Here is a 57,671-nt window from a genome sequence, read left to right as displayed (position 1 = left end):
AGTTGGATCGCCCTCCGTAGGTCCTGGTTACCCTCCCAGCCGTGAACCGTACGCAATCTCGTCTCGGCGATGATGGGAGGAATCCGCATTCGGCTGCCCTGTGTCTTTCGTGTCGCTGGGTTGCTTCGTTCAAGGTACTTGACGATCGGAGCTGCGCAAGGGTCGTATGTCTTGCTAATCAACTGCGGCGCAACACAACTCGATCCATGTCTCGAATGCAGCGACACCGACGACGCGACGAACGAAATGATCCGCCGATGACGGCGGCATGCGGCCAGGCCGAAAAATTTCGGGGGCGAACGCCTGCGTTCAACGGCAATTTGTCGCCTGATGCGAAATTCCGCTTCGAAGGTGTGATCGGAGGAGCTGGAGGACTTGGAGGCCCTAGTACTCCAACCGGAATTTGGGAGCGATGAAGGTGCCGGACCAGAGCGGAGACCGCCTGATCATGTCGTATTCGCGCCCGACGCAGTCACACCAGCGCTGATCCCGACTCGGGCCATGACACGACTTTCGGCTGGAGTACTAGATCACCGGCGTGAGTTCCAGCCCGCCCTCGATCGTGGTGGGAAGCCTGCGCCGATCGGGGGAGCCGAGCGCGGCGGTGAGATCCGTTCCGTCGTGTTCGGCGAGCAGGTCGCCGCTGTCCCACACCAGCAGTGTCGCGCTGACGGTGTTCTCGGCCGCCGAGTGCGCCAAGTCGTAGTGTGCGCACGCCGGGACGTGCGGATAGGTGATCCACAGGTCGTAGCCGGTCATGAACAGATCGAGGTCGAATTGCACACTCAGTCCGAGCAATTCGCTGCGGCCGTTGTCGTCGACGCCCGCGAACGCCTCGTCCAGGGCCAGTAGGCGCGGGGCCTGCGGGTCGGCGGAATCGAGCATGACGTGCGCCGCGGCGAACAGCGGCAGGTGCAGCGACACCGACTGCTCGCCGCCGGACAGCGCGCTGTGCCTGGCCACGGTGAGCTTGTCCTCGCTGCCGTCGGCGGAGATCAAAGTGAACGAGAACACCCGCCAGGTGCGATAATCCAGGGTCGCGGCCAGGATCTCGGGGTAGGAGCGTTCCGGGTGCGCCGCCCGCGCCGCCCTGATCTCGGAGGCGAAGTGCGCCCGGATCGCCGCGAGATCCTCCGCCGTCAGCGCCGACGCGTCCCGGTCGAGCAGCTTGCACATCGCCCGCGCCGCGTCGGACAGGCTGTCGGCCAGCACCCAGTGCACGCCGATGGTGTTGCCCGAGGACATCCGCCGCTGCTTCATCTCCGCGCCCATCCTGGCGATGAGATCGCGCGCGTCGCTGGTGCGTTCGTGGATCTGCTGGGCCAGGCCGGTCAACAGGGCATCCTCCAGGATGCGGCGCTCGGCGTCGGTGAGCAGCAGTTCCTGATCCCGCCGGGCGGCGTCGACGCGGGCGGCGAAGTCGGCCAGCGCGGAAGCCCCGTGTTCGTCGTGCACCTGGACGACGGTGAGGCCGTCGGCGGCGTCCCATTGCAACCGGTAATCGCGGCCCGAGCCGGCCAACGCCGCGTCGAACTCCTGCAACGCCCCGGTCACCGCCGTGCGGGTGGACTTGCGCGTCGCCTCGCTCACACGCACCGCTGCCGTGGCCGCCGAGAGGCTGTCGAACAGCGCGGCGACTTCGTCCGGCAGCACCCGCGGTGATGCCTCCGGCCCCGCCGTCGCGATCCGGTACAGCAGTTGCTCGGGCGTCGACCACGCGGCGTCGCTGCTGGGCCAGCGTCCGTCGGCGGGGGCGCCGAGCAGCGTGAGCAGATCCGGCTGAGCGTATGGCGCGAGGGCTTTCACCTCCGCCAGCACCTCGGTCAGCGCGGTGGCCAGCGACTCGTGCGCGGTACGGTAGGCGGCTTCGGCGTCGCCGACCGCCTCGATGGCCTGGTTGGCTGCCTTGCGCGCGGCCTTCTGCTCGACCTTGGTCGCCTCGATCCGCTGCCGGGCCTGCTCCAATTCGCGGTCGATGTCGGCCGCGCCTGCGCCGAGGGCATCGCGCAGGGTCTCGAGTTTGCGCAATTGCTCCTGGTATCCGGTGCGCGCGGCCTCGGCCTCTTCCGCGAACGCCTCGGCCAGGTCGGTGGCTTCGGTCAAGCGGTCGTCGGCTTCGCGTTCGCGCTCTCGTTCCCGCTCGTGGTCGCCGCGCAACCGCAACAATCCCGTGCCGGTGTTCTCGAAGTGCCGGATGGCGGCGGCGAGGGCGTCGATCTCGCGCGCCGTGCGCGGTGTGCGGTGTGCGGTGGCGGCGGCGCGCAGTTTCTTCTCCGCGGCGGACACGTCCGCGACCGCCTGGTCGAGTTCGCGCTCGGCGTGGGCGGCGGCCTCCGCACGCGACCGCAGCACGCCCGCGGCCTCGGACACCGCGCGCAGCGCCGTGGTCACCGCGGCCGGACGCGGAAGCGCTTTGGCGGCGGCGGAGATTCGCGCGAGTTCGGCGGTGGCGGCGGCCTCCCGCTGTCCGGCGGCGCTCCGGTCCGCCTCGGCGGCCGCCACGGCCGCGGTCAACTCGGCCGAGCGGAGCTCGCGGCGTCTGGCTCGCGCGGTGGCGCCGATGAATTCCGCGTCGGTCTTGCGGTGGCGGCCGATCTGCACGCCTTGCCGGAACGCGCCGTTCGCTCCGATCGTCACCGCGCCGCTCGGCTCGCCCGCGTCCTCGTGCAGGGCGATGGAAGCGAGCACATCGGCCACGACCTGCCGCGGCACCGTCAGCGTGTCCGAATCGTCTTCCACGATAAGCACGTCGGCGAGCGTGCGACCGGCCGGGCGGTCCGATGCGGGCAGCGGCAGCAGGAACTGATCGGATTCGTAGTTCGGCGGCAGCTCGCCTTCCGGGCACACCCAGGCGTCCAGCAGATTCGCGGCGTGCAGCGCGGCCTCGATGCCCGCGGCGGTCTCGGGCGGCACGTCGTCGGCGAAGCGCACCAGCCGCCACAGTGCGGCGCCGGACCGGTCACCGGTCCGGCCGGAGCGGCCCGCGAATACCGGTGGCGCGTCGTCGCGCCGGGCCGCGACCCGCTCGAGTTCGGCGGTCAGCTCCTCGACGTGTGCCGTGGCCGAGGCCACCTGGGCGCGTGCCTCTTGGCGGCGGGTGCGGATCTCCTCGAGCAGGGGTTCCGTGCGATCGGCCAGCACCTCGGCCACGGTGGGCGCATCCGAACCGGCCTCGGCCAGCGCCGAGTTCAGCGCTTCCAACAGGCCGGAGCGCACCGGGGCGTAGACCGCGCGGTGCTCGTCCCACCAGGTCCGCAACGCGGCCGCGGCCTCGGAACGGGTCAAGGCGACCGTCGCTTCGGCGTGCGCGACCTCCGCCGCGGCGGCATCACGCAGTTCCCGCGCGCGCTCGGCCAGTCGCTCGGCCCTGGTGCGTTCGGCGGCAGCGGTGTCCACCGCGCCCACCGCCTTGCGCACCGCGCGCACATCGACGTCGCGCTCCTCGGCGTGCCCGCGCACCGCCGCGGTGAGCTGCTCGGCCCGCGTCGACTCCGGCAGCGGCGTCCATGCGATCCCCGCCTCCTCGGCGGCGGCACGCAGATCGTCCTCGCCGCGGGCGAGCGCGGCGGCGGCGGTGCGCACCGCGGTGCGTGCGCGCTCGGCCTCCTGGGTCCGCTGGTCCAGGGTCTGGCGGGACTTGAGCGCCTTGTCGGCGTGCACGCCCGCCGAGGTCTCCAGGCGACGCACCGCGTCGGCCAGGTCGTCGAGCTGCTGTTTACCCTCGTAGGCGCTGGAACGCTGGAGATTCTCCCGGTCGGCGATGGCTTGCTCGTAGGCGCGGTCGGCGTCCTCGGCCCGAGCCTCGGCCGTGGCACGCTCGGTCTCCCTGCGCTCGCGCAGCGCGGTGGCGGCGAACAGCGCGGTGCTCGCGTGGGTCACCGCGTCGAGCCGCGCCCGCACCTGGTCGATATCCGTCTTCGCTTGAACCGCAAGGTATTTGCGATACACCTCGACGAAAGCTCTGGTCGCCGTGTCGGCGTGCACCAAACCCTCCAGGGTTCTGCCGACCTCCTCCATATCGCTGAACGAGCGAGCGGCGTCCAGGATCAGTTGCTCGTCGAGCGGGCGCAGGCCGTCGGTGAGCGCCTGCGACAAACCGCGCGGGTCGAGGTTCTTGGCCAGCTGCGGGCGGCGCAGCGTGAGGATCAGATTGATCAGCTGGTCGTAGCGCTGCGTCCCGAGGCCGAACATGCGCGCGTCGATCGCGTTGCGATAGTCCACCGGCCGGTCGACGATCGAGTCGGTGCCGATCTGCTCGGCCAGCTGCTTACGGGTGAACGGCCGATCGTCGGGGCCGATCAGGGAGAAGTCGATCCCGACCCGGCCGTCGGCGACGAAATACCAGCGGGTCACCTTGTCCGAGGAGCGGGTGGCGCGCATGCCGATGCCGACGGTGACCGCCTCGGGGTCTTCCCAGCGACCGCGCGCGAACTCCATCCAGACATAGGAGTAGGCCGAGTCCTGCTTGCGGTAGAGGAGGTTCGACTTCATCGTGCGTTCCTCGCCCGCGAACGGGTTCAGCCTGCGCGGCTCGATCCGTCCGTCCAGAACGAAGGGGAACAGCACCTCCAGCGCTTTGGTCTTGCCCGACCCGTTCGGCCCGCGCAGGACCAATCTGCCGTCCGCGAAACAGAACTCCTGGTCGCGGTAGTCCCACAGGTTGACGATCCCGGCGCGGGTGGGGGTGAACCGCACTCCGCCGTGAATGAGCGACATTCGTCAGTTCCCTTCCGTCCCGGTGCCGCCGGGCCCGTAGGTGTCGGCCGCGGTGACGAACAGCTCCGCGGCCCGCTTGGTGCGGACCGTGACGACCGCGCCACGGTAGCGGGCCAGTGCGGGCAGCACGAGCAGTCCGTCCTCGACCATCCGGATCAGCCGCAGCCGTTCCAGCAGCGCCACCACCTCGGTGGTGAGGCGAGGAACGTCGGCCTGCCATTGCGCGGCGAACGTCGTGCCGTAGCGATCGGCCAGCGCCTGCACCGTCTCATACAGCCAGGCCCGGTCGATCAGCGGATAGCCTGTGGCGACGGACCGGTCTGTCTGCTCCGCTGCATCCGTCGCCGAATCCGGTTCGGGGGCGGACGGATCCGGCGAACGCGGCTCCGCGAGCGGCACGAACAGCGTGGATTCGGGAATGGCTTCATCGAGCTGGTCGGCCAGTGCCGCATCCGTGTCCGGGCCGGCGTGGCGCCGCGGCAGCGGGTGATCGATGTCCAGCACGCGGTCGGCGATCTCACCGGCCAGGAGCAAGGCGACCTGCGCGAGCGTCCCGGTCCCCGGAAAGCGGACGTCCGACAGCCGCCCCGAGGTGTCGATCAGCGCCACGCCCTCCGCGCGGCGTTCGGCGCGCAGCCCGGTGAACAGTTCGACCTCCGCGACGATCCGCTCCTGGGCGAGAACAGGACGCTCTTCGGGTGCGAGATCCTCTGCGTACACCACCGGCTGCTCCACCAGCGCCCTGCGTACCCGGCGGGCGATTTCGGCGGTGGTCGTCGCGTGCGCGGAAACACCGCCGACCATGGGCTCTTCGGTGAGCAACCCGCGCACGCCGTGCAGATGTTGCAGGGCCCGCGGCGGCCGGAACAGCGCGAAGACGACCGGCCGGTCGATGTCGTAGAGCGCCTCACCGGCCTCCGGATCGCTGGCCCAGCCGCCCGCGTCACCGTCGGCCAGGCCCAGCGCGCCGCGCACGGTCAGCCAGCCCACCGCGTCGACGAACGCGTCGCGGTCGGCGGCCCGGTCGGTGGCCAGTTCCAGTCCCTCCACCCGGTTCGCGTAGGCGGCGACCTGATCGGCCAGCTCCGACAGCGTGATCTGGTCCCCGGCGCGCCCCAGCGCGGCCAGCGCGAGAGCCAGGTAGGCGTAGCGGCGGCGGTCGAAGACGCGCTCGGCGGCGGTACGCGCGGGCCTGCCCGCGTCCAGGCGGTCGACGACCGGGAAGACCCGCGCGGTGGTCTCGGTGACTTCCAGGCGGTACCCGAACAATTCGGCGAGGTCCTCGCGCAGCTCGGTGGCCCAGCGCCGGATCAGCGGCAGTGCGATCCGGTCCGGATAGGCGCGGGTCACCAGGTGGTTGGCCAGGACGACTCGGGCGGCGCGTTGGTAGTTGTCCAGCGCGAGCGCATCGATGGTGCGTGCGTGCATCAGCCGTGCTCCCCGCGCGGGCGGGACCGTGTTCCGGCGGTCTGCTCGATCTTCAGTGACCGGTTGTTCAACCGCAGCAGTCCCCGGGTGGTGCGCACGACGGTCGGACCGTCGTGCTCGGACACCGTCAGGGTGACGCCGCTGTCGGAGCCGGTGGTGCCGGCCACCCGGCCGCGCACCGGAACCCACGCGGTGGACGCGGCGTCCAGCAGCCGCAGCAGCACCTCGGTCTCCCGGTCGTCCAGCACTCGTTCGTGCACGTCGCCGGACGCCAGCGACCTGGCGGCCTCCGCGCGGGCCCGCTGCGCGTCCAACTGCGCCTCGCGCAGACGCCGGATACCCGCGTCGTTGCGGTGGATACGGGCGGGCGCACCCGCGGAGGGCGGGCGTCCGGTCTCGGCGAGCGTGCGCGAGATCTCCAACGGCGGTGCGTCCCACCAAGATCGAATCGCCGGAATCACGTCGGCGTCCGGGTGCTCCATCGCCAGGTGCCGCGGCTTGCCCAGCCCGAACACCGCGTCGAACAGCGCGTGGGCGCTGTCCACGGTCGGCGCCGCGGTGAACCAGCCGGCCAGATGCCGCAGCGCCGACTCCCGGCTGACCCCGCCGCGCCGCGTCTCGGTGACCCGCCGCAGCAGCGACAGCACCGCGGCGATCGCGCTCATGGTGGCCTCACGCAACCGCTCGGCCTCCGTCGTCCCCGCCTGTTCACCGCCGGACGCGACGAACCAGGTCCGCAGTCCGTCCCACCTGGCCTGCCAATCCGACCGGCGTTCCTCGACACTCAGCAGCACCCGCTCGTCGCAGCGCGCCGCCCGGCCGATCAGGTCGTCGACGCCGGTCTCCTCGATCTCGGCGATCGCGGCCGCCAGCCGCGGGGTGAACCGGGCCAGGTCGAGGCTGAACTCCCGCATGTGCGCCAGCAGGGCGTCCTTGTGCGCGAGAAACGATTCCGGGGTGATCTCGGTGGTGCGAACCAGGTCGCCGAGCCCCAGATAGAAGTGCGCGGCGCGGGCGGCCAGGTCGGATAACGCGATGTCGAGACGGCGCAGCGTGCGGTAGACGCGTTCGGCGTCACCCGCCCGGTTGGCCTCGGCCAGGGTGTGCAGATCGGCCAGCAGTTCCGGCAGCACCAGGCGCGACAACGAAGCTTCGTCGAGGCGGGCGCTGAGCACACCGGCGACTGCCTGGTAGGCCTGGAAACCAGCCTGGGAGAACTGGTACACGTAGTGCCGATTACGATATTCGGCCAGCGTCGCGGCGCGGGTTCCGTCGTAACTGCGCTCCAGCATGCCCCACTGGTGCAACTGGTCTAGCAACGGGCCGATCTCGGCCGCGGTCAGCGGGGGGGCCGCGGGTCGGCCGGGTGTCTCCGGGGACCGGTCCGGCGCACCGGTTTCCGGCTCGCCCCCGGGTGGATCCGACGGACGCGTGCGCGCTTGCGCCGGATCCACGCCGGCATTCGTGACCGGTTGGTTCGCAGTGACCGGATCGGGCGTGTGCGGCGTGTTCCCGTTGCGGTCGATCCACTCCGCGACGTCGTCCGCGTGCAGCAGCACCACGTATGCTGCCCGCGCGCCGTCGAACGCGCGCAGCACCCGGAGGTAATCGGCGCGCCGCTCGGCGGTGGCGAAAGAGAACAGCCGCAGCCGGTCGTCCCAGTGGGCGTCGGCCCAGCCGTCATCGGAGTCGGTCACCGGGAACAGGGTAGTAGCGGGCCGATCGCCACCCGCACGACGTTCCGGTGTTCGGCGTGGCCGCGTCCGGTTCGTCACCGTTCGCCGCTGCCGCGGCGCAGGTCGGCTCACTCGACGGACAGCGAACGCAACTGGTCCAGATAAGCGCGGGTGCGCGGATCGCCGGGGAACCGCTCGATGATCTCGCGCGCGACTTCCCCCGCGATCCACATCAGCGAGGGCAACGACCGCCTGCTGCCCGCGAACGCGCGCATGCCCTCGGCGACCGCGAGTTCCAGGTCACGGTCGCGCACCGCGACCACGGCCAAAGTCAGGTGCGCCTCGGAGACCCGCATCGGATTGCGCACGCTGCCGTCCGGGCGGGTGGCGTTGCGGATCACTTCCCGCGCGTAGGTTTCGGCGAGCCGATCCTCGCCCGCGACCCGGCAGCAGTCCATCGCGTAGAAGTCGAACTTGTTCGCATCGATGACGAAATGGTTGTCCAGATTGGCCGGATGATCGAGTCGCTCCAAGATAGCTCGGCCTTCGTCGAGCGCCGCCTCCACCTCGCGCGGGTTGCCCAGCCTGGCCCAGGCTTTGGCGCGCTGGGCGGCGAGCTGGACACCGACGCGCAGGTGCTGGCTTACTTCCAGCGTCGGCTGCACGGTCTCGATGACGCCGCGGTAGTTACCCTGGGTCAGCGCGAACCACGCGGTCATTTCCGCTGCCCATGCCGCGATCTCGATGTTCTCCGCCTCCTGCGCCAGCGACTGGGCGGCGCGGCGGGTCGCCTCCGCGGCGGTGCGCCTGCCGAGGTCGTAGTCGACGCAGCCGACCAGCAACGCCACCCATCCGGCGAGAACGAGGATTTCGCGGTGCTGCGCCAGGGTCAGGCGACCGTCCAGCAACGAGGTGATCCTGCGCAGCCACGCGGTGCCGTCGGCGTGCAGGTCGTGCGGGTCGGCGTAGGAGTATTCGCAGCACAGGCGTTCTGCGGTGATGCGGACGGCCTCCAGTGTCACGGAGGACACATCGGACATACGGAGTCGTCCGATGAACTCGAGCGTGTCCATGCCGGTGGCCGAGAGCAATTCGTCGTCCCGGTTCGGTCTGGCCTTGGGAAAGAACGCCGCGGTCACCGTGTCGAAGGTGGCGGCGATGATCGGCGCGTAGAAGTCGTCGGGGCGTGATTCGCCCGATTCCCAACGGCGCCAGTTGCGTAGGAGAGTACTGTCGGTCGGCAGGTTGTGCGAAGACTTTCCACGCATCACGCGAACAGCGTCGGCTTGCGACCACCCCCTCGCGTCACGCTCGGAACGCATTCGGACTGCCCAGACGGGTCGATCGTCGGTAGCGGCCACGTCTGTAGTATCGCACCAGTTAACGTTTGGTGGCCTTAAGAGGGCAGGCAGATGTCCGTGTGTTGACAGCTACTTTCGCGCCGCCGCATTGTGCATGCTGAACATGGCGCTAGAAGTTAGCCAGCCCCTCCTGTAAGAGCAATTGCAAGTACATCTGCTCTTGCACGAAGCGCAAATACCCCGTAAAACGGGTGGATCCACATAAGAGAACAGCGATCCCAATCCAACGGAGGTTCGGGTGGAAGCGTTGATCTATGGATACTTGCGTGACGATCTGGCCGATGGCCATAGCAAGGAGCTCGAGGCCGCGATGAGCAGCCTCGCCCGCGAGGAAGGGCTGTGCTTCGCCGCAACGTTCCATGAATCGACCGGCGGTGACGGTGCGGCTTTCGCCGAGCTCACGGCGGAACTCAAGCGCGCGGACGCGCACCATGTTGTGGTTCCCTCACTCGATCACTTTGCCGGCCAGACGATTCCGCGCGACATCTTGATCGCCAAGCTGGCTCAGGAGGCGGCGGCGCGGGTGTGGACCGTGGAGAGTTGATCGCCGCGACCGTACTGTCCGGTACCGCCCCGAACCCCAGCGTCGCAGCCCGGTCACCGCGCCGGTGACGAGTACACCCGCTGCCAGGGAAGCGAGCAGCCCCGCGAGCCGGTGCTGTTCGAACAGCGGGTATACCTGCCAATGCAGCAGATAGACGAACAACGAGCCGTCGGCCAGCACCGCGGCGCAGACGGCGACGACGGCGGGAACCCGGACCGCGGACAACCACACCAGTGCGAGCAAGCCCGCCATGATCAAACGTTCCCGTTCGGGAACGCCGAAATAGCCAGGCACCGTGATCAGTACGACGGCACTCACCGTCATCCGCTGCCACATCGACGTCGCCTTCGCCGCCGCCCAGCCGAGCGCGAAGAGCCACACCGCCAGCGGAGAGAACGGGATGTCCTTCGCCGAATACAGACCGAACGCTTGGTATCGAAAGACGAGGCTCAGCGCGACCAGCGCCATCGCGAACCAGAACGGCTCGGCCCGTTGCCACCGGTCCACCACGGGGATCCGGATCAACAGCGCGGCGGCCAGCATGAAATACACGAGCACCTCGAGGAACCACAGGTGCCCGGCGGTGGCGCTGTCGTGCGGGCCGAGAATCTTGTTCAGTAACATGACATTCTGCCAGCCGTAGTAGTCGGTGCGAGTCATGGTCAGCGCGACCCAGAGTGCCGTCGGCACCGCGATGTATGCCACGGTGCGCAACGTGTGGCGCAGTCGCTCGGCGGCTGGGGCCGTGGTCACCCCGAACCGCGCGAAGTTGAAGCCGGCCACGCCGAGCAGCACGTGCGCCGCGCCCCAGAGCACGTACACTCCGGCGTGCGAGCTGACGATGAGCACGATGCCGACCGCGCGCAGCAGCGTTCCGGTGTCGAGTGCCCGTCCGAAACGCCTGCGGCCTCGTGGTATCCGTTCCAGTTCCGCCACGGACGTGTTCGGCCAGTCGGTGGGCAGGCGGCCGATCGCCCGCTCCAGCCGTGCCGCGGTGGTCACGTAGGCGAGCGAGTTGCCGCCGAGGTCGACGAACGTGCTGTCCGGGTGGACCCGCGCGGGATCGATGCCCAGCGTCGTGGCGTAGAGGGAGCGGATATCACGTGTCCGCGGCGCGGATCCGGCCAGCCGCCGGATAGCGGGGTAGTCGGGTTTGCCGTTCGGTAACCGCGGGATCCGTTCGACCACGTGGACCCGCACGGCGGCGGCGGGCAGGCCGGACAGTCGCGCGGCGAGCTCGGTGAGATCGGACCGCGGGGTCTCTACGGCCACGACGAGGTGCGCGTCGTCGTCCGCGCACCGTGCCGTGAATCCGGCCTCCGCCAGCCCGGATTCGAGACGCTCCAGATCGATGCGCAGTCCGAAGATCTTGGCGAACCGGCTACGCCTGCCGACCACCTGGTACAAGCCCTCGGGTGTGCGTCGTGCCAGGTCGCCCGTGCGCAGGGCATCGACCGCACGGCCGAGGGCGAGGTCTGCGGCGGACTTCGCGTATCCCATCATCACATTGGCCCCGCGATAGACCAGTTCGCGCGGTTCGTCCCCATCGTCGTCGGCTTCCTCGACCGGCTCGAGGGTGAATTCGCCGCCCGGAATCGGGATCCCGATGCAGTCCGGGTGCGCGCTCGCCAGATGCGCGGGCAGATAGGCCATTCGCGCGGTGGCCTCGGTCTGGCCGTACATGACCACGAACTCCCAGCCGTGTTCCCGGCCGAGCGCGGCGTATTCGCGTACCCGCTCCGGCCCCAGTCTGCCGCCCGCCTGGGTGACATAGCGCAGGTGCGGCAGGTCCATACGGGCGAAACCGATGCGGTCCAGCAGTTCGATGGTGTAGGGAACCGCGGCGAACGACGTTGCGCGGCAGTCCCGGAACGCGTGCCAGAACTGCGTGTCCAATACCGATTGGTCGGTGATCATGAGGCTCGCCCCGCGCCACAGGTGGCTGTGCACCACCGACAGCCCGTAGCAGTAGAACATCGGCAGGGTGGTGGCCGCGCAATCGCCAGGGCCGATGGCCAGGTACTCGGCGATGGCCGCCGCGTTGGAACGCAGGTTCGTCGCCGAGAGCCGGACCAGTTTGGGCGACCCGGTGGAGCCCGAGGTGCTCAGCAGCAGCGCGAGCTCCGGATGCAGGCGATGCGCCGAGCGTTCCCGGACCACCTCGGCGCGCCCGTCTTCGACGAGCACGTCCGGGTCGTAGGCGTCCCGCAACTCCGCAGTGATCTGCTCGGTCAGCAAGACCACGCAGCCGGCGCTGAGCGCTCCGAGGTACGCGACGAGCGAGGAAAGATCGTTGCGCGCGGCGAGCGCGACGAGGCGACGGGCCGGGCCGAGTTCGGCCGCGAAGGACTCGACGAGCGCAGCAAGCCGAGCGTAGGTCACCTGCCGAGTGGGTGGCGACCCGCCGCCGTCCGCGCCCGCACGGTCGGGGCAATGGACGGCGATCCGCTCGTCGAAGGTGCGCAGACGCTCGACGATCGGATGGACGGTCACCGGCGAAAGTGTAGGAGGGGGTCGTTTCCCGACCTGAAGGTGGCCCCCCGGCGAACTTCCGGTGAACCCCGCGGACGCCGGCCGCCCGCACCGAACGCGCCGACGCGCAACCGATCAGAGACCGAAGCTGCCCGGACCCCGTCTGCGCAGGTACTTCTCGAATTCGGCCGCGATGGCGTCGCCGTCGATCTTGGCCATCGCCTCGTTCACGTCGACCGCGGCGTCGCCGCGTTCCTCCAGCGAGCGCACGTACTCGCTGATCTCCTCGTCGCCCACGGTCATCTCGTTCACCGCGGTCTCCCAGTCCTCGGCCTGCTTGGGCAACTCACCCAGCGGCACCTCGATGTCGAGCACGTCCTCGACCCGGTGCAGCAGCGCGATGGTCGCCTTCGGATTCGGCGGCTGGGAGACATAGTGCGGAACGGCGGCCCAGAACGACACCGCCGGGACCCCCGCCTTCACGCACTGGTCCTGCAGCACGCCGGTGATCCCGGTCGGTCCCTCGTAGCGGGTCTGCTCCAGGCTGAACCGCTCGGCCGCTTCCTTGCTGTATGCCGAGCCGGTCACCGGTACCGGGCGAGTGTGCGGAGTGTCCGCGAGCAGTGCGCCGAGAATGACCACGGTCTGCACCCCGAGTTGCTCGATGAACTCCAGCAGGTCGCCGCAGAAGCTGCGCCAGCGCATATTCGGTTCGATACCGCGCAGCAGCACCACGTCGCGGTCGCTGCCGGGCGGCGAGCACACCGACAACATCGTCGACGGCCACTGGATTTCCCTGGTCACACCGTCCACCTGACGCACCGTCGGCCGGTTGACCTGATAGTCGTAGTAGTCCTCGGAGTCGAGCTCGGCCAACGGCTCGGCGTCCCAGATCAGTTCCAGATGCTCGACGGCGCCGCTGGCCGCGTCACCGGCGTCGTTCCACCCCTCGAAGGCGGCGACCAGTACCGGATCCCGCAACGTCGGCAGTTCCGGATCGGGAGTTTCACTGGCGTTCACTCGGTCAGCCTACGGTGTGCGGCGATATGGCGTGTCGTAGAACGGCCGGACGGGGTGGCGTGTTCCGGCGCGCGGACGCGGCGGCTCCGGGCCGCGCGTGTGGTCCAGGACACCGAGCCTCCACGCCGTGGCCTGGATCGTCAGCCCCGCCCACTACGCTGGAACGCATGTCTGCGTCCGTCCCCGCCGAGTTCGACACCACGCTACTCGACACGCTGCGCCGTCGTGTCGTCATCGGCGACGGTGCGATGGGCACCATGCTGCAAGCTGCCGATCTGACCCTCGACGATTTCCGCGGGTTGGAGGGCTGTAACGAGATCCTCAACGACACCCGCCCCGAGGTCCTGCGCGGCATCCACCGCGCCTATTTCGAAGCGGGCGCCGACGCGGTGGAGACCAACACCTTCGGCTGCAACCTGCCCAACCTCGCCGACTACGACATCGCCGACCGGATCCGCGACCTCTCCGAGCGGGGAACCCGGCTGGCCCGTGAGGTCGCCGACGAGATGGGACCGTCTCCCGACGGTACGCCACGCTACGTGCTCGGCTCGATGGGGCCGGGCACCAAGCTGCCCACGCTCGGTCACGCCCCGTTCGCCGCGCTGCGCGACGCCTACACCGAGGCCGCCCTCGGCATGCTGGACGGCGGCGCCGACGCCATCCTCATCGAGACCTGCCAGGACCTGCTGCAGGTCAAGGCGGCGGTAACCGGCAGCAAGCGCGCGATGGCGAAGCTGGGCCGCCGGATCCCGATCATCACGCACGTCACGGTGGAGACCACGGGCACGATGCTGGTCGGCAGCGAGATCGGCGCGGCGCTCACCGCGCTGGAGCCCCTCGGCATCGACATGATCGGCCTGAACTGCGCGACCGGCCCGGACGAGATGAGCGAGCACCTGCGCCACCTGTCCCGGCACGCGCAGGTGCCGGTCTCGGTGATGCCGAACGCCGGGCTGCCGGTGCTCGGCGCGGACGGGGCGGTCTACCCGCTCACCCCCGAGGAACTGGCGGTCGCGCTGCGCGGGTTCGTCACCGAGTTCGGCCTGGCTCTGGTCGGCGGCTGCTGCGGTACCACGCCCGAGCACATCCGCCAGGTCACCGCCGCGGTGCGCGAAGTCGAGCCGGCCCTGCCGCCGATCGCGCAGCGGCGCGCGCCGGTGCACGAGCCGAGCGTGTCCAGCATGTACACCGCGGTGCCGTTCGAGCAGGACGCCTCGGTCCTGATGATCGGCGAACGCACGAACGCCAACGGCTCCAAGGCATTCCGTGAGGCCATGCTCGCCGGGGACTGGCAGAAGTGCTTGGACATCGCCAAGGACCAGACCCGTGACGGGGCACACATGCTCGACCTGTGCGTCGACTACGTCGGCCGGGACGGCACCCGCGACATGTCGGAGTTGGCGAGCAGGCTGGCCACCGCTTCGACGTTGCCGATCATGCTCGACTCCACCGAGGCCCCCGTACTGCGGGCCGGGCTGGAGCACCTCGGCGGGCGTTGCGCGGTCAACTCGGTGAACTACGAGGACGGCGCCGGTCCCGATTCGCGGTTCCAGCAGACCATGCGCCTGGTCGCCGAGCACGGCGCCGCCGTGGTCGCGCTGACCATCGACGAGGAGGGCCAGGCCCGCACCGCGGCGAAGAAGGTGGAGATCGCCGAGCGGCTGATCGCCGACATCACCGGCAACTGGGGGCTGTCGGAGAGCGACATCATCATCGACACGCTCACCTTCACCCTGGGCACCGGCCAGGAGGAGTCGCGCCGCGACGGGCTGGAGACCATCGAGGCCATCCGCGAGCTCAAGCGCCGGCATCCACGGGTGCAGACCACCTTGGGTCTGTCCAACATCTCCTTCGGCCTCAATCCGGCCGCCCGGCAGGTGCTCAACTCGGTCTTCATGCACGAATGCGTCCAAGCCGGTCTGGATTCGGCGATCGTGCACGCCTCCAAGATCCTGCCGATCAGCCGTATCCCGGAGGAGCAGCGCGAGGTCGCGCTGGATCTGGTGTACGACCGCCGTGCGGAGGGCTACGACCCGCTGCAGAAGCTGATGGCGCTGTTCGAAGGCGTGTCCACCTCCTCGTCGAAGGCGTCGCGGGCGGAGGAACTGGCCGCGCTTCCGTTGTTCGAGCGGCTGGAGCGGCGGATCGTCGACGGGGAACGCGCCGGGATGGAAGCCGACCTGGACGCGGCCATGACCGAGGTGCCGCCGCTGCAGATCATCAACGAGACCCTGCTGGCCGGGATGAAGACGGTCGGCGAGCTGTTCGGGTCCGGTCAGATGCAGCTGCCGTTCGTGCTGCAGTCCGCCGAGGTGATGAAGGCCGCCGTCGCGTACCTCGAGCCGCACATGGAGGCCACCGACGACAGTGGCAAGGGCCGCATCGTGCTGGCCACCGTGAAGGGCGACGTGCACGACATCGGCAAGAACCTGGTCGACATCATCCTGTCGAACAACGGCTACGAGGTGGTCAACCTCGGCATCAAGCAGCCGATCGCCACCATCCTGGACGCGGCGGTGGACAAGAAGGCAGACGTCATCGGCATGTCGGGCCTGCTGGTCAAGTCGACCGTGGTGATGAAGGAGAACCTCGAGGAGCTCAACGCCAAGGGCGTGGCCGAGCAGTTCCCGGTGCTGCTGGGCGGTGCGGCGCTCACCCGCTCCTACGTGGAGAACGACCTGACCGAGGTGTACGAGGGCGACGTGCACTATGCGCGCGACGCGTTCGAGGGCCTGCGGCTGATGGACGACATCATGACCCGCAAACGCGGTGGCGACCTCGACCCGGACAGCCCGGAAGCCATCGCCGAGCGGGAGAAGGCCGCCGAGCGCAAAGCGCGCCACGAGCGCTCCAAGCGAATCGCGGCGGAGCGCAGGGCGAACGAGGCGCCCGTCGTGGTGCCGGAGCGCTCCGACGTCGCGGCCGATCTGCCGGTGCCGGTGCCGCCCTTCTGGGGCACACGGGTGGTGAAAGGCCTCGCGCTGCACGAATATTCGGGCCTGCTCGACGAGCGGGCGTTGTTCCTGGGGCAGTGGGGCCTGCGTGGGCAGCGCGGTGGCGACGGTCCCGGCTACGAGGAACTGGTGGAGACCGAGGGCAGGCCGCGTCTGCGCGCCTGGCTGGACCGATTGAGCACCGAGGGCGTGTTGCAGCACGCCGCGGTGGTGTACGGCTACTTCCCCGCGGTGTCCGAAGGCGACGACGTCATCGTGCTCACCGAACCGGAACCCGATGCGCCGGAGCGGTACCGGTTCACCTTCCCGCGGCAGCAGCGCGACCGGTTCCTGTGCATCGCCGACTTCATCCGTTCGCGGGAGTACGCCCGCTCGACCGGTCAGGTGGACGTGCTTCCGTTCCAGCTGGTCACGATGGGTCAGCCGATCGCCGACTTCGCCAACGAGCTGTTCGCGGGTGACAGCTACCGCGATTACCTCGAGGTGCACGGCATCGGCGTCCAGCTCACCGAGGCGCTCGCCGAGTACTGGCACCGCCGCATCCGCGAGGAGCTCGTCCTCGACGGTCACGCGGTCGCCGACTCCGACCCGGCCGACGTGCTGGAGTACTTCAAGCTCGGCTATCGCGGCGCCCGCTACTCGTTCGGCTACGGCGCCTGCCCGGAGCTGGAGGACCGCGCCAAACTGGTCGACCTGCTCGAAGCCGATCGCATCGGCGTCGTGCTCTCCGAGGAGTTGCAGCTGCATCCGGAGCAGTCCACCGACGCCTTTGTCCTGCTGCATCCGGAGGCGAAGTACTTCAACGCGTAGCCGTTCGCCGATGCGGCGCGGCGCCGACGCCCGAGGGTCTCGGCGCCGCGCTGTCAGCGCGAACGCGGCTGCCCGATCGTCAGGCGCGAGGCTTTGGAAGCCGTATCGGTACGTCGCCTTTGCCGCAGGTCGGCATCGCTGCTTCCGGACGCTCTCGACCGGCCGATCGGTCTGCCGAGTGCCCGGGGCGCGCCATCTTCGTCTCGCGGATCGGGCGTAGGCGCGCGGAGTCCAGCGGACGTGAGCGCCTTTCTCGGCCTGTCCGTCCGTTCGTGGTCCGCAGCGGGCGTCGCGGCCGGACGGCGAGCGATCAGTGGTGGACTGCTAGCAATAGCGAGATGCTCTCGCGTGAAGGGCCTTTGCTACCTGCCCGGATGTCATGTCTCGCGTGCATCGGGGCGCTCGTCGGCGCGTCACAGTGGCGGGCGCGCGGTTTACCTGGGCGATCGTCCGTGCCCGCACCGGGAGGTGGCTGTGTGTCGGGTGGATGTGCCATTGTCGAAGGCGTTGTAACTGCATCCGGGGCAGTCGGCGGATGCGTTCGCGTCCCTGCTCAGTGGTGCAAAGCACGTCGGCGCGTACGCTTTCGGAATTCTTCCGGGCTTGCGTGTGGAGTGCGAGACGGCTAGGCGCGCAAGTAGGAAGAGGCACACCACGATGACGGCGGATCGATTGATCGCGGGACGTTACCGGCTCACGGATCCGATCGGCACCGGCGCCATGGGTGTGGTGTGGCGGGCCACCGACGTCCGGCTGCAGCGCACCGTCGCGGTCAAACAGGTGCTCCTCGGTCCCGGACTCACCGGATCGGCTGCGCTGGAGGCGAAACGGCGTGCCATGCGGGAGGGGCGGATCGCGGCGCGGCTGCACCACCCGAACGCCATCACCGTGTTCGACGTGGCCGAGGAAGACGGCCAGCCCTGGCTGGTCATGGAGTACCTGGACGCGCCGAGCCTGGCGACCAAGCTGTCGGGCAACCGGACGCTGCCGCCGCTGGAGGTCGCCCGGATCGGCGCGCAGGCGGCGAGCGCCTTGGCCGCGGCGCACGACGCGGGGATCATGCACCGGGACGTGAAGCCGGCGAATCTGCTGGTCGCCGACGACGGCACGGTCAAGATCACCGACTTCGGCATTTCCCGCGCGGTCGGCGACGTGACGGTCACGGCCACCGGGTTTCTCGCCGGGACGCCGGCCTACCTGTCGCCCGAGGTGGCGCGCGGCGAGGACCCGGAACCGGCTTCCGACGTCTTCGCTCTCGGTTCGACGTTGTACGCGGCGGTGCAGGGCGCTCCACCGTTCGGTGAGAGCGACAACCCGCTGGCCCTGCTGCACGCGGTGGCGCGGGGCGAAATCCCGCCGCCGGAGGCGGCCGGCTCGCTGGGGCCGGTGCTGATGTACCTGCTCGCCCCGGCCGTCGCCGACCGCCCGACCATGCGGGAGGCGAAAGCGGTCCTCGAAGCCGTCGCGGCGGGACGGGATCTGGAGCTGCCCGCATCGGTGACCAAGGTGATTGCCGCCCCCGCCGCCACGACGACCGTGCTGCCCGACCCCGCCGCTGCCGTATCGCCGGAGCAGTCGGACGACACCGGTGTCACCGCGGTCGTACCCGCCGCTGTGCCGGGTCCGGCCGTGCCGCAAGGAGTTACGTCACGGCCGGTGCCGAGGCGGGCCGGGGTGGCGACGACGTTGCGGAGTGTTCTGAGCGGCCGGCAGCGCCGCCGACTGATCGCCGTGGAAGTCGCCGCGGTGGTCGGGGTGTTGATCCTGGTCGGCATCATCGCAATGCTGGCCGGCGTGGACGGCGAGGGTGGCGACGCGCCGACGTCGTCGGTCGCGCCTCCGGCCGCCGTGGCACCCGAGAACACGCAGGCGCCGGCCGACGCGGCCGGAGCCGAGCCGCGACAGGCGCCGGTACAAGCTCCCGCTCCAGCCCAGGCGCAAACATCCGCCTCCTCGGCGCCCGCGCCCACTTCTGGGCCCCTGCCGGGGCCCGCACCCACTTCAGCGGGTGCCCCGCTGCCCCCGCCTGCCCCGGGAACCACCCCTCCGGCGCAAACGACGAACCCCGCGCCGAGCACCACTCCGCCGCCCAGCACCACGCCGCAGTCCACGTCGAGCCCTGCCCCGACCACCACGGGCCCGGCCACCACCGCGACGACGACCCCGTCCGGTCCGCCGACACCCGACCGGATCGCCTCGTTCATCCAGGGCTACTACGGCATGCTGCCCACCAACGTGTCCGGCGCCTGGACGCAGCTGGCCCCCGGATACCAGGCAAAGACCGGCTACGACTCATACGTGAACTTCTGGGGCACGATTCGCTCGGTGAGCGTGGGCTCGGTTACGCAGAACGGCGCGAATCGGGCGGTCGTCGCGTTGACCTACACCTTGAAGAACGGCACGACGACTTCCGAGAGCCGCTGGATCGAGGTCGTCGGCGACAGTGCCAAGTTGCAGATCGCCGCATCGGGTACCTAGGGGACACGGCCGAGCGTTGGCCTGCGCCATCGAGTAGCCCAGCCATCCGAGGGTGAGCAGGCTCGGCTGCGGAGCGGCTCCGTCCCGGCGGTACGGTTCGTGCGGCGGCCGGGTGATCTCGGAAGGTTCGCAACGGTGCCCGCGACATGGACGAGAGCTGGGAGAAGGACCGAAACGTGACAGCGCGACTGGCCGGAGTGCTCTGGGACATGGACGGCACGCTCCTCGACTCGGAGAAGCTCTGGGATGTCGCGGTGCGGGAACTGGCACGTGAGCACGGTCACGAGATGACCGATGCGATCCGGCACGCGCTGATCGGGGCGTCCGGCCCGAACGCGCTGCGGATCATGTTCACCGGCTTGGGCATCGAGCCGACGCCGGACTCGTTGCGTGCGGCGGGGGAGTTCCTGGAGCGGCGGGTGACCGAATTGATGACCGGCCCCATCCCGTGGCGGCCTGGTGCGAAGGATGCGCTGGCCATGGTGCGCGCGGCGGGGCTGGCCAGCGCGCTCGTCACCAATACCAAGCGGTCGCTCACGGAGTTCGGTCTCGACACGCTGGGCCGGGACTTCTTCGATGTCTCGGTCTGCGGCGACGAGGTGGCGCACGGCAAGCCGGAGCCGGATGTCTACCTGCGCGCTGCCGAGCTGCTCGGGCTCGATCCGGAACAGTGTGTGGCGGTGGAGGATTCGCCGACGGGTACGCGTGCGGCGCAGGCCGCGGGCTGTGCGGTGGTGGTCGTCCCGTGCGAGATTCCGGTGCCGCACGCGCCGGGGCGGGTGTTCCGGGATTCATTGATCGGGCTGACCGTCGCGGAACTCGAAAACGCTCTGCGCGTGCGGGATTGAGCCATCGGGGTGGCTGTGGTGCGCGACGTTCGCGCACGGGCCATGCCGAGAGTTACTGTGCCGCAACGGGTGTGCGTGCAGATGATAGGTGTGACCGTGATCACCGGCAATCTCGCCGAATCCCGGGCGTGTCGGCGACCGCTCCACCAAAATGACGCCATGGCAGCGTTGGGCGTCCTCGACGAGATCGTAGATACCGGACGGTATCCCCTGGCGGAGGCGGAAGGACCCGCGCTGCGGGAAGCGGTTCGGCGCGCCCGTGCGGAACTGGCCGACACCGGCTGCACCGTGCTGCGTGGCTTCATCCGTCCGGAACTGACCGAGACGTTGCGGGCGCAGGGCGAGCTGATGGCCCCGCACGCGCACTACGAGGTCGAGCGGGTCAACGCCTACAACATTCCGCTGGACGCCGACCTGCCGGAGGACCATCCGGGCCGGATCGTGCTCGAGCGGGGCAACGCTTTCGTGCCCCGCGACCGCATCCCCGCCGACGCGCTGATCCACCGGCTCTACACCGACGAGCTGTTCCAGCGATTCGTCGCCGACTGCTTCGACCTGTCGGAATTGCACGAATTCGCCGATCCCCTGGCGGGACTGTGCCTGAACGTCGTCGCGCCGGGCATGTCGCACCCCTGGCATTTCGACACCAACGAATTCACCGTCTCGATGCTGACCCAGCCCGCCGAGGAGGGCGGCGTCTTCGAGTACTGCCCCAACATCCGCACACCCGAGGCGGAACACCTCGACGACGTCCGCGCCGTGCTCACCGGCACCGGCGAGCGCTTCGTCCAGCGGCTCGAACTGCGTCCGGGCGACCTGCAGCTGTTCCAGGGTCGCTTCTCGTTGCACCGCGTCTCACCCGTCGACGGTGCGCGTCAGCGCCATTCGGCCATTTTCGCCTACACCGATCGTCCCGGGATGGTCGGCACGGTGGAGCGCACCCGGCAGTTGTTCGGCCGCGTGCTACCCGACCACCTAGCCGCCGCGGCCGACGCCGTCCGGGGCGATCGACTGCTCGACTGAGCCGAACGGCTCGACTGACCGAGCTCGACCCGAGAGGACCGACAGTGCCAGTGCCGTTAGACACCACCGGGAAAGCGTCTTTCGACGATATCTACGTCCGCCCCGATCCGCGCGCCTACTACGCGCGCATGTCCGAATTGGACTACCGCATTCCGGAACTGGCGAAACCGTTCTTCCAGCAACAGATTCGGGAATACCGCGCGTCCGCCCGGGTCGCCGTGCCGACCGTGCTCGACCTCGGCTGCTCCTACGGCGTGAACGCCGCGCTGCTGCGCCTCGACACCACGATCGGCGAGCTGGCCGAGCATTACGCCGCCGCCGACACCGATCGGGCCGGTCTGATCCGGTGCGACCGAGACCGCGTGGCGGGGCGGGCCGCGGTGGAGGACGTCCGCTTCCTCGGCATGGACGCCGCCCGCCCAGCCCTGGAGTACGCGCGGGAGGCCGGGCTCCTGCACGACGTCGTGCACGCCGACCTCGAGTCCGGCGAGCCGACCGACGAGCAGCGCGCCCTGCTCGCGACCGCCGATCTGGTCGTCTCCACCGGCTGCGTCGGGTACATCACCGAGAAAACCTTGACCCGAGTGGCCACCGCGCACCCGCGCAGGCGGCCGTGGATGGCACACTTCGTACTGCGCATGTTCGACTTCGCACCGATCGAGGCGGAACTCGCCGCGCTCGGCTACCGGACCGAGCACGCGCCGGGGTTGTACGAGCAACGCAGGTTCGCCTCCGCGGCCGAACAGGCGCAAGTGCTGAACACCCTGTCCGCCAACGGGATCGACACGACCGGCCGGGAAGACCAGGGCTGGCTGTATGCCAACCTGTACGTGTCGAGGCCGCTGCCGAAACATCACGCCGACACCGAGGACTCGCATTGACCGAACGCACCTTCGCCGCCGACGACCACCTTCCCCGGGTGCCCCTGCCGACGCTGGAGGACAGCTGTGGCCGGTTCCTGCAGTGGTGCGATCCGCTGCTGACCGCCGACGAGATCGCCGCCACCCGGGCCGCGGTCGACGACCTGTTGCGACCCGACGGTCCGGGGCGCACGTTGCACGCGGCGCTCGCGGAGTACGACGCGACGCCCGGCGTCGGCAGCTGGCTCGACCTGTTCTGGCCGTCGCGATACCTGGGCAGGCGGGACCGGATCGCCCTGAACGCGAACTTCTTCTTCCTGTTCCGGGACGACACCCCACTGGCCGCCTCCACCGCCGCGACTCAGGTGGACCGGGCGGCGGGCATCATCTCCGCCGCCGTCGACTACAAGCTGGCCCTCGACCGGGAGGCCATCCCGCCGGTGACCCAGCGCGGGCAGCAGCTGTCCATGTGGCAGAACAAGTACCTGTTCTCCGAGACCAGGATTCCCGGCGTGGAGCAGGACACGGTCCGGGTCCCCTACAGCGCGGAATGGCCGGGTCACTCGCAGGCCCGGCACATCGTGGTGTTCTTCCACGGCAGCACGTTCCGGATGGACGTGGTCGGCCCGGACGGAGCGCCGTACTCGCCGGAGGATCTCGCCGACGGGCTGCGCGCGGTGCTGAAGGCGGGCGCCCGCCCGGCCCGCACCGACACCGCCGTCGGGCACCTCACCACCAAGGCCCGCGCGGAATGGGCCCAGAGCAGGCAGCGGCTGCTGGCCGAGCCTGCGAACGCCGCGGCGCTGGACACCATCGAGACCGCGCTGTTCGCCGTCTGCCTCGAGGACTTCGCCCCGCGCGACGAACTGCACGCCTGCGACGAGTTGCTGCACGGTGACAGCGCGAACCGGTGGTTCGACAAATCGGTGTCCTTCGTCGTCTTCGCCGACGGACAGGCGGGCATCAATGTCGAGCACTGCGGACTCGACGGCACCACCATCCTGTCGTTCGTGGACACCCTGCTGGAAACCTCGGTGCCGGAACACGCCGCCCACTCCGGCGCACAGGCGCAGGGACTGCCCGCGGTGGAGCCGGTCGAGTTCGTGCTCGACGAGGCGCAGCGGGGCGATATCGCCGCGGCGGCCGCCGCCTTCGCCCAGTACGCCGCGGCGAACGCCACCCAGACGGTGTCGTTCCCGGACTTCGGCACCGCCAGGGCCAAGCAGCTCGGCATCTCGCCGGACGCGTTCGCGCAGTTGAGCTACCAGCTGGCCCATCGGCGCAGCAAGGGGCTCACCGGCGCGACCTACGAGTCCATCGCGACCAGGCAGTACCGCAACGGCCGCACCGAGGCCATGCGGGTGATCACCCCGGAGATGATCGCCTTCGTGGACGCGATGCAGGACCAGGACGCGAGCGCCGAGGCGAAGCTCGCCGCGGCGCGGACGGCCGCGTCCGCGCACGTGGAGCGGGCCAAGCAGTGCCAGGCCGGTGACGCGCCCGAGCAGCACCTGTGGGAGCTGCAGTGGATCCAGCGCCGCCGCGGCGCGGAACTGGGCGTCACCGATCCGATCCCGCTCTACGACAGCCCCGGCTGGACGATCATGCGCGACGACTACCTGAGCACCAGCTCGGCGCCGTCGGTCAACATCCGCTACTTCGGTTTCGGCTCCACCAGTCCCCGCTGCATCGGCATCGCCTACGTCCTGCTGCCGGACCGCTGGAATCTCTACCTGGCCACTCCGAAACCGGTCGCCGACCAGATGCACGCGTTCGCCGACCACCTCCGCACGGCGGTCGCCGACCTGCAGGCGCTGCTCGCCGGGAACTAGCCGCTTTCCGCCCGGTTCCTCCGCCCCCGCTCAGGGGTGGAGGACCGGGCGGTCGCCGTTACCGGCCATCGTGGGCCGGAGCAACAGACCCGCATCCGGGTCTGAAACAATGGCTCATCGTGAAGAACTTCGAATCCCTGTTCGCCGAACTGCAGGATCGTGCGGTCAACCGCCCCGAGGGGTCCGGAACCGTTGCCGCGCTGGACGCAGGCGTGCATACCCAGGGTAAGAAGGTGCTCGAGGAGGCCGGTGAAGTGTGGCTGGCCGCCGAACACGAGAGCGACGAGTCGCTCGCCGAGGAGATCTCCCAGCTGCTGTATTGGGTGCAGGTGCTGATGGTGGGTCGCGGGCTGAAGCTCGAAGACGTGTACCGACATCTGTGATGACGGCCGTCCGACACCCCGTTTCTCCTCCCGAAAGGACTCCCTCCATGCTGCGCGTCGCAGTCCCCAACAAAGGCGCCCTCTCCGAATCCGCCGTCTCGATCCTCGCCGAGGCGGGCTACCGCAAGCGCACGGATTCCCGCGATCTGACCGTGCTCGACCCGGCCAACCAGGTCGAGTTCTTCTTTCTGCGGCCCAAGGACATCGCGATCTACGTCGGTTCCGGGGAGCTGGATCTCGGCATCACCGGTCGTGATCTCGCCCTCGATTCCGGCGCACCGGTGCAGGAACGGCTCGCCCTCGGCTTCGGCCGCTCCACCTTCCGTTACGCCGCCCCGGCCGGACGGGAGTGGAAGGTCGAGGACCTCGCCGACAAGCGCATCGCCACTTCCTACCCGAACCTGGTGCTCGACGATCTGCGCGGCCGCGGCATCGAGGCCGAGGTGATCCGCCTCGACGGCGCGGTGGAGATCTCCATCCAGCTCGGCGTCGCCGACGCCATCGCCGACGTCGTCGGCTCCGGGCGCACGCTGCGCCAGCACAACCTCGTCGCGTTCGGTGAATCGCTGTGCGACTCCGAGGGTGTGCTGGTCGAGCGCAAGGACGCCGATCGCGGCGACCGGGCACGGAATCAGCTCGTCGCCCGGATCCAGGGCGTGGTCTTCGCCCAGCAGTACGTCATGCTGGACTACGACTGCCCGAAGAATTTGCTCGACGAGGCGTTCGTCATCACCCCAGGGTTGGAATCGCCGACCGTGGCGCCGCTGGCCGACACCGGCTGGGTCGCGGTGCGCGCACTGGTGCCGCGCAAGCAGAGCAACGAGTTGATGGACCAGCTGGCCGATCTGGGCGCGAAAGCCATCCTGGCCACGGACATCCGCTCCTGCCGCGCATTCTGAACGCCGGATTCGTCCGATACGCCTGATTCGTTCAGGCTGAGCGCAATCGGTGTGCCCTGTGACCGGGGGTTGCTACCGTGCGGCCTCTCGATGAGGAAACGCAAGGAGCCCCCGTGTCACAGTCACCACCCGAGGAGCAGTCGGGCAGCACATTCACCTGGAACGAGGACTGGCTGGCGGCGATCGCCGGGCTGATCCTGATCGCGCTGGTCCTGCTCGGCGCGATTCCGGATTGGCTGGTGCCGTGATGGCCGAGACCGGCGCCGAATCGGCGAAGGAATCGAAGGCTCTGGCGGACAAGGATTCCGGCGTGGCCGCGCCCGGCGGAATCCCGTCATCCGAGACGGAAGCGGTGCAGGCGACGTCCCGGCCGACCGCCGGGACCATCGCGGCCGGTATCGCGGTCGTGATCGTGCTCGGCGCCCTCACCCGCTACTTCGAGACACACGTCCCGCAGTGGGCGGTGGGCACTCCGTTCCAGCGCGTCGCCAAGTCCGTCGAATACCCGGTGTACGCCATCGCCCTTGGTCTGCTCGGCAATGTCGTGCTGAGCAAACTCGCACTGCGCGACCGGCTTTCGGCGGGATTCCGCACCGAATTCTTCATCAAGACCGGCGTGGTGCTGCTCGGCGCTTCGATCAACCTGAAGGTCCTGGTCACCGCGGCGGGTCCGTCGATCCTGCAAGCGCTGCTGCTGATCACGGCCGTGTTCGGCTTCACCTGGTGGCTGGGCGGACGCCTCGGGCTGGACGACAAGCTGCGCGCGCTGCTGTCCTCGGCGGTGTCGATCTGCGGTGTCAGCGCGGCTATCGCCGCGGCGGGCGCGGTGCAAGCGCGGCGCGAGCAGATCGCCTACGCGGCCTCGCTGGTGATCGTCTTCGCGTTGCCCTCGATCTTCCTGCTGCCCTGGCTGGCGGAGGTGCTCGGCTTGTCGGACGCGGTCGCGGGCGCCTGGATCGGCGGCAATATCGACACCACGGCGGCGGTCGCGGCCTCCGGCGCGATCGCGGGGGAGAAGGCGCTGCAGATCGCCACCATCGTCAAGACCACGCAGAACGCGCTGATCGGTGTGGTCGCCATCGCCCTGACCGCGTACTTCACGCTGCGCGTCGAGCGGGCGCCCGGAGCGGTGCGGCCCTCGCCGCGCCAGTTCTGGGAGCGGTTCCCGAAGTTCGTGCTCGGCTTCATCGCCGCCTCGGTCATCGGCACGCTGTACCTGCAGGCGGTGGACAAGAAGTCCGGTGCGGCGCACATCGCGATCATCAACGATCTGCGCACCTGGTTCCTGATCTTCGCGTTCGTCTCCATCGGCTTGGAGTTCTCGCTGCGCGGACTGCGGGAAGCGGGCTGGCGGCCGGTCGTGGTGTTCGGGTCCGCGGCGGTCGTGAATCTCGCGGTGGGTCTCGGACTCTCGGTGCTGCTGTTCCACAATTTCACCGCCTGAGCGTCGGCCCCATGGATACGCAGCCGAAACTCGGGCACGCGGTGTCGCCCGGTCCTGGACATCGGGGCCGGGCGGCCCGCCGTTCGGGAAATGTTCACCGGCCGAATACGCGGGTCGGCTCGAAACCACCGGCCTCATCGGGAAGACTGTCGGGCGTGTCGGACAGGATCAACGACGAGAAGGCCGCGGCGGAGCCGGGCCGACGAGCGACCACCCCGGCGGCCGACGGTGTCCCCGCGCGCGGCACGGCGTGGACGCGGATACGAAACCTGTTCATCATCGCGGGCGACGCGGTACTGGTCGTGGTCCTGATCGGAGCGGTTTTCCTGCTCGGCGAGCGCGGGACGTCATTGGACTTCCTGGTGGCCGCGCTGGGCCACTAGCTCGTCAGTCCGAGACGGCTTCGGCCAGGGTCTCGTCCGGGGATTCGGTGACGCCGCCGCTCGGCCAGCCAGGGTAGGGCGGCGGCGTGCCGCCGAATGCCGGGCACAAAGGCTTGTAGTCGCAGTACGAGCACAGCCAGCTGGTGTTCGGCTGGAAGTCCCCGGTGCGGCCCGCCTCGAGAATGGCCGCCCACAGTGCCGAGAGTGTGCGCTCGAAGCGCAGCAACTCCTGCTCCTCGGGGGCGTAGGTGAGGATCTGCTCGTCGGCGAGGTAGATCAGCCGCAGCTGGGCGGGCACCAGGCCGCGGGTGCGCAGTACGACCAGCGCGTAGAACTTCAACTGGAACAGCGCTTTGGTCTCTTGCGTCGGCCCCGGCGCACGGCCGGTCTTGTAGTCCACGACGCGCAGGGCGCCGCTGGGCGCGAGGTCGATCCGGTCGACGAACCCGCGCAGCGGCGCGCCGTCGGCCAGTTCCACCTCCACCCGCGCTTCGCGTGACTCCGGATCGAACCGGGTCGGATCCTCCAGCCGGTAGTAGCGGCGCACCAGCGCGCGCACCTCCTCGAGGAACGCGTCGAGTTGCCCCGCGGCGACCAGTTCCGCCACCTCCGGCTGTTGGGCGTGCACCCGCGCCCACGCCGTCGGCACCAGGGCCTCGGCGCGCTCGGGCACCCGCTCGGCCGCGGGCAGCCCGTAGAGGTCCTCCAGCACCGCGTGCACCACCGTGCCGCGCACCGCGTGCACCGAAGGCCGCTCCGGTATCCGATCGATCGCGCGGAAGCGGTATTTCAGCGGACACTGCTTGAAATCCATTGCCCGGGAAGGCGAGAGCGCGGGCCGGGCGCGGGTGGCCGTCGGATCGGGCCGGGCGGTCCGCGCGTCGTCGGCAGGGGGCGTGGACACGGGCGAGCACATACCTGGCAGGCTATCCGGCGGCACCGACACGCCGGTGCGTCACAGCACGATTCCGACAAGTGGAACGGAGATTCATGACGGCCAGACGGACCGGGCCATTCACCATCGGTGACCGGGTGCAGCTGACCGATGCCAAAGGACGCCTGTACACGGTGGTCTTGGAGCCGGGCAAGGAATTCCACACCCATCGCGGCGGGATCAAGCACGACAGCCTGATCGGCGCCGACGAGGGCAGCGTGGTGCATTCCACCAACGGCACGCCCTATCTCGCACTGCGTCCGCTGCTGATCGACTACGTGCTGTCCATGCCGCGCGGCGCCGCGGTGATCTACCCGAAGGACGCCGCGCAGATCGTGCACGAGGGCGACATGTTCCCCGGCGCGCGTGTGCTGGAAGCCGGCGCGGGGTCCGGTGCGCTGACCTGCTCGCTGCTGCGGGCGGTGGGGCCGCAGGGGCAGGTGGTGTCCTACGAGATCCGCGCCGACCACGCAGAGCACGCGATCCGCAACGTCGAGACGTTTTTCGGCGAGCGGCCGGCGAACTGGTCGCTGACCGTGGGTGACGTGGCCGACTACACCGGGGAGCCGGTGGATCGCGCGGTACTGGACATGCTCGCGCCGTGGGATGCGCTACCGGCGGTGTCCAAGGCGCTCGTGCCGGGCGGCGTGCTGATCGTCTATGTGGCCACCGTCACCCAGCTGTCGAAAGTGGTCGAAGCGCTGCGCGAGCAGGAGTGCTGGACCGAGCCACGCTCCTGGGAGTCGCTGGTGCGACCGTGGCATGTGGTCGGCCTCGCCGTGCGGCCCGAGCACCGCATGCAGGGTCACACCGCCTTCCTGGTCAGCGCCCGCAGGCTCGCCGAGGGCACCGTCACGCCCAAGCCGCAGCGCAGGCCCTCGAAGGGCTGAGCGCGGCCGGGCGGGCGAGGTGGTGGCCGACTCAGGCCGGGACGCAGGGCGCCTGCGCGAAGCCGAGCAGCAGACAGCCGCTCGCGTCCGACAGCTTCCAGGTGCCGTCGACGTTTTCCCAGCTCAGCGGCACGGCGGGGGCGGCGCCATGCGGGGAGGTGATGGTCACCTGCGCGTTCGCGGTGTTGCCCTGGGTGGTGATGTCGGCGACGGCGAAGGTGAGCGCGTAGCCCTGCAGGCCCTTGTTCATCTGGTCGATGTTCGCTGTGCGCTTTTCACCGTTGACGATCAGCTTGGCCTTCTCGGGGGTGGGTACAGTCGGATCGGTGAGCTTTACCAGCACGGCCTGCAAGGTATCGGCGGTCGGCGCACCGGTCGCATGGGCGGAGTGATCGTGGGTACCCGACGCGGCGGTGCTGGTGGCGGCCGAGGTCGCCGCGCCGGTGGAGTCGTCGTCGGAGCCGCACGCCGCCACCGCGCCGGAGATGGCCAGCGCCGCCGCGGCGGTGACGAGGGAAAAACGCAGGGTTCTCGCGGGAAGGAGCATGGTCGGCAACCTTTCGGCTCGAGCGGCGAGGAGGCTCGCCAGGGTCGGGTTAGGGCAGGCTAACATGGTGATCCGGCCGCCGATCGCGGCCCAGATGTGATCACCACGAAACCATGTCGGAAAGCGAGAACGGGTCGCGCCCGGTAGCGTTGATAGACCGGGACTGGGAGGAGCAGCACATGAGCCCCATCGAGAATTCGGATTCGGCGGCCTGGAGAGAGCTCGAGGCAGTGCGCGCCGAGGCGGCTGCACTCCGAAGGCAACTCGCCGATTCGCCGGATCGCACACGGGAATTGGAAGCCCGCATCGATTCGCTGACCATTCGCAACACGAAGCTGATGGACACCCTCAAGGAAGCGCGCCAGCAGCTGGTCGCGCTGCGTGAGGAGGTCGATCGGCTGGGTCAGCCGCCGAGCGGATACGGCATTCTGATCGGTGTGTACGACGATCAGACGGTCGACGTGTTCACTTCGGGTCGCAAGATGCGGTTGACGTGTTCACCGAACATCGAGACCTCGACGCTCGAATACGGTCAGACCGTCCGCCTCAACGAGGCGCTCACGGTCGTCGAGGCCGGGCACTACGACGCGGTCGGCGAGATCGGCACCCTCCGGGAGATCCTCGACGACGGTCGTCGCGCCCTGGTCGTCGGCCATGCCGACGAGGAGCGTGTGGTGTGGCTGGCAGGCCCGCTGGCGAAGGTCGCCGAGATGGACGACCTCGACGATCCCGATTCCCCCATCCGCAAGCTGCGGCCGGGCGACTCGCTGCTGGTCGACACGAAGGCCGGTTTCGCCTTCGAGCGCATCCCCAAGGCCGAGGTCGAGGACCTCGTGCTGGAAGAGGTGCCCGACGTCGACTACAGCGACATCGGCGGTCTCGGCAGGCAGATCGAGCAGATCCGCGACGCGGTGGAGCTGCCGTTCCTGCACAAGGACCTCTTCCGCGAGTACGCGCTGCGTCCGCCGAAGGGTGTGCTGCTCTACGGTCCCCCCGGCTGCGGTAAGACGCTCATCGCCAAGGCGGTGGCCAACTCGCTGGCCAAGAAGATCGCCGAGGCGCGCGGTGAGGATGCCAAGGAAGCCAAGTCGTTCTTCCTGAACATCAAGGGCCCCGAGCTGCTCAACAAGTTCGTGGGTGAGACCGAGCGTCACATCCGGATCATCTTCCAGCGGGCCCGCGAGAAGGCGTCCGAAGGCACGCCGGTGATCGTGTTCTTCGACGAGATGGATTCCATCTTCCGCACCCGCGGCTCCGGCGTCTCCTCCGATGTCGAGACCACGGTGGTGCCGCAGTTGCTGTCGGAGATCGATGGTGTCGAGGGCCTGGAGAACGTCATCGTGATCGGCGCCTCCAACCGTGAGGACATGATCGATCCCGCGATCCTGCGGCCGGGCCGCCTGGACGTGAAGATCAAGATCGAGCGTCCGGACGCGGAGTCGGCGCAGGACATCTTCTCGAAGTACCTCACCAAGGAGTTGCCGCTGCACGACGACGACCTGGCCGAGTTCGGCGGCGACAAGCTCTTGTGCATCAACGCCATGATCGAACGCGTCGTCGACCGGATGTACGCCGAGAGCGAGGACAACCGCTTCCTGGAGGTCACCTACGCCAACGGTGACAAGGAGGTCCTGTACTTCAAGGACTTCAACTCCGGCGCCATGATCCAGAACATCGTGGACCGCTCCAAGAAGTACGCCATCAAGGCGGTGCTCGACACGGGCAACCCGGGTCTGCGCATCCAGCATCTCTACGATTCGATCGTGGACGAGTTCTCCGAGAACGAGGACCTGCCCAACACCACGAATCCGGACGACTGGGCACGCATCTCGGGTAAGAAGGGCGAGCGGATCGTCTACATCCGCACGCTGGTCACCGGCAAGAACGCCAGTGCCAGCCGCGCCATCGACACCGAGTCGAACACCGGTCAGTACCTGTAAAGGTTGCGCCGACCACGATGGGCCGCGTCTCCCCGGAGACGCGGCCCTTTCGCTGTCCAGGGCGCAGGTGACGGTGCACGGCGACGGCCGCGCCACTCGTATCCGGATGACTCTCGACGGCGCTCCATTCGACGTCGTCGCTCATCAGCAGGTCTACAGTCCGCTCGTGCTAAAATTTGACCATGCGGCCAGAAAACAGTACGAGTGGCCAACGGCGGTCTTTCATCGAAGAGGCGCGACGGCGGCAGATCATCGCCTCCGCGGTGGAGGTGATCTCCGAGGTCGGGTACGCGAATGCTTCGCTGGCGCGGATCGCCGAGCGCGCGGGCATCTCCAAGGGCGTCATCTCCTACCACTTCGAGGGCAAGGACGATCTGATGACGCAGCTGGTGGTCCAGCTCTACGTCTCGGCCGCGGAGTACATCGCGCCACGGGTCGGAGCGGCGGCCGGACCGCGCGCGAGCCTGCTGGCCTACCTCGAATCGAACCTCGGTTTCATCGATGCGAATACCACGTATGTGGCGGCGCTGGTCGAGGTGGTGACGAATCTGCGGGACGCGGACGGCAACCCGAAGTTCGCCTCCGCCGACGGTGAACGCGACATCATCGCGCCGCTGGTCGACATCCTCACCGAAGGGCAGCGCACCGGCGAGTTCGGCGAGTTCGATCCGCTCTTGATGGCCAAGTCCATCCGCGACGCCATCGATGGCGCCGCCGGACGGGCGGTCCGGGAACAGGACTTCGCGATGGACGCGTACGCGGCACACGTGTGCCGGTTGTTCGACACGGCGACCCGGAAAGCGGGTAAGGATGACTGAGGTACTGGACACCCCGCGGCGCCGGGACGATGCCACGACACCGTTGCCCTCGTTCGCCTTCGGCGGAGTCGGCGCGGTGGCGGCGCTGGGAGCGGTGGCGCTGCTGGTTTCCATCGGGCGGTACGGATTCTTCGGCGACGAGCTGTATTTCGTCGCGGCAGGCCGCAGGCTCGCGGTCGGCTACGCCGATCAGGGGCCGCTGCTACCCGCGATCGCGCGGATTACGGATCTGCTCGCCCCGGATTCGCTGATGGCACTGCGTCTTCCGGCCGTGCTCGTCACCGTGGCCGCGGTGGTGGTGACCGCCCAGATCGCCAGGGAGTTCGGGGGCGGTCGCCCGGCGCAGGTGCTGGCCGCGGCCGCGTATGCCACCTCGCCGTTCCTGCTGGTGCAGGGTGATCAGCTGGCCACCAATACGATCGATACGGCGTTGTGGGTGGTGGTGAGCTGGCTGGTGATCCGCTGGGTCCGCACCCGCCACGACGGTTTGCTGCTGGCCTCGGCGCTGTTCACCGCGGTGGATATGCAGGTCAAGTGGCTGATTCCCTTCTTCTGGCTCGCACTGGTGATCGGGGTGGCGATCTACGGACCGCGTGAGCTGCTGCGCCGCCCCGCCCTGTGGTGCGGCGCCGCGATCGTCGTCCTCACCTCGGTACCCAGCCTGGTGTGGCAGGCGGCGCACGGGTGGCCGCAGCTGCGTCTGGGTGGTGTGGTCGCCGCGGAGCAGGCCACGATCGGCGGGCGCTACATCTGGCTGCCGCTCGCGCTCGCCTCCGCCGGATTGATCGGTGGATTGCTGCTGGTGTACGGGGTGTGGACCCTGTTCCGTGCCGAAAGCTTGCGGCCGTACCGTTTTCTCGGTGTCCTGCCGTTGGTGCTGATCATGGTCTTCATCGCGACCGGTGGACGACCGTACTATGCGGCGGGTTGCTACGGAGCGCTGATCGCGGTCGGTGCGGTGCGGTGGATGGAGGACCGGCGGCGATCGCGTGTGATCCTCACCGTTGCGGTGGCCGCGATATCCGTTGCGCTGGTGATTTTCTCGCTGCCCCTGCGCCCGGAATCCGACATCGACCCGGTCGACACCCAAGCCCAGGCGGGGCTGGAGATCGCGGTCTACGGTCGGTTCGGCTGGTCCGAACTCGCGGCCGGGACCGCGGCGGCCTACGCGGCGCTGCCGGAGCCGGAGCGGGCTTCGGCCGTGGTGATCGCCGATTCCTATTGGCAGGCAAGCGCCTTGGACCTCGCGCGCGCGACCCATGGCCTGCCCGCCGTCTTCAGTCCGAATCGCGGGTTCGGCTACTTCGGCACCCCGCCGGACACGGCGACGACGGTGCTGTGGGTGGGTGGCAGTGAGGCCGATGTGCGCGCGCACTGTGCCGAGGTGACCGCGATCGGGCAAGTCGACGCTCGTCTCGGGTTCCCGGGGGTCACCCGCGGCGTCACTGTCTGGCGTTGCGCGCGACCGCTCGTGCCGTGGTCGCGAGCCTGGCCGGGCATGCTGCGGCTGAACTGATCCGGTTCCGGCTCACCACCAGCCGAGGATCGGCGACAACTGTCTGCCGAGTTCCGGTGCCAGCGACCGCGAATAGCTGGCGGTGAGGTGATGCTCGTCGTGGTAGATCAGGACGTTGCCCTCGGTGACCGCGCATACGTCGCGTTCGCACAGCGCGTCGGACAGGTCCAGCGGGAACACGTTGGGGAACGAGGCGGCGAACTCCAGCGCCGGATCGACCGCGTTCAGCGCCTCCGCGCGCGGCATCCCGCAGCTGATCCGGTCGCCGTGCTGGGCGAGGCAATCGATGGCCCGGTACCGCACGCCGTCGCGGCGCAGCCACGGCGTGTCACGGATGGCGAGCACGTTGAGTCCGCGGTCGGCCAGGCGGGTCCAGACGTCCAGATAGTCGGCCGGGGTCTCGTCACCCGCGCCGTCACGAGGGCGGGTCGCTGTCGTGAACACCCACTCCGGGCGTTCGACGCCCAGGCGGTCGATCACCTCCACAGACCAGTCGCGGCAGTCCGGATTCGCTTCACCCTTGTACATCGGTTCCGCCGCCACGGTCAGCGGGCAGCCCATCTTCAGGTAGACCTCGACCCGGAAGGAGTGCTCGCGGGCGAGCAGGTCGAGCGCGGGCACCCAATGCTCGGCATGCGAGCTGCCCACCACCGCGATGGTGCGCTCCGCGGCGGCGTCGCCATAGGTGCAGGTGATGACCTCGCGGGTATCCCAGTCCGCGATGCAGCCGTCGCGCGAGGGGTAGGCCGCGTCCGCCGGCGCTTCGTACATGCTCGGCCGCATCGGAGCCTCGGGCGCGCTCACGCCGTTGACCAGTGCTTCCGCGCCGGGATAGCGCGCCGAGTCCAGCCCGGCCACCGCTCGCGGCGGATTCGCCTTGGTCACCACCTGCTCGCCCAGCGCCGCCGCGAGTACCGCGATGCCGAGCGCAGCGACCAGCCGGCCGGTGCGGCGTCCGCGGGCGGGCGGCTTTCCGGCCGGACGACCGGACCGCACTCGTAGCGGCTCCTCGATGAACCGGTTGGTCAGGTAGGCAAGTACCAGCGACGCCCCGACGACGCCCAGACCCACGCCGAGTCCCGCGGTCGCGGCTCCCGTCCGCGCCAGGACGAAGATCAGAATCGGCCAGTGCCACAGATACAGCGCGTAGGACAGTTCGCCGAGGCGCACCGCGGCCGGTGCGCCGAGCAGCCGGTTCGGTAGTGGCTGATCCGCGGCGGCGAGATCGCCGCCCGCGACGATCAGCGCCAGTGTGGCCCCGACTGGCACCAGCGCGGCGGGACCGGGGAACCGATCGGCGCCGTCGATCAACCAACCGCACGTGAGCACCGCGACCGCGCCGAGGACGGCGGCCGCGACCCGCACCGAACGCGGCGGTGACAGCCAGGGCGCGACGATCGCCAGCAGCGCCCCGGCGAGGAGTTCCCAGGCGCGGGCGAAACTGTCGTAGTAGTTCCAGCCCTGATGCACCGCGGTACCGTGCGCGGCGTAGACGAACGAGGCCACCGCGCCCGCGGCGAGCGCGATCGCCAAGGCCGGACGCACTGCCCCCGGGCGAGCGAAACGCAGGCACAGGCCAGCGACCGACGCCACGACGATCAGCGCGAGCAGGTAGAACTGCATCTGCACCGCCATCGACCACAGATGCTGCAACGGGCTCACCGACGGATCGGCGGCCAGGTAGTCCGACCAGGACAGCGCCAGATACCAGTTCTGGTAGTACAGCAGCGACGCCAGCGTCTGCGCCGCCATCTCGCCCCACTGGGTGAACGGGCGAAGCAGCACGGTCGCCGCGACCACGGCCGCCAGAAGCGTGACCAGGGCGGGCAGTAATCGGCGGGCGAGCCGGCGAGCGGTGTGCGCGACACGGACCGTGCCGGTGGCCGCCACGCCGCGCAGCAGCGAGCCGGTGAAGAAGAACCCGGACAGCGCCAAGAACACGTCCACGCCGCCCGACACCCGGCCGAACCAGATGTGGAACGCCACGACCAGCGCGATCGCCACGCCGCGCAGCCCGTCCAGATCGTGCCGGTACCCGCCGGCGCCCGCCCGCGGCACGGCCGCCGCGGTGGCGACCGCACCCGGCCGGAGCAACCGATTCACCGCTCGGGCGACCGTCACCGGACTCGCGCGGCGCGGTCGTCGCGGAAACGGAATCCAACGGTTCGGCGACGGAGGCATGAACGGGACACGTCATTTCTCTTACCACGGGCGGTGAACCGTGGTCCAACTCGCAAGGCCGGAGTGGCGTGCGGAAACGCCGAGAAATACGGACAATTCGGTCACCCGTCGACGGGTCGTAATGGGTGGGTCGATAGGGTGGGGTCGTGAATGTTGAGGTGACACCCCTGCCGGGTATAGGTGTGCGCAAGGATTTTCCGCTGACCAATACACGACGCCGGATAGGGGTGATCGACCATCGCGACGGCACGATGGACCTCATCGTGAGCAAGCCGGACAACCCCGACGAGACCGAACAGGTACCGCTGTCGGGGAAGGAGGCGGCCGTGCTGGCCAGCCTGCTCGGCGCGCCGCAGCTGGTCGAACAACTGCGCGAGGAACACCGCGAGTTCACCGGACTGACCACCCGGCAGCTGTCCATCCCGGACCGCTCCCGCTTCGACGGACGCAGGCTGGGCGAAACTCAGATGCGCACCCGGACGAAGGCGTCCATCGTCGCCGTGGTCCGCAGCGGCCAGCCGATTCCCTCGCCGGGGCCGGACTTCACCTTCACCGCTGGAGACGTGCTGGTCGTCGTCGGCACAGTGGAGGGCCTCGAGGCCGCCGCCAAGATCCTGTTAGACGGCTGAGCGCATGGTCGCACACGAGACCGCGCTCGCGCTGATCCAGCTGGGCGCGGTGTTCTTCGGCCTCGGCCTGCTCGGGCGGATCGCCGCGCGCATCGGCATGTCGCCCATCCCGCTGTATCTGATCGGCGGATTGGTGTTCGGCACCGGTGGCCTCGTCGAGTTGCGGCAGGTGGACGACTTCATCCATCTCGCCAGCGAAATCGGCGTCGTCCTGCTGTTGTTGCTGCTAGGCCTGGAATACAGCGCGCCGGAACTGGTCACGGGCATGCGCCGATCGTGGGCCGCGGGCGTGGTGGACATCGTGCTCAACGCGACGCCGGGTGTGCTCGTCGCGCTCGGGCTCGGCTGGGGGTTCACCGGCGCCATCGCGATGGCCGGGGTCACCTACATCTCGTCCTCCGGCATCGTCGCGAAGGTGCTCAACGATCTGGGCAGGCTCGGTAACCGGGAAACGCCGGTGATCCTGTCCATCCTGGTGTTCGAGGACCTGGTGATGGCCGGATACCTGCCGGTGCTGACCGCGGTGCTGGCCGGAGTCGGTTTCCTCGCCGGACTGAAGACGCTGGCCATCGCCCTCGCGGCGGTCACGGTCGTGCTGATCGTCGCGCTGCGCTACGGCCGCTACGTCTCCGCGATCGTCGACAGCGCCGACCGCGAGATCTTCCTGTTGAAGCTGCTGGGTTCCGCGCTGCTGGTGGCCGGCGCGGCCTCCGCGGTGCAAGTGTCCGCGGCGGTCGGCGCGTTCCTGCTCGGCATCGCGATCTCGGACTCCACCGCGCACAACGCCACCAAGCTCCTGGAACCGCTGCGCGACCTGTTCGCCGCACTGTTCTTCGTGCTGTTCGGCCTGAGCACCGACCCGACGAGCATTCCGCCGGTGCTGGGCTGGGCGTGCCTGCTGGCACTGGTCACGACGGCCAGCAAGATCGCCACCGGATGGTGGGCGGCCAAGCGGGCCGGTGCGGGCCGCTTGGGCCGGGCGCGCGCGGGCACCGCCCTGGTCGCTCACGGCGAGTTCTCGATCGTCATCGCGGGTCTCGCGGTGGCCGCTGGCGCGGTCCCCGCCGAATTCGCCGCGCTGGCCACAACCTACGTGCTGTTGATGGCGGTGCTCGGGCCGGTCGTCAGCCGGTTCGTCGAACCGGCGATGGCGCTGCTGCTGCGTCGGCGCGCCGCGGTGTCCTGACCGATTCGTTCGAGCCGGCCCCGCTGACGACCATGGTGGCGGCGTCCGATCGTCGCCGCCACCATGGTCGTCCGGAATTCAGTTGCGGACGGCGACGGAATCGAGCACCACGTCGGCGGCCGGTGCGCCGTCGGACGAGCCGTCCTTGACTCCGGCGGCGGCGATGGCGTTCAGCACGTCCATGCCCGCGGTGACCCGGCCGAACGGGGTGTAGTTCGGCGGCAGCGGCGCGTCCCGGTAGACCAGGAAGAACTGGCTGCCGTTGGTGCCGGGGCCCGCGTTCGCCATCGCGATCGTGCCCGCCGGGTAGGTCGCGCCCGCCAGGTTCTCGTCGGGGAATTGATAGCCGGGCCCGCCCATGCCGGTCGCGGTGGGGTCGCCGCACTGCAGGACGTAGATGCCGTCGGTGGTGATCCGGTGGCACTTCGTGTGGTCGAAGTACCGTTCCCCGGCCAGGAACGCGAACGAGTTGACGGTGCGCGGTGCGTGGGCGGCGTCCAGGGCGACGGTCACGGTGCCGCAAGTGGTGATCAGCGTCGCCGTGTATTGCGCGTTGGGATCGATGGTCATGCCGGGTTCGGCGGGCCACTGCTTACCGTTCGGCTGCCCCGCGGTCGGTACGCCACAGCCGGCCGGGCCCTGCTCCCGAGCAGGCGACGGGGTCGCCGAGACGACACCGGTCGCGGACGCGACCAGCGCCGCGCCGACGACGAGGACCCCGAGGATCCGCAGCGATCGCCACGGCACGCCGCGGCGCCCCGTGCGCCGGCCGTTGACGAGTTCTCGCGCTTGCACTTCGCTGCTCACCGCTGAAAATCTCCTTCACTCGGGGTTGCGCACCGGACGATGCAGCGCGAATCATTCCATCTCGCCCGACCAAGTGGGGGAGTACGGCTCGATTACTCGAGCACGGCCAGGTCGGGATGCCGCCGTAACCGCGGTTGCCACGGATTGGCTACAAAATGCCTCCAGGCACTCGTCGGACAACGGAACAGGTTCCCGGTGACGTATAACGAGGCATGGGAATCGTTCGAGCGGCGCTGGTCCAAACGAACTGGACCGGTGACAAGGAGTCGATGCTCGCGGCGCACGAAAACTACGCGCGCCGCGCCGCCGCGCACGGAGCCGCGGTGATCTGCTTCCAAGAACTGTTCTACGCCCCGTATTTCTGCCAGCGGCAGGACACGGAGTTCTACGACTACGCCGAATCCGTCCCGGGGCCGACGACGGAACGATTCGCGGAACTGGCGAAAGAATTGCGCCTGGTGATGATCCTGCCGGTGTACGAGCAGGAACAGCCGGGTCTGCTGTACAACACGGCGGCGGTGATCGACGCCGACGGCAGCTATCTCGGCAAGTACCGCAAACACCACCTTCCGCACGTGCACGGGTTCTGGGAGAAGTTCTATTTCCGGCCGGGCAACCTGGGCTGGCCGGTGTTCGACACGGCGGTGGGCAAGGTCGGCGTATACATCTGCTACGACCGGCACTTCCCGGAGGGGTGGCGCGCGCTGGCCCTCGCCGGTGCGGAACTCGTGTTCAATCCGTCGGCCACGTCGCGCGGCTTGTCCGGTTACCTCTGGAGACTGGAACAACCGGCGGCCGCGGTAGCCAACGAGTACTACATCGGTGCCATCAATCGGGTCGGCGCCGAGGAGTACGGCGACGACGACTTCTACGGCACCAGCTACTTCGTCGACCCCGAAGGCAAGTTCGTCGGCGAGGTCGCCTCCGATACCGACCCCGAGCTGGTCGTCCGTGATCTGGACATGGACCTGATCAAGGTGGTGCGCGACCGCTGGGCCTTCTACCGCGATCGGCGCCCCGACGCCTACGGGCCGCTGGTGGCCCCCTGAGACCGGGGAGAACGACATGGCGCGCACCTTCATCCACGGCGGCACGGTGGTCTCCGCCACCGGAGCGCAGCCGCTCGACGTGCTCGTCGACGGCGAGACCATCGCCGCCGTCCTGCGGCCGGGCTCCGTCGCGCTGGGCGCGGATCTCGCCGCGTCCGCCGATCGCGTGCTCGACGCGACCGGCAGATACGTCATCCCCGGCGGCGTGGACGGTCACACCCACATGCAGATGCCCTTCGGTGGGACCGAGGCCTCCGACACCTTCGAGACCGGCACCCGCGCGGCCGCGTGGGGCGGCACCACCACCATCATCGACTTCGTCGTCCAGCGGCAAGGGGAACGGGTCCAGGACACGCTGGCCGCCTGGCACGCGAAAGCGGCCGGGCAATGCGCGATCGACTACGGCTTCCATCAGATCATCGGCGACGTCGACGACGAATCCTTGAAGGGCATGAGCGAATTGGTGGCCGAGGGCGTCACCAGCTTCAAACTCTTCATGGCCTACCCGGGGGTCTTCTACTCCACCGACGGCCAGATCCTGCGCGCCATGCAGTCAGCGGCGGAACTCGGCGCGCTGGTGATGATGCACGCGGAGAACGGGATAGCCATCGATGTGCTGGTCGAACAGGCGCTCGCGCGAGGGGACAACGCGCCGTACTTCCACGGCACGACCCGACCGTGGCAGCTCGAGGAGGAGGCCACCCACCGCGCGATCATGCTGGCCGAATTGACCGGCGTGCCGCTGTACGTCGTGCACGTGTCGGCCGAGCAGGCGCTGGCTCAGATCGCCGCCGCCCGCGACGCCGGGCGCAACGTCTTCGGCGAGACCTGCCCGCAGTACCTGTATCTCTCGCTCGAGGATCAGCTCGGCGCGCCGGGTTTCGAAGGCGCCAAATGGGTGTGCTCCACACCGCTGCGATCGAAGGCCGAAGGGCATCAGGACAAGCTGTGGCGCTACCTGCGCACCGGCGACGTCACGGCCGTCGGCACCGATCACTGTCCGTTCTGCATGAAAGGCCAGAAGGAGATGGGGCTCGGGGACTTCAGCAAGATCCCCAACGGCATCGGCGGCGTCGAGCACCGGATGGATCTGATGTTCCAGGGCGTCCGGTCCGGCCGGATCCCGCTGGAACGCTGGGTCGAGGTCTGCTGCACCACACCGGCCCGGATGTTCGGCATGTACCCGCGCAAAGGGGTGATCAGCCCGGGAGCGGACGCCGACATCGTCATCTACGACCCGGACGGCCACACCAGCATCGGTCTCGCCAAGACCCACCACATGAACATGGACTACTCGGCCTACGAGGGATTCGAGATCGACGGTCACGTCGACACGGTGCTGTCCCGGGGCCGGGTCGTCGTGGACGACGGCGGCTACCTCGGGCACGCGGGGCACGGCCGGTTCGTCGCGCGTGGACTCGCGCAGAACCTGATCTGACTTTCGATCCTCGGAACGGAGAAGTGCCGCATGGACATCGGTGTGGTGCTGCAATGCACGCCCCCGGCCTCGCGTGTGATCGAACTGGCCAGGCTCGCGGAGACATATGGGTTCTCCCACGTCTGGACCTTCGACTCGCATCTGCTCTGGCAGGAGCCCTATGTCATCTACAGCCAGATCCTGGCCGCCACCCGCAAGATCATGGTCGGTCCGATGGTGACGAACCCGGCCACCCGGGACTGGACGGTGACCGCGTCGGCCTTCGCCACGCTCAACGAGATGTTCGGCAATCGCACCGTATGCGGGATCGGCCGCGGCGACTCGGCCGTGCGCACGCTGGGCGGCAAGCCCGCCACGCTGGCCACGCTGCGCCGATCGATCGAGGTGATCCGCGAACTGGGCAACGGTCGCGGCGCGCGAGTGGACGACACGGTCGTGCGGTTGCCGTGGGCGGCCGACTCCCGGTTGGACGTGTGGGTGGCGGGCTACGGGCCACGCGCACTCGAGCTGACCGGTGCCGTGGCCGACGGATTCATTCTGCAACTGGCCGACCCCGACATCACGGCATGGACCGTCGCCCGGGTGCGCGCCGCGGCCGAGCGCGCGGGCCGGGACCCGGCGGCGGTGCGGATCTGCGTCGCCGCACCCGCTTATGTCACCGACGGGACGGACGCGGCGCAGGCGCACGCGCGGCAACAGTGCCGATGGTTCGGCGGGATGGTCGGCAACCACGTGGCGGAGATGGTGGCGAGATACGGTACGGCAGGCGACATCCCGGCTGCCCTCACGGACTACATCGAAGGCAGGCGCGGCTACGACTACAACCTGCACGGACGCGCGGGCAATGTCCATGCCGAGTACGTGCCCGACGCCATCGTGGACCGCTTCTGCCTGCTGGGCACGCCCGACGACCAGCTGTCGCGGTTGCGGGAGCTGGAAAGGCTCGGTGTGGACCAGTTCGCCGTCTATCTCCAGCACGACGCGAAGAACGCGACTTTGGCGGCGTACGGTGAATCGGTGCTGCCTCGTCTCGCTTCCCTCGTGACCACGACCAAGTCGACCGAAGGGAGCGACTAACGTGGCCGATCATGTCTTCTATCCCTGGAGCGCACAGGCCGAATTGAACCCGGCTCCGATCACCGGGGCGTTCGGCTCCTACTTCTGGGACGACACCGGCAAGCGCTATCTGGACTTCTCCTCCCAGCTGGTCAACGTGAACATCGGCCACCAGCATCCGGACATCGTCGCGGCGATCGTCGCCCAGGCGCAGCGGTTGGCGACCATCTCGCCGACGGTCGGCAACGACGTCCGCAGCGAACTGGCCCGGCTGATCGTCGAGCGGGCTCCCGGCGAGCTGAACCGGATCCTGTTCACCACCGGCGGCGCCGAGGCCGTCGAGCACGCGGTGCGTTTGGCGCGAAGCTACACCGGGCGGACGAAAATGCTCGCCGCCTACCGCTCCTACCACGGCGGCACGGGCGTCGCGATCGGCCTGACCGGGGAACCGCGCCGCTGGGGCGCGGAACCGACAAACGTCGACGTGGTGCGGTTCTTCGGCCCCTACCCCTACCGGTCACCGTGGGGCACGACGACTCCCGAGGAAGAGACGGCCGCCGCGCTGCGGCACCTGCGGCAGGTCATCGAGCTCGAGGGCCCGCAGCACATCGCGGGGTTGATTTTGGAGACGGTGGTCGGCACCAACGGTGTGCTCGTCCCGCCGCCCGGTTATCTGGCCGGCGTGCGAGCGCTGTGCGACGAGTTCGGCATCGTCTACATCGCCGATGAGGTGATGGTCGGATTCGGACGGGTGGGCGAATGGTTCGCGGTACAGGCGTTCGGCGTCGAGCCGGACATCATCACCTTCGCCAAGGGGGTGAACTCCGGCTACGTCCCGCTCGGTGGCGTGCTCATGGCCGAGCGGATCGCGCAGCGCTACGACCATGTGGTGTATCCGGGCGGTCTCACCTACGCGGGTCATCCGCTGGCCTGCGCGGCGGGTGTCGCCTCGATCGCGGTCTTCGAGCGCGAAGGAATCCTCGATCACGTACGGGCGGTGGGCGCCGATGTGCTCGGAAAAGGCCTGCGCGAACTCGCCGGTCGTCATCCGAGCGTCGGCGAGGTCCGTGGACTCGGCTTCTTCTGGGCGCTGGAACTGGTCCGGGACCAGCGCAGCAGACAGCCGCTGATCCCGTTCGCGGCGGCGGGCGCGGACGCCGAGCCGATGGCCGCGGTCACCGCCGCGGCCAAGGCACGCGGGCTGTGGCCGTTCAACGCGGGCAATCGCTTTCAGATCGCGCCGCCGCTGACCACGACGGCCGACGAACTGCGCACCGGCCTCGAGATCGTCGACGAAGTGCTCGACGTGGCCGACGGCTACGTCGCGAGCTGACCGGCCGCTCAGTGCGGCGTCAGTTCCACCACGACGCCGCCCTGCTGCCAGGTCTGGTAGATATCGGCCTTGGAGGGTGAGCCGTCGGCGGTGAAGCCGATGCCGTTGTACTTGGCGTTCTGCTTGTTGTCCCGCGCGACGATCTCGTAGAGCCGCAGCACGTCGGCCTCGGAGGTGTGGACCATCGGGTCGAAGGTGCGCGGCTCGCCGCCGAAGGAGGCCCGCACCGGATCGCCCGCCCGCAGGTTCTTCACCCACGGGCGCAGGGCGGTGCCGATCAGCAGAGTGTCGCCGTGCCGGGTGTAGGCCAGCGGCACGTCGTAGACCTTCCCCGACTTGCGCCCGACGACGTGCAGGATCATCAGCCGCTTGCCGACGACGCCGGACAGCCCGGGTACACGCAGCAGCGCGCGCACGACCCGATTCATCACGCCCTGATATGAAGGGATGCGCTCGGGACCGGATGTGGTCGGTGTGCCGTAGGGGTTTTCGGGCGACGCGTGCTCAGTCATGGCTTCCAGTATCGGAGCACACGCGGCGCTCGGCGGCGCGACGTCCGAGATCCGCCAGTGGGCGCCGGGCGGCCCGGGTGCACGTCCTCGGTACCCTGCGTACATGACTTCCGGGCAGACCGAGATCTGGCACAACCCGCGGTGCAGCAAGAGCCGCAACGCCACCGCGTTCCTGAACGACGCCGGTGTCGACTACACCGTGCGCAAGTATCTGGACCAGCCGCCGACGGCCGCCGAGCTGCGTGAGGTGTTGCGGCGGCTGGACGCCGAACCCTGGGACATCACCCGCACCGGCGAACAGATCGCCAAGGACCTCGGCATGGCGAGCTGGGCGCGGAGCGCCGCCGACCGGGACCGTTGGATCGAAGCGCTGGTCGAACATCCCGGGCTGATCCAGCGGCCGATCGTGCTCACCGCGGACGGCGGGGCGGTGGTGGCCCGAGACGACGACGCACTGCGCGATCTGCTCTGACACCCGTTCCCGCCGTGTGGGATTCGGCGGTAGGGTCGGCGGACATGAAAGTGCAACTGCGCCACAGTCCCGCCGCCGCCGTCGCGCGGTGCTTTCTCGCCGGGGGCGAGCCGATGCGGGTCGAGAGCGGCGCCATGGTGGCTCATTCGGCGGGAGTCACGTTGCAGGCCAAGGCCGAGGGCGGCATCCTGGCCGGACTGAAGCGGTCGGTGCTGGCCGGGGAGTCGTTCTTCGTCTCGACGTTCACCGCGCCGCCGCAGGGCGGGTGGGTCGACGTGGCGCCCGCGCTTCCCGGCGACATGTTGAACTTGCAGATCACGCCGGATCGGCCTTTCTTCATCAGCCGCGGGGGATGGATCGCCAATTCGCACGGTGTGCAGGTGGAGAGCAAGTGGGGCGGGTTCGCCAATCTGTTCGGCGGCGAAGGCGGATTCGGTCTGCGCGCGCACGGCGAGGGTGAGATCGTGGTGGGCGTGTTCGGCGCGATCGATGTGATCGATCTGCGACCGGGCGAGCCGATCACGATCGACACCGGGCACGTGGTCGCCTACGACCTGGCGATGAATTTCAGCATCCGGCGAGCGGTCTCGGGTCGATCGATCCAGTCGTTGAAGTCCGGCGAGGGTTTCGTCTTCGATTTCACCGGCCCCGGCCGGGTGCTGTTGCAGACACGCAATCCCGGCGCGTTCGCCGCTTGGGCCGCCTCCGTCGCCTCGTCCAGCTGATCAGGGCCTCGTCCCGTCGTCTGCCGCTGACCGGGCGCCGACCAGCAGATCCGTGATCAGCAGGCGGGTGTCCGGGACGAACGGCCAGTCCGGATCGGCCAAACGCGCCAGCAGTTCGGCGTCGGTCCACCACCATCCCGCGGCGATCTCGTCGGGTTGGTGGCGAACCGGCCCGTCGTAGCGCGACTCGTACGCGAACAGATGACACCGCATCGGCCGACCGGCCCATTCGCCGTCCCAGGAGACCGTCGCCAGCGGTTCGGGCGAGACGTCGGCGGGGTTCGGCGTGACGCCCAGTTCTTCGGCCAGTTCGCGCAGGGCCGTCTCGCGCGGCGCTTCGCCCGGCGCGACCACACCACCGGCCAGGCAGTCGTGCATGCTCGCGAAAACGAGCTTGGTGTCGGTGCGGCGGTGCACGTAGACGCGCTCGCCGTCACCGGAGCGCAGGAGCACCCCCGCGCTGGCGTGCCACAATCCGTCGCGGTAGACCGTGGCCCGCTCGGCGGCCCCCACCGGGTTCCCCGCCGCATCGTAGATGGCGATCGTTTCCGCGCTCGGATCTCCGGTGTGGGGCGGCTCGCGATGAGGCGGCGGAGCGGACATGGGTCGAGAGTAACGTGAACACCGCAGGCCACAGGGAGAGAGGATCGCCGCCCATGGTGCTTCCGCACGCACTGGCGAATTTCAACCGGCATGTCACCAATCCGACCGCGGGCCTGGTCGCGGGACGCGCGCCCGGGTTCGGCATCGTGCTGCACAAGGGCAGGAAGTCGGGCCGGTCCTACCGCACCCCGGTCATGGTCTTCGAGCAGGACGGCGCCTACCGGATCGCGCTGACGTATGGCCGGAATGTCGACTGGGTCAAGAACATCTGCGCGGCGGGTGGTTTCGCCCTGGAAACCCGCGGCCATGTGGTCGAGCTGACCGATCCGGTCGTGCGGCACGACCCCTCCGCGGTATGGGCGCCACTCGGCGTGCGGCAGATGCTGAAGACGATCTCGGCGGACTATTACGTCGAGTCCCGTCCGGCGGACTGATACGGAACGCGAGCCGTCCCGGCCGCTATGCGTCCGGGACCGATTCGCTGGTGCGGCTGAGCACCGATGGAGACAGCCCGAACGTCCGGCGGCAGGTGCGGGTGAGATCCGCGCCATCGGAGAAACCGGCCGCGTGCGCGGCGGCCGTGAGGTCGTCTCCGGCCAGCGCGCGGGTCCGCGCTATGTGCAGCCGCAGCCAGAGGATATAGCGGCGCAACGGAATTCCCATCTGCTCGGTGAACAGGTGGGACAGTCGGGGCGCGGGAATACCCAACTGTCGTGCGACATCCGCGCCCCGCACCGACCCGGTGCGCACCAGTGCGGGCAGCAGTTGCAGGGCCGCCGTGATCACCGCGTGCCGCTCGCTCGCGCCGGACGCGCCGTCCTGCGGCAGCAGATCGTCGACGACGGCGGTGACCTGCGCGGTCAGGTCTCCACCACCGGCGGTGATGCCGAGGGCGTCGGCGCTGTCGACCCAGCCGTTGAGGTGCGCTCTGCGATCCGCCGCCGCACCGGCGGCCGTCTCGGGGTCGAGGTAGACGGCCGTGCCGTGCGCGGCGCCTACGTCGATCCGGTGCGGCGCGTCGGTCGGCACGATGACGTGGGTGCCCTGCTTGCGGACGCCGCTACCGTCCACCACCACGATCGGCGTGCTCGCGGCGACGATCTGCACCGCGTGATGCGCGTGTAACTCCGTCGGACCGACCGATCCGGCGAAAGCCAGCACCCCCGGCCGGAGCAGCGCGACACCCGCTCGCGCCGGTTCGTCCGCCGCGCCGCCAGGCGCCATCGAGAAGCCGTTGGTGACCAGAGCCTTCATCATGGGATGCTCCCGGCTGAGACACTCGCGCTGAATCCTGGGATGAGCGTATCGGTTTCGCGCAGGCGGTATTCCCGATTCCTCCGATTGCCGCCGTTCGCCGGGGCACTGCGGTCCGAGCCGCCGCCCCGGCCCGCCGATCACCGCACGGCCGCGCCTACGACCGGATTCCGGCATCGATCATGAGTTCGCCACTCGATTGCTCGCAGCGAAAGACGCCGCTCAGCTCTCCGTCACCTCGACGCCGCGCCAGAACGCGACATAGTCCTTGATCTGCGCGGCCTTGGTCTTCGGCTCCGGGTAGAACCAGGCGGCGTCGGTGTTGCTGTCTCCGTCGACCACTACGGTGTAGTAGCTGGCGGTGCCCTTCCACGGGCAGTAGCTGTGCGTGTCGGAGGGCTGGAAGAACTCCGGTCGGATCGAGTCCGGCGGGAAGTAGTGATTGCCCTCGACGATGATGGTGTCATTGCTGGTCGCGAGGACGCGGCCGTGCCAAGTTGCCGTTGCCATCCTTCGATTCTGCCCCGATCCCACCGGTGGGCGGCGGCCGAGTATGTGCGGCCGGCCGCCTACATCACTCGGGACGCTCCGGCCGGTGTAGTTCGACCGCCAATGCCACCAGTTCGCTCAGGTGCTCGCCGTCGGATCCGGCCCGTCGCATCGCTTCGGCTACGGGAAAGGTGCGCACCTCGAGGATCTGCTCGGCGTCGTCGGGATTGGTCGGGGCGGATTCGAGCACCACGTCCGCGGTGCACCACAGCCACGCCTTGTGCGGATGGGGCTGCCACTCGCGATACGGTGCCGGACCGTTGCTCGTCGCATGGTGCGCGCCGAACCATCGGATCGGTCCGACCGGGCGTGCGCCCGCCTCCTCCCGCAGTTCGCGGCGCACGCAGGCGTCGATCGACTCGCCGCGTTCCCTGGTGCCGCCCGGAATCAGCCAGACGTCGCGATCGTCACGACAGAGCACGATCTCGTCGCCGACGAAACAGACGACGTGGATATTGGTGACCAGTTCGTCGGACGGGAGTGTGGTGGAGAACCGGACATCCAGGTCGCCCCACGCCCAGTGAGCCGGTGTGTGCAGCAAGGGGTAGCGGTCGGCAAGCGTCACAGCACGACGGTAGCGGCTGCCGCGCGCCGGGGCCGCCGGCCTTCGCGGCATGTGCGGGTACGACAAGCCCTGCGCCACAACGGAGCCGGTCGGCATGGGCACGCCCGTATCCCCGGCCCTGGGATACGGGCATCATGGCGTTTCAGCGTTCCCGCGCCAGCGTTCGGAAACTCACGTTCCAGAACCACTCCACCGGCCCGCGCTCGAAGCGTCGTAGCCACAGGTGCGCTCCGCAGGCGATGATCAGCGATACCAGCACGTAGACACCGACGGTGAACGGGACACGGTCATCGGGCGAGACGCGCGCCGCGAGTCCGAAACCCCAGCCGTAACAGAGGATCGATGCCACCAGGTTCTGCAGGATGTAGCAGCTGAGCGCGGTGCGGCCGATCTCGGTGAACCGACGCCCGGCGAACCCGGCGCCGGGACGCCGCAGGTACCACTCGGCGACCGCGGCCAGAATGCCCAGAGAGACGAACGGCGCGCTGCCGTACCGGGTGAACAGGATGAGGTCGCCACCGCCCAGTATGCCGACGCCCAGGTCGATAGGCGCGGCGACGCCGAAGCCGAGGATCATCAGCCGCTTGCGCAGTCGCGCGCCTTCCGGGCCGAACACGCCCACCCGGAACAGCCGGGCGCCGGTCAGGAACAGCGCGACCGACATCGCGAAGACGAAGATCGTCTCCATCCGGAACAGCCCGGCGTTGCCGAGCCGGAACGCCGCGAGCTCCCAGAACGAGCCGTCCGCATACGGATTCGGGTCCAGCGCACGACGCGCCTGCGCGTCCTGGCTCGGCGCGAACGCCAGAGCGAGCCCGATGAGCGTCAACAGCGACACGTGCACGGCCGCCGCGCCCACCAGCCAGCGCCGCCGCGCCCGCGCACCGGTGGCGAGCACGAACGCGACCACGAGTCCGGTCACCGCGTACCCCATGAGGACGTCGAACTCGGCGACGAAAACGAAGTTGACCAGACCGTCCAGGAACAGCAAGCCCGCCCGCCAGGGGTACTTCCCCGGCCAGCGGCGCCCGGCCTCGGTCGCGGAGCGTTGCTGGATGGCCAGGCCGATGCCGAACATGACGGTGAGCAGCCCGAGGAACTTGCCCTGCGCCAGCTGCTGGAGCACGCGCTCGGTCCACGTCCATCCGCCGGCCTCGCCACCCATGTCGTGCAGATACCCGACCAGCCCCTCCGGGTTGGTGATGATCCAGATGTTGGTGGCGAGGGTGCCGAGAATCGCGATCCCGCGTAGCACGTCCAACGCGACGAGCCGGGCGGGCGCGGGTGGTGGAGGCGACGGGCGATGCTGCTCGGCGGTCTCCAGGCGGCGGGCTGCGATCGATTCGGACATGTCCCGACTATCGCGCCGACCTGCGCCGCGAGGGGTCCTCCGGAAGTACCACCTGCGGTATGACATTGGACTCCGCCGGTCGCGGGGGGTCGGGCCGGGTGCGTGACTTAGGCTCGATGCCATGCAGCGCATCATCGGAATAGAGGTCGAATACGGCATCTCGACCCCGACCGAGCCGTCGGCCAACCCGATCCTCACCTCGACCCAGGCGGTCCTGGCCTACGCCGCGGCGGAGGGCGTGCCGCGCGCCAAGCGCACGCGCTGGGACTACGAGGTGGAGTCGCCGCTGCGCGACGCCCGCGGATTCGACCTGAGCCGGATGAACGGTCCCGCGCCGGTGATCGACGCCGACGAGGTGGGCGCCGCGAACATGATCCTCACCAACGGCGCCCGGCTCTACGTCGACCATGCCCACCCGGAATACTCCGCGCCCGAGGTCACCGACCCCCTGGACGCGGTGATCTGGGACAAGGCGGGCGAGCGGGTGATGGAGGCCGCCGCGCGGCACGCCTCGAGCGTGCCGGGGGCTCCGCGGCTGCAGCTGTACAAGAACAACGTCGACGGCAAGGGCGCCTCGTACGGCACCCACGAGAACTACTTGATGAGCCGGGACACCCCGTTCAACCAGATCATCGTCGGGCTCACGCCGTTCTTCGTGTCCCGCCAGGTGGTGTGCGGCTCCGGCCGGGTCGGCATCGGCCAGTCCGGCGACCACGCGGGCTTCCAGCTGTCCCAGCGTTCGGACTACATCGAGGTCGAGGTCGGCCTGGAGACCACGCTCAAACGGGGCATCATCAACACCCGCGACGAACCGCACGCCGATGCCGACAAATACCGCAGGCTGCACGTCATCATCGGTGACGCCAACCTGGCCGAGATGTCCACCTACCTCAAGGTCGGCACCACCGCCTTGGTCCTCGACCTGATCGAAGCGGGCGAGGACCTGTCGGATCTGCAGCTGGCCCGCCCGGTCACCGCGGTGCACACCATCAGTCACGACCCCACGCTGCGGGCGACGGTCGCGCTCGCCGACGGCCGCGAGCTGACCGGTCTCGCATTGCAGCGCGTCTACCTGGACCGGGTGATCAAGTTCGTCGACCGCACCGGCAACGACGACAAGCGCGTCCAGGACATCATCGAGAACTGGGCGATGGTCCTGGACCTGCTCGAACGCGATCCGATGGAGTGCGCGAACCTGCTCGACTGGCCGGCCAAGCTGCGCCTGCTCGAGGGCATGCGCAGCCGCGAGGGCCTCGGCTGGGCGGCCCCCAAGTTGCACCTTATGGATCTGCAGTACTCCGACGTGCGCCTGGACAAGGGGCTCTACAACCGCCTGGTCGCCCGCGGCTCGATGAAGCGGCTGGTCACCGAGCAGCAGGTCCTCGACGCCATGACCAACCCGCCCACCGACACCCGCGCCTACTTCCGCGGCGAATGCCTGCGCCGCTTCGGCGCCGACATCGCGGCGGCCAGCTGGGACTCGGTGATCTTCGACCTGGGCGGCGACTCCCTGGTCCGCATCCCCACCCTGGAACCCCGCCGCGGCACCAAGGCCCACGTCGGCAAACTCCTCGACGGCGTGACCACCGCCGCGGACCTGGTGGAGCAGCTGACGACATAGTCCACCTGCGCGAGACCAACACCGCCACACAAAATAGGCACACTGTCGGTGCTGGTAGGTAGTGTTGAGGGACGAGCACGGACAATGCTCATGATCGGGACCGTGCTCACCATGGGTCCCGATCATGGTGAGGACAGAGGAGGTCGGCTGCCATGGCACAAGAGCAGACCAAGCGCGCCGGGGGTGGCGACGAGGACGAGGGCCCCGACGGTGTAGACGCCGCCGGTCAGGAGCGCCGCGAAAAGCTGGCGGAGGAAACCGACGACCTGCTCGACGAGATCGATGACGTGCTCGAGGAGAACGCCGAGGACTTCGTCCGCGCGTACGTGCAGAAAGGTGGCCAGTGACAGTCGGTGACCCCTCGCGTCTCCACCTGGGGTACGCCCTTTCTTCCTTCTCCGACTATCTCCGCATGCATGCTCCGGATCTTTTGCCCAGCAACAGATTCGGACAGGGTGCCGCCGGAATCCCCGGCGGCACTTCCGCGAAGGAGATCGCTCCGCACGGCACCACCATCGTGGCGGTGAGTTATCGCGGCGGTGTGCTGATCGCCGGTGACCGCCGTGCCACCCAGGGGAACCTGCTGGCCAGCCGGGATATCGAGAAGGTCTACATCACCGACAGCTATTCCGCGGCGGGCATCGCAGGCACCGCGGGCATGGCGGTGGAGATGGTGCGGATCTTCGCGGTGGAGCTGGAGCACTACGAGAAGCTCGAGGGCGTGCCGCTGACCTTCGACGGCAAGGCCAACAAGCTGTCGAAGATGGTGCGGGAGAATCTGCCCGCGGCCCTGCAGGGTCTGGCGGTGGTGCCGATGCTGGTCGGCTACGACCTGGACGCCACCGATGCCGACAAGGCGGGCCGCATTGTTTCGTTCGATGTGGTGGGTGGACGCAGCGAGGAGCGATTCGGGTACGCTGCGGTCGGTTCCGGCTCGATGTTCGCGAAGTCCTCGCTGAAGAAGTTGTACGCCAAGGGAATCGATCAGGATCGCGCGTTGCGCATCGCTGTCGAGTCGCTGTTCGACGCGGCCGACGACGACACCGCGACGGGTGGCCCGGATCTGGTGCGCGGCATCTTCCCGACGGCGATCGTGATCGATGAGGAGGGTGCGGTCGAGGTGACCGAGTCGCGGCTGGCGGAGATCACCCGCGGCATCGTCGCCGACCGCGAGGCCGCCGAAGAAGGGAGCGCCTGATCATGACGTTGCCGTACTACGCGTCGGCCGAGCAGATCATGCGCGACAAGACCGAGCTCGCGCGCAAGGGCATCGCTCGGGGGCGCAGCGTCGTGGTCTTGACGTATGACAAGGGTGTGCTGTTCGTCGCGGAGAACCCGTCCGCGACGCTGCACAAGGTGAGTGAGCTCTACGACCGCATCGGGTTCGCCGCGGTCGGCAAGTACAACGAGTTCGAGAATCTGCGCAGGGGCGGCATCCTGCAGGCCGACATTCGCGGGTATCAGTACGACCGCCGCGATGTCACCGGCCGGGCGCTGGCCAATGCCTACGCGCAGACGCTCGGCACGATCTTCACCGATCAGCTCAAGCCGTACGAGGTGGAGATCTGTGTGGCGGAGGTGGGTTATCCGGAGCAGGCCGCGCAATCGGTGCTGTACCGGATCACCTTCGACGGGTCGATCGTGGACGAGCGCGAGTTCGTGGTGATGGGCGGCACCACGGAGCCGATCGTCACCGCGCTGAAGTCGTCGTATCAGCCGGGTCTGGACCTGGCCTCCGCGGTCGGCGTCGCGGTGCGCGCGTTGCAGGCGGGCGTTCCGGAAGGCGCGGAGAAGGAGAAGCGGGTGCTGGGCGTGAGCTCGCTCGAGGTCGCGACCTTGGAGCAGGCGCGTCCGCGCCGGGCGTTCCGGCGGGTGCCCAACGCCACGCTGGAGCGTCTGCTGAGTCCGGCGCAGGCGGCCGAGAAGCCCGCGGTGGAGGAGACCGGCTCCGAGCCGAAGGATGAGAAACCGTCGGCGAAGGAGACTCCGTCGGCGGAGTGATCCGCCGGGCCGACGACCTCGACGGCCCGCGAACGACGCTTGGTTCGCGGGCCGTATCGGCATGTCCGGGGCCGGGCCGAACTGTGCATCCTCCGGCGAAACCGGCGTTTCACCCGGGCAAATTCCGACAAAGCGGGCCAAATCGTTGTGAAGACGTATGCATACGGGTTGTTCGGTGCCCCACGCAAGACCTCGACTTGGCTGTAATGTCGATGGTGTGCAGCGACGAATTATGGGGATCGAGACCGAGTTCGGTGTGACATGCACCTTCCACGGTCACCGTCGACTGTCCCCCGACGAGGTGGCCCGGTATCTGTTCCGCCGGGTGGTGTCCTGGGGCCGTAGCTCGAACGTGTTCCTCCGCAACGGTGCCCGGCTCTACCTCGATGTCGGGTCGCATCCGGAGTACGCGACCGCGGAATGCGACAACCTGGCGCAATTGGTGACCCACGACCGTGCGGGCGAACGGGTCCTCGAAGAGTTGCTGATCGACGCCGAGCAGCGTCTGGCCGAAGAAGGCATCGGCGGCGACATCTACTTGTTCAAGAACAACACCGACTCGGCGGGCAACTCCTACGGCTGCCACGAGAACTTCCTGGTGGTGCGCGCGGGCGAGTTCTCCCGGATCTCCGACGTGCTGCTGCCGTTCCTGGTCACCCGTCAGCTGATCTGCGGCGCGGGCAAGGTGCTGCAGACGCCGAAGGCCGCCACCTTCTGCCTGTCGCAGCGCGCCGAGCACATCTGGGAGGGCGTCTCCTCGGCGACCACTCGCTCGCGGCCGATCATCAACACCCGCGACGAGCCGCACGCCGACGCGGAGAAGTACCGCCGCCTGCACGTGATCGTCGGCGACTCCAACATGTCCGAGACCACCACCATGCTCAAGGTCGGCACGGCCGCCTTGGTGCTGGAGATGATCGAGGCGGGTGTCTCGTTCCGCGACTTCGCGCTGGACAATCCGATCCGCGCGATCCGCGAGGTGAGCCACGACCTGACCGGTCGGCGCCCGGTGCGCCTGGCAGGCGGTCGGCAGGCCAGCGCCCTGGACATCCAGCGCGAGTACTACGCCCGCGCCGTGGAGCATCTGCGCAATCGGGACCGCGATCCCCAGATCGATCAGGTGGTCGACCTGTGGGGCCGCACCCTGGACGCGGTCGAGGCGCAGGACTTCGCGAAGGTCGACACCGAGATCGACTGGGTGATCAAGCGCAAGCTGTTCCAGCGCTACCAGGACCGGTACGGCATGGAGCTGTCCGATCCCAAGATCGCCCAGCTGGATCTGGCCTATCACGACATCAAGCGCGGACGCGGCGTCTTCGACCTGCTGCAGCGCAAGGGGCTGGCCAAACGGGTCACCGAGGACGAGGCCGTGGACGCCGCGGTCGACACCCCGCCGCAGACCACCAGGGCCAAGCTGCGCGGTGACTTCATCACCGCGGCCCAGGAGGCGGGCCGCGACTTCACCGTCGACTGGGTGCACCTGAAGCTGAACGACCAGGCGCAGCGCACCGTGCTGTGCAAGGACCCGTTCCGTTCGGTCGACGAGCGCGTAGATCGCCTGATCGCGTCGATGTAACTGCCGTGTTGGTTTTTCCAGCGCCTGCGGCGCTGGGTGTTCGCGGCCCCCTGGTGGCTCGCGAACGGAACAGGCTCGGTCTCGCTTCGCTCGAAAGACGTAGTTGGGGTGCGTTGGGCGCTTCGGTGAATGAAGTTTCGATCTGAACACTGCGGTCCTGGCAGCAGTTCGTTCGGTCGTGCCCATTGATATCGGGCGCGAGCGGTTGACCGTGTGGCTCGCGTTCGAGCGATGGTCTACCGCCTCGTCGCGGAGACGAGTCGGGCCTGCGGGCATGATCGAGGCATGATCATTGCCTTCTCCGTCACACCGCTCGGGACCGGCGTCGACGTCGGGCGCGCCGTCGCCGAGGCGGTCCGCGTGGTGCGCGCCAGCGGACTGCCCAATCGCACCGATGCCATGTTCACCACCATCGAGGGCGAATGGGACGAGGTGATGGCCGTCGTGAAACAGGCGACCGACGCCATCCTCGCCGTCGCTCCACGCTGCAGCTTGGTGTTGAAGGCCGACATCCGTCCCGGGGTGACGGATGCGATGACCGCCAAGGTGGAGAAGGTCGAGCGCTACTTGTCGGAAGACTGATGGTCCGCGCATTTCAACGACTGGCCGCGGCGGCTCAACGATTGTCGAGCCCTCAACGACTGTCGAGCCACCTAGCGGAACGCCGTTCGGTCTGCTGTTTCCATAACTTCGGCTACACCGACAAAGTCGTACCTGCGCGCGGCTCGCTCGTAACGGCGGATGCCGAGGTCAGTACGTTGCTCACCGACGCGCCCAGCGCACCTCGACCACAGGTTTCGAGCGAAGCCAGACCGAGCATGCGCCGTTCGCGGCCCGGCGCGCGCCTACGCGGCCGCCGCGTAGGCGACGAAGGCGCAAGCGGCGGTCGCGCAAACGTGAGCGATGAGAGGGCCGCGAACACGCCGCTACGAAGTAGCGGCCGAACCAACACAGCCCGGCTGCGCAGATTACCCTCTATCGGGTGGCGATATCCAAGGTCGAGCGGCTGATGAATCTGGTCATCGCGCTGCTGTCGACCCGGCAGTTCCTGACCGCCGAGCGGATCCGGGTGAGCGTGGCCGGATACGAGGACTCCGCCAGCGACGAGGCGTTCAGCCGGATGTTCGAGCGGGACAAGAACGAACTGCGTGATCTGGGGATTCCGCTGGAAGTCGGTCCGGTGAGCCGGTACTCGACGGTGGAGGGCTACCGGATCAACCGCGACGCCTACGAGCTACCCGACATCGATCTGAGCGATCAGGAGGCCGCCGCCGTCGCGGTGGCCGTGCAGATGTGGGAATCGCCGGAACTCGCCGCCGCGGCGGAGGGGGCGTTGCTCAAACTGCGCGCGGCGGGCATCCACGTGGAAACCGACGCCGCCGTGGCGTCCGTGCCCGCGGTTCCGGCCCGCGCTCGGGGCTCCGAACCCGTGCTCGGCAAACTCCTCGCCGCGATCGACGCGGGCCAGGCGGTGCGGTTCGAGCACCGCGGCGCGATCAACGCCCCCTATCTCATGCGCGACGTCGAACCGTGGGGCGTCGTCACCCATCACGGCCGCTGGTACCTGGTCGGGCACGACCGGGACCGGGACGCGGTGCGCAGTTTCCGGCTGTCCCGCATCGGCGACGATGTGACCGCGTATGGCCCGCGCAACGCCGTCCACAAGCCGGAGGGCGTCGACCTGCGCGCCATCGTCGACCAGGTCACCAGCACCGCGCCGGTCAGCGGCTCGGCGACGGTGTGGGTGGCCGAAGGGCGCGGGCGGGAGATCCGCAGGCTCGGCCAGGTGACCGGTGAGCGCGTCGTCGGCGGCCGTACGGGCGCCGTCGTCGAGCTTCCGGTGCGATCCCGCGATTGGCTGGCCCGGCTGATCACCGGCCTGGGCCCGGACGCCGTGGTACTCGCCCCCGAGTCGCTGCGTGCCGATGTCATCGCGCGGCTGCGTTCGGTGTTCGACCGCACGGAGGTGCGGGCATGAGCTCGCGGCTCTCGGTCCGGCTGTCCCGGCTGCTCAACATGATCCCGTACTTCATCGCCCACCCGGGCATCAGCGCGGCCGAGGCCGCCGCCGACCTGGGCGTGACCACCAAACAGTTGATGAGCGACCTCAATCAGCTGTGGATGTGTGGGCTTCCCGGGTACGGTCCTGGCGACCTGATCGACTTGTCGTTCTCCGAGGAGAGCATCGAAGTCACCTTCTCCGCAGGCATCGACCGTCCGTTGCGGTTGACCTCCACCGAGGCGACCGCGTTGCTGGTCGCGCTGCGCTCGATCGTCGACATGCCCGGCATGGTGGACCCGACGGCGGCCCACGCGGCCATCGCGAAGATCGAAGCGGCGATCGCGGGCGGCGCGGAACTCGCGGAGAACGGGCGGTCGCGAACCCCGCCGCCGGAGGCGCCCGCAGTGGCCGCCGTGCGGTCGGCGCTGGCGCTCGGCCGTGCGCTGCGGTTGGTGTACTACTCCGCCAGTCGCGACGTGGTGTCCGAACGCATCGTCGACCCGATCCGCATCGTCCTCGTGGACGACAACAGCTACCTGCAAGCGTGGTGCAGGCAGGCCGAGGGGGTGCGGCTGTTCCGCTTCGACCGGATCGAGGCCGCGACCGAGCTGGACGAACTCGCCCGGCCGCCCGTGCATGCCACCGACGCGACGGCGGGCCTGAACCTGTTCCAGGACGATCCCGCGGTCGCCTTGGCGCGCTTGCGGATTCACGCCGATTACGCTTGGGTGCTGGATCAGTACCCGATGCATCGGCTGGCGGTGCATCCCGACGGCAGCCTGGAGGCGACCATGCGGTTCGCCACGCTGGACTGGATGGCCCGCCTGCTGCTCGGTTTCGGGGCGGGTGTCACCGTCCTCGGCCCGCCGGAGCTGGTGGCGGCGGTGCGTGAGCGGTCGAACGCCGCGCTGGCCGCCTACGAGGAAGCCGGATACCTGGAGGCCAGATGAGGAAGGCAGAGGCCCTACCAGCATGAACAGTCGTG

At 68.9% G+C, this 57,671-nt stretch carries 51 protein-coding genes (2 of these 51 only partly in view); 34 read left to right on the top strand and 17 right to left on the bottom strand.

Annotated features, from left to right (window positions below):
* From ACL03I_RS09285 to ACL03I_RS09265, 5 genes are all read right to left on the bottom strand, one after another.
* Window positions 1–89, bottom strand: the start of a protein-coding gene (locus ACL03I_RS09285; protein ID WP_412805665.1) for a WD40 domain-containing protein. Its footprint begins 4,552 nt before the window's first position; 89 of the gene's 4,641 nt are visible here — the first part of the coding sequence; it begins with the start codon at window positions 87–89; its stop codon lies off the left edge, out of view.
* Window positions 90–525: 436 nt separating this feature from the next.
* Window positions 526–4,716 carry a TIGR02680 family protein gene (locus ACL03I_RS09280; protein ID WP_412805664.1) on the bottom strand — a complete coding sequence of 1,397 codons (4,191 nt, stop codon included), beginning with the start codon at window positions 4,714–4,716 and terminating at the stop codon, window positions 526–528.
* Window positions 4,717–4,719: 3 nt separating this feature from the next.
* Window positions 4,720–6,144: a TIGR02678 family protein gene (locus tag ACL03I_RS09275; RefSeq protein ID WP_412805663.1), complete on the bottom strand. Its 1,425-nt coding sequence runs from the start codon at window positions 6,142–6,144 to the stop codon at window positions 4,720–4,722.
* On the bottom strand, window positions 6,144–7,841 hold the full coding sequence (locus ACL03I_RS09270) for a TIGR02677 family protein (RefSeq protein WP_412805662.1): 1,698 nt from the start codon (window positions 7,839–7,841) through the stop codon (window positions 6,144–6,146). Before ACL03I_RS09270 ends, ACL03I_RS09275 begins: the two co-directional genes overlap by 1 nt.
* 107 nt (window positions 7,842–7,948) lie before the next feature.
* Window positions 7,949–9,088, bottom strand: a complete 1,140-nt coding sequence (locus tag ACL03I_RS09265; RefSeq protein WP_355077686.1) for an XRE family transcriptional regulator — start codon at window positions 9,086–9,088, stop codon at window positions 7,949–7,951.
* 331 nt (window positions 9,089–9,419) lie between these two features.
* Between ACL03I_RS09265 and ACL03I_RS09260 the strand changes: the two genes are divergently transcribed.
* The gene (locus ACL03I_RS09260; RefSeq protein ID WP_350901430.1) at window positions 9,420–9,725 is read left to right on the top strand and encodes a hypothetical protein; all 306 of its coding nucleotides are present in this window, start codon (window positions 9,420–9,422) and stop codon (window positions 9,723–9,725) included.
* Here ACL03I_RS09260 and ACL03I_RS09255 read toward each other — a convergent pair.
* Window positions 9,627–12,218 carry an AMP-binding protein gene (locus ACL03I_RS09255; RefSeq protein WP_412805661.1) on the bottom strand — a complete coding sequence of 864 codons (2,592 nt, stop codon included), beginning with the start codon at window positions 12,216–12,218 and terminating at the stop codon, window positions 9,627–9,629. The genes ACL03I_RS09260 and ACL03I_RS09255 overlap by 99 nt on opposite strands.
* Before the next feature lie 114 nt (window positions 12,219–12,332).
* The gene (locus ACL03I_RS09250; protein WP_063018039.1) at window positions 12,333–13,217 is read right to left on the bottom strand and encodes a PAC2 family protein; all 885 of its coding nucleotides are present in this window, start codon (window positions 13,215–13,217) and stop codon (window positions 12,333–12,335) included.
* Window positions 13,218–13,384: 167 nt separating this feature from the next.
* On the opposite strand from ACL03I_RS09250, the gene metH reads away from it, so the two are divergent.
* From metH to ACL03I_RS09195, 11 genes are all read left to right on the top strand, one after another.
* A complete protein-coding gene (metH, locus tag ACL03I_RS09245; RefSeq protein ID WP_355077499.1) occupies window positions 13,385–16,981 on the top strand; it encodes a methionine synthase in 3,597 nt (1,198 codons plus the stop codon).
* Between the two features lie 657 nt (window positions 16,982–17,638).
* Window positions 17,639–19,459, top strand: coding sequence for a serine/threonine-protein kinase (locus ACL03I_RS09240; protein WP_412805660.1), 1,821 nt, complete (start codon window positions 17,639–17,641; stop codon window positions 19,457–19,459).
* 146 nt (window positions 19,460–19,605) lie between these two features.
* The gene (locus ACL03I_RS09235; protein ID WP_355077503.1) at window positions 19,606–20,307 is read left to right on the top strand and encodes an HAD family hydrolase; all 702 of its coding nucleotides are present in this window, start codon (window positions 19,606–19,608) and stop codon (window positions 20,305–20,307) included.
* 159 nt (window positions 20,308–20,466) lie between these two features.
* Window positions 20,467–21,330, top strand: coding sequence for a HalD/BesD family halogenase (locus tag ACL03I_RS09230; protein ID WP_355077505.1), 864 nt, complete (start codon window positions 20,467–20,469; stop codon window positions 21,328–21,330).
* 44 nt (window positions 21,331–21,374) lie between these two features.
* Entirely contained in the window at window positions 21,375–22,211 is an 837-nt protein-coding gene (locus ACL03I_RS09225; RefSeq protein WP_355077506.1) for a class I SAM-dependent methyltransferase, read from the top strand.
* Window positions 22,208–24,022, top strand: coding sequence for a choline/carnitine O-acyltransferase (locus ACL03I_RS09220; RefSeq protein WP_412805659.1), 1,815 nt, complete (start codon window positions 22,208–22,210; stop codon window positions 24,020–24,022). Before ACL03I_RS09225 ends, ACL03I_RS09220 begins: the two co-directional genes overlap by 4 nt.
* Window positions 24,023–24,123: 101 nt before the next feature.
* Window positions 24,124–24,405 (top strand): phosphoribosyl-ATP diphosphatase, encoded by a 282-nt coding sequence (locus ACL03I_RS09215; RefSeq protein ID WP_174315390.1) that lies wholly within the window; start codon window positions 24,124–24,126, stop codon window positions 24,403–24,405.
* Between the two features lie 47 nt (window positions 24,406–24,452).
* Window positions 24,453–25,304: an ATP phosphoribosyltransferase gene (gene hisG / locus ACL03I_RS09210; RefSeq protein WP_412805658.1), complete on the top strand. Its 852-nt coding sequence runs from the start codon at window positions 24,453–24,455 to the stop codon at window positions 25,302–25,304.
* 113 nt (window positions 25,305–25,417) lie between these two features.
* Window positions 25,418–25,552 (top strand): hypothetical protein, encoded by a 135-nt coding sequence (locus ACL03I_RS09205; protein WP_355077510.1) that lies wholly within the window; start codon window positions 25,418–25,420, stop codon window positions 25,550–25,552.
* A complete protein-coding gene (locus ACL03I_RS09200; protein WP_355077512.1) occupies window positions 25,552–26,748 on the top strand; it encodes a YeiH family protein in 1,197 nt (398 codons plus the stop codon). Before ACL03I_RS09205 ends, ACL03I_RS09200 begins: the two co-directional genes overlap by 1 nt.
* A gap of 155 nt (window positions 26,749–26,903) precedes the next feature.
* Window positions 26,904–27,131 (top strand): hypothetical protein, encoded by a 228-nt coding sequence (locus ACL03I_RS09195; protein WP_355077513.1) that lies wholly within the window; start codon window positions 26,904–26,906, stop codon window positions 27,129–27,131.
* Window positions 27,132–27,135: 4 nt separating this feature from the next.
* Here ACL03I_RS09195 and ACL03I_RS09190 read toward each other — a convergent pair whose 3' ends face one another.
* A complete protein-coding gene (locus ACL03I_RS09190; RefSeq protein WP_355077514.1) occupies window positions 27,136–28,047 on the bottom strand; it encodes a RecB family exonuclease in 912 nt (303 codons plus the stop codon).
* 74 nt (window positions 28,048–28,121) lie between these two features.
* Between ACL03I_RS09190 and ACL03I_RS09185 the strand changes: the two genes are divergently transcribed.
* Window positions 28,122–28,955, top strand: a complete 834-nt coding sequence (locus ACL03I_RS09185; protein WP_355077516.1) for a tRNA (adenine-N1)-methyltransferase — start codon at window positions 28,122–28,124, stop codon at window positions 28,953–28,955.
* A gap of 31 nt (window positions 28,956–28,986) precedes the next feature.
* On the opposite strand, the gene ACL03I_RS09180 is transcribed toward ACL03I_RS09185, so the two are convergent.
* Window positions 28,987–29,502 (bottom strand): WKL family lipoprotein, encoded by a 516-nt coding sequence (locus ACL03I_RS09180; RefSeq protein ID WP_412805657.1) that lies wholly within the window; start codon window positions 29,500–29,502, stop codon window positions 28,987–28,989.
* A gap of 179 nt (window positions 29,503–29,681) precedes the next feature.
* Between ACL03I_RS09180 and arc the strand changes: the two genes are divergently transcribed.
* The 3 genes from arc (at window position 29,682) to ACL03I_RS09165 (ending at window position 33,776) form a co-directional block, all read left to right on the top strand.
* Window positions 29,682–31,442, top strand: a complete 1,761-nt coding sequence (arc, locus tag ACL03I_RS09175; protein WP_355077520.1) for a proteasome ATPase — start codon at window positions 29,682–29,684, stop codon at window positions 31,440–31,442.
* 182 nt (window positions 31,443–31,624) lie between these two features.
* The gene (locus ACL03I_RS09170) at window positions 31,625–32,260 is read left to right on the top strand and encodes a TetR/AcrR family transcriptional regulator (protein ID WP_412805656.1); all 636 of its coding nucleotides are present in this window, start codon (window positions 31,625–31,627) and stop codon (window positions 32,258–32,260) included.
* Window positions 32,253–33,776, top strand: coding sequence for an ArnT family glycosyltransferase (locus ACL03I_RS09165; RefSeq protein ID WP_412805655.1), 1,524 nt, complete (start codon window positions 32,253–32,255; stop codon window positions 33,774–33,776). Before ACL03I_RS09170 ends, ACL03I_RS09165 begins: the two co-directional genes overlap by 8 nt.
* A gap of 12 nt (window positions 33,777–33,788) precedes the next feature.
* Here the strand turns inward: ACL03I_RS09165 and ACL03I_RS09160 are convergent, their stop codons facing one another.
* Window positions 33,789–35,879 carry an acyltransferase family protein gene (locus ACL03I_RS09160; protein ID WP_412805654.1) on the bottom strand — a complete coding sequence of 697 codons (2,091 nt, stop codon included), beginning with the start codon at window positions 35,877–35,879 and terminating at the stop codon, window positions 33,789–33,791.
* A gap of 224 nt (window positions 35,880–36,103) precedes the next feature.
* Between ACL03I_RS09160 and ACL03I_RS09155 the strand changes: the two genes are divergently transcribed.
* Window positions 36,104–36,586: a cation:proton antiporter regulatory subunit gene (locus tag ACL03I_RS09155; protein ID WP_355077526.1), complete on the top strand. Its 483-nt coding sequence runs from the start codon at window positions 36,104–36,106 to the stop codon at window positions 36,584–36,586.
* Between the two features lie 4 nt (window positions 36,587–36,590).
* Window positions 36,591–37,772, top strand: a complete 1,182-nt coding sequence (locus ACL03I_RS09150; protein WP_355077528.1) for a cation:proton antiporter — start codon at window positions 36,591–36,593, stop codon at window positions 37,770–37,772.
* Window positions 37,773–37,850: 78 nt separating this feature from the next.
* On the opposite strand, the gene ACL03I_RS09145 is transcribed toward ACL03I_RS09150, so the two are convergent.
* Window positions 37,851–38,579, bottom strand: coding sequence for a peptidylprolyl isomerase (locus ACL03I_RS09145; protein ID WP_355077530.1), 729 nt, complete (start codon window positions 38,577–38,579; stop codon window positions 37,851–37,853).
* Window positions 38,580–38,791: 212 nt separating this feature from the next.
* On the opposite strand from ACL03I_RS09145, the gene ACL03I_RS09140 reads away from it, so the two are divergent.
* Genes ACL03I_RS09140 through ACL03I_RS09125 form a run of 4 tightly spaced genes read left to right on the top strand, consistent with a single transcriptional unit; the run spans window position 38,792 to window position 43,455 of the window.
* Window positions 38,792–39,628, top strand: coding sequence for a nitrilase-related carbon-nitrogen hydrolase (locus tag ACL03I_RS09140; RefSeq protein ID WP_355077532.1), 837 nt, complete (start codon window positions 38,792–38,794; stop codon window positions 39,626–39,628).
* A 16-nt stretch (window positions 39,629–39,644) separates the two neighbouring features.
* Window positions 39,645–41,066: a dihydropyrimidinase gene (hydA, locus tag ACL03I_RS09135; RefSeq protein WP_412805653.1), complete on the top strand. Its 1,422-nt coding sequence runs from the start codon at window positions 39,645–39,647 to the stop codon at window positions 41,064–41,066.
* 30 nt (window positions 41,067–41,096) lie between these two features.
* Window positions 41,097–42,143, top strand: coding sequence for a TIGR03842 family LLM class F420-dependent oxidoreductase (locus ACL03I_RS09130; protein WP_412805652.1), 1,047 nt, complete (start codon window positions 41,097–41,099; stop codon window positions 42,141–42,143).
* Window position 42,144: 1 nt separating this feature from the next.
* Window positions 42,145–43,455, top strand: a complete 1,311-nt coding sequence (locus ACL03I_RS09125) for an aspartate aminotransferase family protein (protein ID WP_355077538.1) — start codon at window positions 42,145–42,147, stop codon at window positions 43,453–43,455.
* Between the two features lie 8 nt (window positions 43,456–43,463).
* On the opposite strand, the gene ACL03I_RS09120 is transcribed toward ACL03I_RS09125, so the two are convergent.
* A complete protein-coding gene (locus tag ACL03I_RS09120; RefSeq protein ID WP_412805651.1) occupies window positions 43,464–43,967 on the bottom strand; it encodes a nitroreductase/quinone reductase family protein in 504 nt (167 codons plus the stop codon).
* A 103-nt stretch (window positions 43,968–44,070) separates the two neighbouring features.
* Between ACL03I_RS09120 and ACL03I_RS09115 the strand changes: the two genes are divergently transcribed.
* Together ACL03I_RS09115 and ACL03I_RS09110 are read left to right on the top strand one after the other, a co-directional pair.
* Window positions 44,071–44,439 carry an arsenate reductase family protein gene (locus ACL03I_RS09115; protein WP_355077542.1) on the top strand — a complete coding sequence of 123 codons (369 nt, stop codon included), beginning with the start codon at window positions 44,071–44,073 and terminating at the stop codon, window positions 44,437–44,439.
* A 44-nt stretch (window positions 44,440–44,483) separates the two neighbouring features.
* On the top strand, window positions 44,484–45,164 hold the full coding sequence (locus ACL03I_RS09110) for a TIGR00266 family protein (RefSeq protein ID WP_355077544.1): 681 nt from the start codon (window positions 44,484–44,486) through the stop codon (window positions 45,162–45,164).
* On the opposite strand, the gene ACL03I_RS09105 is transcribed toward ACL03I_RS09110, so the two are convergent.
* A complete protein-coding gene (locus ACL03I_RS09105; RefSeq protein WP_356962051.1) occupies window positions 45,165–45,767 on the bottom strand; it encodes an NUDIX hydrolase in 603 nt (200 codons plus the stop codon).
* Window positions 45,768–45,820: 53 nt separating this feature from the next.
* On the opposite strand from ACL03I_RS09105, the gene ACL03I_RS09100 reads away from it, so the two are divergent.
* The gene (locus ACL03I_RS09100) at window positions 45,821–46,201 is read left to right on the top strand and encodes a nitroreductase family deazaflavin-dependent oxidoreductase (protein WP_355077548.1); all 381 of its coding nucleotides are present in this window, start codon (window positions 45,821–45,823) and stop codon (window positions 46,199–46,201) included.
* A gap of 25 nt (window positions 46,202–46,226) precedes the next feature.
* Here ACL03I_RS09100 and ACL03I_RS09095 read toward each other — a convergent pair whose 3' ends face one another.
* The 4 genes from ACL03I_RS09095 to ACL03I_RS09080 all read right to left on the bottom strand — a co-directional run bounded on the left by ACL03I_RS09095 (window position 46,227) and on the right by ACL03I_RS09080 (window position 49,486).
* Entirely contained in the window at window positions 46,227–47,024 is a 798-nt protein-coding gene (locus ACL03I_RS09095; RefSeq protein WP_355077550.1) for an AraC family transcriptional regulator, read from the bottom strand.
* A gap of 219 nt (window positions 47,025–47,243) precedes the next feature.
* Window positions 47,244–47,531 (bottom strand): DUF427 domain-containing protein, encoded by a 288-nt coding sequence (locus tag ACL03I_RS09090; RefSeq protein WP_355077552.1) that lies wholly within the window; start codon window positions 47,529–47,531, stop codon window positions 47,244–47,246.
* A gap of 64 nt (window positions 47,532–47,595) precedes the next feature.
* A complete protein-coding gene (locus tag ACL03I_RS09085; RefSeq protein WP_355077553.1) occupies window positions 47,596–48,135 on the bottom strand; it encodes an NUDIX hydrolase in 540 nt (179 codons plus the stop codon).
* Window positions 48,136–48,277: 142 nt separating this feature from the next.
* Window positions 48,278–49,486 (bottom strand): DUF418 domain-containing protein, encoded by a 1,209-nt coding sequence (locus ACL03I_RS09080; protein WP_412805650.1) that lies wholly within the window; start codon window positions 49,484–49,486, stop codon window positions 48,278–48,280.
* Between the two features lie 121 nt (window positions 49,487–49,607).
* On the opposite strand from ACL03I_RS09080, the gene dop reads away from it, so the two are divergent.
* The 9 genes from dop to ACL03I_RS09035 form a co-directional block, all read left to right on the top strand.
* Window positions 49,608–51,107, top strand: coding sequence for a depupylase/deamidase Dop (gene dop / locus ACL03I_RS09075; RefSeq protein ID WP_039798407.1), 1,500 nt, complete (start codon window positions 49,608–49,610; stop codon window positions 51,105–51,107).
* Window positions 51,108–51,259: 152 nt separating this feature from the next.
* The gene (locus ACL03I_RS09070; RefSeq protein WP_014986166.1) at window positions 51,260–51,454 is read left to right on the top strand and encodes a ubiquitin-like protein Pup; all 195 of its coding nucleotides are present in this window, start codon (window positions 51,260–51,262) and stop codon (window positions 51,452–51,454) included.
* Entirely contained in the window at window positions 51,451–52,305 is an 855-nt protein-coding gene (prcB, locus tag ACL03I_RS09065) for a proteasome subunit beta (RefSeq protein WP_355077558.1), read from the top strand. Before ACL03I_RS09070 ends, prcB begins: the two co-directional genes overlap by 4 nt.
* Before the next feature lie 2 nt (window positions 52,306–52,307).
* Window positions 52,308–53,108, top strand: coding sequence for a proteasome subunit alpha (gene prcA, locus ACL03I_RS09060; protein WP_355077559.1), 801 nt, complete (start codon window positions 52,308–52,310; stop codon window positions 53,106–53,108).
* A 217-nt stretch (window positions 53,109–53,325) separates the two neighbouring features.
* Window positions 53,326–54,684 (top strand): Pup--protein ligase, encoded by a 1,359-nt coding sequence (gene pafA / locus ACL03I_RS09055; protein WP_174186519.1) that lies wholly within the window; start codon window positions 53,326–53,328, stop codon window positions 54,682–54,684.
* A 285-nt stretch (window positions 54,685–54,969) separates the two neighbouring features.
* Window positions 54,970–55,266: an MTH1187 family thiamine-binding protein gene (locus ACL03I_RS09050; protein WP_412805649.1), complete on the top strand. Its 297-nt coding sequence runs from the start codon at window positions 54,970–54,972 to the stop codon at window positions 55,264–55,266.
* A 400-nt stretch (window positions 55,267–55,666) separates the two neighbouring features.
* Window positions 55,667–56,662 carry a helix-turn-helix transcriptional regulator gene (locus tag ACL03I_RS09045; protein WP_355077562.1) on the top strand — a complete coding sequence of 332 codons (996 nt, stop codon included), beginning with the start codon at window positions 55,667–55,669 and terminating at the stop codon, window positions 56,660–56,662.
* A complete protein-coding gene (locus ACL03I_RS09040; protein WP_412805648.1) occupies window positions 56,659–57,636 on the top strand; it encodes a helix-turn-helix transcriptional regulator in 978 nt (325 codons plus the stop codon). Before ACL03I_RS09045 ends, ACL03I_RS09040 begins: the two co-directional genes overlap by 4 nt.
* Before the next feature lie 22 nt (window positions 57,637–57,658).
* Window positions 57,659–57,671 carry the beginning of a 2-dehydropantoate 2-reductase gene (locus ACL03I_RS09035; RefSeq protein WP_355077565.1) on the top strand. The gene runs 1,037 nt beyond the window's last position, so only the first 13 of its 1,050 coding nucleotides appear in the window; its start codon is at window positions 57,659–57,661; its stop codon lies off the right edge, out of view.

Source organism: Nocardia sichangensis (genome assembly GCF_047200615.1).
GTDB lineage: Bacteria > Actinomycetota > Actinomycetes > Mycobacteriales > Mycobacteriaceae > Nocardia > Nocardia sichangensis.
Note: the sequence above shows the minus strand (reverse complement) of the source record. Positions and strands in the feature narration are given on the sequence as shown.

Excerpts from the sequence above, each read along its gene's own strand:
- ACL03I_RS09150 (WP_355077528.1), top strand. The coding sequence starts at position 36,591 with ATGGTCGCACACGAGACCGCGCTCGCGCTGATCCAGCTGGGCGCGGTG.
- ACL03I_RS09280 (WP_412805664.1), bottom strand. The coding sequence starts at position 4,716 with ATGTCGCTCATTCACGGCGGAGTGCGGTTCACCCCCACCCGCGCCGGG.
- ACL03I_RS09230 (WP_355077505.1), top strand. The coding sequence starts at position 20,467 with ATGGCAGCGTTGGGCGTCCTCGACGAGATCGTAGATACCGGACGGTAT.
- ACL03I_RS09235 (WP_355077503.1), top strand. The coding sequence starts at position 19,606 with ATGGACGAGAGCTGGGAGAAGGACCGAAACGTGACAGCGCGACTGGCC.
- ACL03I_RS09105 (WP_356962051.1), bottom strand. The coding sequence starts at position 45,767 with ATGTCCGCTCCGCCGCCTCATCGCGAGCCGCCCCACACCGGAGATCCG.
- prcA (WP_355077559.1), top strand. The coding sequence starts at position 52,308 with ATGACGTTGCCGTACTACGCGTCGGCCGAGCAGATCATGCGCGACAAG.
- ACL03I_RS09095 (WP_355077550.1), bottom strand. The coding sequence starts at position 47,024 with ATGATGAAGGCTCTGGTCACCAACGGCTTCTCGATGGCGCCTGGCGGC.
- ACL03I_RS09080 (WP_412805650.1), bottom strand. The coding sequence starts at position 49,486 with ATGTCCGAATCGATCGCAGCCCGCCGCCTGGAGACCGCCGAGCAGCAT.
- ACL03I_RS09275 (WP_412805663.1), bottom strand. The coding sequence starts at position 6,144 with ATGCACGCACGCACCATCGATGCGCTCGCGCTGGACAACTACCAACGC.
- ACL03I_RS09190 (WP_355077514.1), bottom strand. The coding sequence starts at position 28,047 with ATGTGCTCGCCCGTGTCCACGCCCCCTGCCGACGACGCGCGGACCGCC.
- ACL03I_RS09100 (WP_355077548.1), top strand. The coding sequence starts at position 45,821 with ATGGTGCTTCCGCACGCACTGGCGAATTTCAACCGGCATGTCACCAAT.
- hydA (WP_412805653.1), top strand. The coding sequence starts at position 39,645 with ATGGCGCGCACCTTCATCCACGGCGGCACGGTGGTCTCCGCCACCGGA.
- ACL03I_RS09130 (WP_412805652.1), top strand. The coding sequence starts at position 41,097 with ATGGACATCGGTGTGGTGCTGCAATGCACGCCCCCGGCCTCGCGTGTG.
- metH (WP_355077499.1), top strand. The coding sequence starts at position 13,385 with ATGTCTGCGTCCGTCCCCGCCGAGTTCGACACCACGCTACTCGACACG.
- dop (WP_039798407.1), top strand. The coding sequence starts at position 49,608 with ATGCAGCGCATCATCGGAATAGAGGTCGAATACGGCATCTCGACCCCG.
- ACL03I_RS09240 (WP_412805660.1), top strand. The coding sequence starts at position 17,639 with ATGACGGCGGATCGATTGATCGCGGGACGTTACCGGCTCACGGATCCG.
- ACL03I_RS09090 (WP_355077552.1), bottom strand. The coding sequence starts at position 47,531 with ATGGCAACGGCAACTTGGCACGGCCGCGTCCTCGCGACCAGCAATGAC.
- ACL03I_RS09140 (WP_355077532.1), top strand. The coding sequence starts at position 38,792 with ATGGGAATCGTTCGAGCGGCGCTGGTCCAAACGAACTGGACCGGTGAC.
- ACL03I_RS09115 (WP_355077542.1), top strand. The coding sequence starts at position 44,071 with ATGACTTCCGGGCAGACCGAGATCTGGCACAACCCGCGGTGCAGCAAG.
- ACL03I_RS09110 (WP_355077544.1), top strand. The coding sequence starts at position 44,484 with ATGAAAGTGCAACTGCGCCACAGTCCCGCCGCCGCCGTCGCGCGGTGC.
- ACL03I_RS09200 (WP_355077512.1), top strand. The coding sequence starts at position 25,552 with ATGGCCGAGACCGGCGCCGAATCGGCGAAGGAATCGAAGGCTCTGGCG.
- hisG (WP_412805658.1), top strand. The coding sequence starts at position 24,453 with ATGCTGCGCGTCGCAGTCCCCAACAAAGGCGCCCTCTCCGAATCCGCC.
- ACL03I_RS09170 (WP_412805656.1), top strand. The coding sequence starts at position 31,625 with ATGCGGCCAGAAAACAGTACGAGTGGCCAACGGCGGTCTTTCATCGAA.
- arc (WP_355077520.1), top strand. The coding sequence starts at position 29,682 with ATGAGCCCCATCGAGAATTCGGATTCGGCGGCCTGGAGAGAGCTCGAG.
- ACL03I_RS09265 (WP_355077686.1), bottom strand. The coding sequence starts at position 9,088 with ATGCGTGGAAAGTCTTCGCACAACCTGCCGACCGACAGTACTCTCCTA.
- ACL03I_RS09120 (WP_412805651.1), bottom strand. The coding sequence starts at position 43,967 with ATGACTGAGCACGCGTCGCCCGAAAACCCCTACGGCACACCGACCACA.
- ACL03I_RS09185 (WP_355077516.1), top strand. The coding sequence starts at position 28,122 with ATGACGGCCAGACGGACCGGGCCATTCACCATCGGTGACCGGGTGCAG.
- ACL03I_RS09070 (WP_014986166.1), top strand. The coding sequence starts at position 51,260 with ATGGCACAAGAGCAGACCAAGCGCGCCGGGGGTGGCGACGAGGACGAG.
- ACL03I_RS09165 (WP_412805655.1), top strand. The coding sequence starts at position 32,253 with ATGACTGAGGTACTGGACACCCCGCGGCGCCGGGACGATGCCACGACA.
- ACL03I_RS09050 (WP_412805649.1), top strand. The coding sequence starts at position 54,970 with ATGATCATTGCCTTCTCCGTCACACCGCTCGGGACCGGCGTCGACGTC.
- ACL03I_RS09180 (WP_412805657.1), bottom strand. The coding sequence starts at position 29,502 with ATGCTCCTTCCCGCGAGAACCCTGCGTTTTTCCCTCGTCACCGCCGCG.
- ACL03I_RS09040 (WP_412805648.1), top strand. The coding sequence starts at position 56,659 with ATGAGCTCGCGGCTCTCGGTCCGGCTGTCCCGGCTGCTCAACATGATC.